This is a genomic window from Phenylobacterium sp. (genome assembly GCF_013911965.1).
In the GTDB taxonomy this organism is placed as follows: Bacteria; Pseudomonadota; Alphaproteobacteria; order Caulobacterales; family Caulobacteraceae; genus Phenylobacterium.
Window position 1 is genome coordinate 54,679 of sequence record NZ_JACESE010000013.1, and the last position, 55,156, is coordinate 109,834.

The 55,156-nt window shown below is 71.1% G+C and carries 55 protein-coding genes (2 of these 55 running past the window's edge); 31 read left to right on the top strand and 24 right to left on the bottom strand.

Features of this window, described 5'->3' with window-relative positions; translation table 11 throughout:
- Positions 1-944 carry the 5' portion of a lysine-2,3-aminomutase-like protein gene (locus tag H2041_RS13810; RefSeq protein ID WP_293413534.1) on the bottom strand. It extends 100 nt beyond the left edge of the window, so only the first 944 of its 1,044 coding nucleotides appear in the window; it begins with the start codon at positions 942-944; its stop codon lies beyond the left edge, outside the window.
- Between the two features lie 41 nt (positions 945-985).
- Complete coding sequence (gene epmA, locus H2041_RS13815; RefSeq protein ID WP_293413535.1) at positions 986-2,035, bottom strand: EF-P lysine aminoacylase EpmA; 1,050 nt, start codon at positions 2,033-2,035, stop codon at positions 986-988.
- Positions 2,036-2,174: 139 nt separating this feature from the next.
- On the opposite strand from epmA, the gene efp reads away from it, so the two are divergent.
- A complete protein-coding gene (gene efp, locus H2041_RS13820; protein WP_293413537.1) occupies positions 2,175-2,741 on the top strand; it encodes an elongation factor P in 567 nt (188 codons plus the stop codon).
- 148 nt (positions 2,742-2,889) lie between these two features.
- On the opposite strand, the gene H2041_RS13825 is transcribed toward efp, so the two are convergent.
- A complete protein-coding gene (locus H2041_RS13825) occupies positions 2,890-3,372 on the bottom strand; it encodes a DUF6438 domain-containing protein (RefSeq protein WP_293413539.1) in 483 nt (160 codons plus the stop codon).
- Between the two features lie 127 nt (positions 3,373-3,499).
- Here H2041_RS13825 and H2041_RS13830 point away from each other — a divergent pair, with 127 nt between their 5' ends.
- On the top strand, positions 3,500-4,450 hold the full coding sequence (locus tag H2041_RS13830) for an alpha/beta hydrolase (RefSeq protein ID WP_293413541.1): 951 nt from the start codon (positions 3,500-3,502) through the stop codon (positions 4,448-4,450).
- On the opposite strand, the gene H2041_RS13835 is transcribed toward H2041_RS13830, so the two are convergent.
- The 3 genes from H2041_RS13835 to H2041_RS13845 are packed head-to-tail and all read right to left on the bottom strand — an operon-like array spanning position 4,447 to position 6,536.
- Positions 4,447-5,001 carry a hypothetical protein gene (locus H2041_RS13835; protein WP_293413543.1) on the bottom strand — a complete coding sequence of 185 codons (555 nt, stop codon included), beginning with the start codon at positions 4,999-5,001 and terminating at the stop codon, positions 4,447-4,449. The two genes, H2041_RS13830 and H2041_RS13835, sit on opposite strands and share 4 nt — an antisense overlap.
- Positions 4,998-5,810 carry a pseudouridine synthase gene (locus H2041_RS13840; RefSeq protein ID WP_293413545.1) on the bottom strand — a complete coding sequence of 271 codons (813 nt, stop codon included), beginning with the start codon at positions 5,808-5,810 and terminating at the stop codon, positions 4,998-5,000. The genes H2041_RS13835 and H2041_RS13840 overlap by 4 nt, the downstream gene beginning before the upstream one ends.
- 6 nt (positions 5,811-5,816) lie before the next feature.
- Positions 5,817-6,536 (bottom strand): GGDEF domain-containing protein, encoded by a 720-nt coding sequence (locus tag H2041_RS13845; RefSeq protein WP_293413547.1) that lies wholly within the window; start codon positions 6,534-6,536, stop codon positions 5,817-5,819.
- A gap of 108 nt (positions 6,537-6,644) precedes the next feature.
- Here H2041_RS13845 and purE point away from each other — a divergent pair, with 108 nt between their 5' ends.
- Both purE and H2041_RS13855 read left to right on the top strand, forming a co-directional pair.
- Positions 6,645-7,157, top strand: coding sequence for a 5-(carboxyamino)imidazole ribonucleotide mutase (purE, locus tag H2041_RS13850; RefSeq protein WP_293413549.1), 513 nt, complete (start codon positions 6,645-6,647; stop codon positions 7,155-7,157).
- Complete coding sequence (locus tag H2041_RS13855) at positions 7,157-8,251, top strand: 5-(carboxyamino)imidazole ribonucleotide synthase (RefSeq protein WP_293413551.1); 1,095 nt, start codon at positions 7,157-7,159, stop codon at positions 8,249-8,251. The genes purE and H2041_RS13855 overlap by 1 nt, the downstream gene beginning before the upstream one ends.
- A gap of 12 nt (positions 8,252-8,263) precedes the next feature.
- Here H2041_RS13855 and recQ read toward each other — a convergent pair whose 3' ends face one another.
- From recQ to trmD, 3 genes are all read right to left on the bottom strand, one after another.
- Entirely contained in the window at positions 8,264-10,090 is a 1,827-nt protein-coding gene (recQ, locus tag H2041_RS13860; RefSeq protein WP_293413553.1) for a DNA helicase RecQ, read from the bottom strand.
- Positions 10,091-10,307: 217 nt separating this feature from the next.
- A complete protein-coding gene (gene rplS, locus H2041_RS13865) occupies positions 10,308-10,745 on the bottom strand; it encodes a 50S ribosomal protein L19 (protein WP_293413555.1) in 438 nt (145 codons plus the stop codon).
- A gap of 27 nt (positions 10,746-10,772) precedes the next feature.
- Positions 10,773-11,483, bottom strand: coding sequence for a tRNA (guanosine(37)-N1)-methyltransferase TrmD (trmD, locus tag H2041_RS13870; protein WP_293413557.1), 711 nt, complete (start codon positions 11,481-11,483; stop codon positions 10,773-10,775).
- Positions 11,484-11,595: 112 nt separating this feature from the next.
- Between trmD and H2041_RS13875 the strand changes: the two genes are divergently transcribed.
- A complete protein-coding gene (locus H2041_RS13875) occupies positions 11,596-12,459 on the top strand; it encodes an acyl-CoA thioesterase II (protein WP_293413559.1) in 864 nt (287 codons plus the stop codon).
- 130 nt (positions 12,460-12,589) lie between these two features.
- Here H2041_RS13875 and H2041_RS13880 read toward each other — a convergent pair whose 3' ends face one another.
- From H2041_RS13880 to fsa, 4 genes are read right to left on the bottom strand one after another with little or no spacing between them, the layout of a single operon-like run.
- Positions 12,590-13,051, bottom strand: a complete 462-nt coding sequence (locus H2041_RS13880; RefSeq protein ID WP_293413561.1) for a GNAT family N-acetyltransferase — start codon at positions 13,049-13,051, stop codon at positions 12,590-12,592.
- 23 nt (positions 13,052-13,074) lie between these two features.
- A complete protein-coding gene (locus tag H2041_RS13885) occupies positions 13,075-14,013 on the bottom strand; it encodes a tyrosine recombinase XerC (protein WP_293413563.1) in 939 nt (312 codons plus the stop codon).
- Complete coding sequence (locus H2041_RS13890) at positions 13,998-14,669, bottom strand: DUF484 family protein (RefSeq protein WP_293413565.1); 672 nt, start codon at positions 14,667-14,669, stop codon at positions 13,998-14,000. Before H2041_RS13890 ends, H2041_RS13885 begins: the two co-directional genes overlap by 16 nt.
- Before the next feature lie 32 nt (positions 14,670-14,701).
- Positions 14,702-15,355 (bottom strand): fructose-6-phosphate aldolase, encoded by a 654-nt coding sequence (gene fsa, locus H2041_RS13895; protein ID WP_293413567.1) that lies wholly within the window; start codon positions 15,353-15,355, stop codon positions 14,702-14,704.
- Between the two features lie 102 nt (positions 15,356-15,457).
- Here fsa and H2041_RS13900 point away from each other — a divergent pair, with 102 nt between their 5' ends.
- Both H2041_RS13900 and H2041_RS13905 read left to right on the top strand, forming a co-directional pair.
- Positions 15,458-17,620: a primosomal protein N' gene (locus tag H2041_RS13900; protein WP_293413569.1), complete on the top strand. Its 2,163-nt coding sequence runs from the start codon at positions 15,458-15,460 to the stop codon at positions 17,618-17,620.
- 124 nt (positions 17,621-17,744) lie between these two features.
- On the top strand, positions 17,745-18,512 hold the full coding sequence (locus H2041_RS13905; protein ID WP_293413571.1) for a Crp/Fnr family transcriptional regulator: 768 nt from the start codon (positions 17,745-17,747) through the stop codon (positions 18,510-18,512).
- Positions 18,513-18,566: 54 nt separating this feature from the next.
- On the opposite strand, the gene nth is transcribed toward H2041_RS13905, so the two are convergent.
- Positions 18,567-19,256: an endonuclease III gene (gene nth / locus H2041_RS13910; RefSeq protein WP_293413573.1), complete on the bottom strand. Its 690-nt coding sequence runs from the start codon at positions 19,254-19,256 to the stop codon at positions 18,567-18,569.
- Positions 19,257-19,326: 70 nt separating this feature from the next.
- Here nth and H2041_RS13915 point away from each other — a divergent pair, with 70 nt between their 5' ends.
- Positions 19,327-19,800 carry a DUF2244 domain-containing protein gene (locus H2041_RS13915; RefSeq protein ID WP_293413575.1) on the top strand — a complete coding sequence of 158 codons (474 nt, stop codon included), beginning with the start codon at positions 19,327-19,329 and terminating at the stop codon, positions 19,798-19,800.
- A gap of 169 nt (positions 19,801-19,969) precedes the next feature.
- Here the strand turns inward: H2041_RS13915 and hslU are convergent, their stop codons facing one another.
- Together hslU and hslV are read right to left on the bottom strand one after the other, a co-directional pair.
- The gene (hslU, locus tag H2041_RS13920) at positions 19,970-21,277 is read right to left on the bottom strand and encodes an ATP-dependent protease ATPase subunit HslU (protein ID WP_293413577.1); all 1,308 of its coding nucleotides are present in this window, start codon (positions 21,275-21,277) and stop codon (positions 19,970-19,972) included.
- Between the two features lie 36 nt (positions 21,278-21,313).
- Positions 21,314-21,865: an ATP-dependent protease subunit HslV gene (gene hslV, locus H2041_RS13925; protein ID WP_293413669.1), complete on the bottom strand. Its 552-nt coding sequence runs from the start codon at positions 21,863-21,865 to the stop codon at positions 21,314-21,316.
- Positions 21,866-21,905: 40 nt separating this feature from the next.
- Here hslV and H2041_RS13930 point away from each other — a divergent pair, with 40 nt between their 5' ends.
- Entirely contained in the window at positions 21,906-22,649 is a 744-nt protein-coding gene (locus H2041_RS13930) for a molybdopterin-synthase adenylyltransferase MoeB (RefSeq protein WP_293413578.1), read from the top strand.
- A gap of 138 nt (positions 22,650-22,787) precedes the next feature.
- Here H2041_RS13930 and H2041_RS13935 read toward each other — a convergent pair whose 3' ends face one another.
- The 3 genes from H2041_RS13935 to H2041_RS13945 all read right to left on the bottom strand — a co-directional run bounded on the left by H2041_RS13935 (position 22,788) and on the right by H2041_RS13945 (position 24,589).
- Positions 22,788-23,567 carry a DUF3800 domain-containing protein gene (locus H2041_RS13935; protein WP_293413580.1) on the bottom strand — a complete coding sequence of 260 codons (780 nt, stop codon included), beginning with the start codon at positions 23,565-23,567 and terminating at the stop codon, positions 22,788-22,790.
- A 98-nt stretch (positions 23,568-23,665) separates the two neighbouring features.
- Positions 23,666-24,067 (bottom strand): GFA family protein, encoded by a 402-nt coding sequence (locus tag H2041_RS13940; protein WP_293413582.1) that lies wholly within the window; start codon positions 24,065-24,067, stop codon positions 23,666-23,668.
- Positions 24,068-24,166: 99 nt separating this feature from the next.
- The gene (locus tag H2041_RS13945) at positions 24,167-24,589 is read right to left on the bottom strand and encodes a MarR family winged helix-turn-helix transcriptional regulator (RefSeq protein ID WP_293413584.1); all 423 of its coding nucleotides are present in this window, start codon (positions 24,587-24,589) and stop codon (positions 24,167-24,169) included.
- 142 nt (positions 24,590-24,731) lie between these two features.
- On the opposite strand from H2041_RS13945, the gene H2041_RS13950 reads away from it, so the two are divergent.
- Positions 24,732-25,700 (top strand): alpha/beta hydrolase, encoded by a 969-nt coding sequence (locus H2041_RS13950; protein ID WP_293413586.1) that lies wholly within the window; start codon positions 24,732-24,734, stop codon positions 25,698-25,700.
- 63 nt (positions 25,701-25,763) lie between these two features.
- On the opposite strand, the gene H2041_RS13955 is transcribed toward H2041_RS13950, so the two are convergent.
- Positions 25,764-27,215 carry a PAS domain S-box protein gene (locus H2041_RS13955; protein WP_293413588.1) on the bottom strand — a complete coding sequence of 484 codons (1,452 nt, stop codon included), beginning with the start codon at positions 27,213-27,215 and terminating at the stop codon, positions 25,764-25,766.
- Between the two features lie 289 nt (positions 27,216-27,504).
- Between H2041_RS13955 and H2041_RS13960 the strand changes: the two genes are divergently transcribed.
- The 5 genes from H2041_RS13960 (at position 27,505) to H2041_RS13980 (ending at position 34,796) form a co-directional block, all read left to right on the top strand.
- Positions 27,505-30,336: a [protein-PII] uridylyltransferase gene (locus tag H2041_RS13960; RefSeq protein ID WP_293413590.1), complete on the top strand. Its 2,832-nt coding sequence runs from the start codon at positions 27,505-27,507 to the stop codon at positions 30,334-30,336.
- A 140-nt stretch (positions 30,337-30,476) separates the two neighbouring features.
- Positions 30,477-32,162: a murein biosynthesis integral membrane protein MurJ gene (gene murJ, locus H2041_RS13965; RefSeq protein ID WP_293413592.1), complete on the top strand. Its 1,686-nt coding sequence runs from the start codon at positions 30,477-30,479 to the stop codon at positions 32,160-32,162.
- 339 nt (positions 32,163-32,501) lie between these two features.
- Positions 32,502-33,536, top strand: coding sequence for a tryptophan--tRNA ligase (gene trpS, locus H2041_RS13970; RefSeq protein ID WP_293413593.1), 1,035 nt, complete (start codon positions 32,502-32,504; stop codon positions 33,534-33,536).
- A 51-nt stretch (positions 33,537-33,587) separates the two neighbouring features.
- A complete protein-coding gene (locus H2041_RS13975; RefSeq protein ID WP_293413594.1) occupies positions 33,588-34,061 on the top strand; it encodes a universal stress protein in 474 nt (157 codons plus the stop codon).
- Between the two features lie 159 nt (positions 34,062-34,220).
- Entirely contained in the window at positions 34,221-34,796 is a 576-nt protein-coding gene (locus H2041_RS13980; protein ID WP_293413596.1) for a NifU family protein, read from the top strand.
- Between the two features lie 9 nt (positions 34,797-34,805).
- On the opposite strand, the gene H2041_RS13985 is transcribed toward H2041_RS13980, so the two are convergent.
- Complete coding sequence (locus H2041_RS13985; RefSeq protein ID WP_293413598.1) at positions 34,806-35,015, bottom strand: hypothetical protein; 210 nt, start codon at positions 35,013-35,015, stop codon at positions 34,806-34,808.
- A gap of 114 nt (positions 35,016-35,129) precedes the next feature.
- On the opposite strand from H2041_RS13985, the gene tsaB reads away from it, so the two are divergent.
- From tsaB to trmB, 11 genes are all read left to right on the top strand, one after another.
- The gene (gene tsaB / locus H2041_RS13990; RefSeq protein WP_293413671.1) at positions 35,130-35,783 is read left to right on the top strand and encodes a tRNA (adenosine(37)-N6)-threonylcarbamoyltransferase complex dimerization subunit type 1 TsaB; all 654 of its coding nucleotides are present in this window, start codon (positions 35,130-35,132) and stop codon (positions 35,781-35,783) included.
- Positions 35,780-36,235 carry a ribosomal protein S18-alanine N-acetyltransferase gene (gene rimI / locus H2041_RS13995; RefSeq protein ID WP_293413600.1) on the top strand — a complete coding sequence of 152 codons (456 nt, stop codon included), beginning with the start codon at positions 35,780-35,782 and terminating at the stop codon, positions 36,233-36,235. Before tsaB ends, rimI begins: the two co-directional genes overlap by 4 nt.
- Positions 36,236-36,270: 35 nt before the next feature.
- On the top strand, positions 36,271-36,678 hold the full coding sequence (locus H2041_RS14000; protein WP_293413602.1) for a Fur family transcriptional regulator: 408 nt from the start codon (positions 36,271-36,273) through the stop codon (positions 36,676-36,678).
- Between the two features lie 51 nt (positions 36,679-36,729).
- Complete coding sequence (gene miaB / locus H2041_RS14005) at positions 36,730-38,103, top strand: tRNA (N6-isopentenyl adenosine(37)-C2)-methylthiotransferase MiaB (protein WP_293413604.1); 1,374 nt, start codon at positions 36,730-36,732, stop codon at positions 38,101-38,103.
- Positions 38,100-39,053, top strand: a complete 954-nt coding sequence (locus H2041_RS14010; RefSeq protein ID WP_293413606.1) for a PhoH family protein — start codon at positions 38,100-38,102, stop codon at positions 39,051-39,053. The genes miaB and H2041_RS14010 overlap by 4 nt, the downstream gene beginning before the upstream one ends.
- Positions 39,050-39,532, top strand: a complete 483-nt coding sequence (ybeY, locus tag H2041_RS14015) for an rRNA maturation RNase YbeY (RefSeq protein WP_293413608.1) — start codon at positions 39,050-39,052, stop codon at positions 39,530-39,532. Before H2041_RS14010 ends, ybeY begins: the two co-directional genes overlap by 4 nt.
- The gene (locus H2041_RS14020; protein ID WP_293413610.1) at positions 39,525-40,409 is read left to right on the top strand and encodes a hemolysin family protein; all 885 of its coding nucleotides are present in this window, start codon (positions 39,525-39,527) and stop codon (positions 40,407-40,409) included. The genes ybeY and H2041_RS14020 overlap by 8 nt, the downstream gene beginning before the upstream one ends.
- Position 40,410: 1 nt before the next feature.
- On the top strand, positions 40,411-42,015 hold the full coding sequence (lnt, locus tag H2041_RS14025) for an apolipoprotein N-acyltransferase (RefSeq protein ID WP_293413611.1): 1,605 nt from the start codon (positions 40,411-40,413) through the stop codon (positions 42,013-42,015).
- A gap of 60 nt (positions 42,016-42,075) precedes the next feature.
- On the top strand, positions 42,076-42,522 hold the full coding sequence (locus tag H2041_RS14030) for a helix-turn-helix transcriptional regulator (protein WP_293413612.1): 447 nt from the start codon (positions 42,076-42,078) through the stop codon (positions 42,520-42,522).
- Positions 42,523-42,621: 99 nt separating this feature from the next.
- Positions 42,622-43,842, top strand: a complete 1,221-nt coding sequence (gene metK / locus H2041_RS14035) for a methionine adenosyltransferase (protein ID WP_293413614.1) — start codon at positions 42,622-42,624, stop codon at positions 43,840-43,842.
- A 55-nt stretch (positions 43,843-43,897) separates the two neighbouring features.
- Positions 43,898-44,575 (top strand): tRNA (guanosine(46)-N7)-methyltransferase TrmB, encoded by a 678-nt coding sequence (gene trmB, locus H2041_RS14040; RefSeq protein WP_293413616.1) that lies wholly within the window; start codon positions 43,898-43,900, stop codon positions 44,573-44,575.
- Positions 44,576-44,636: 61 nt separating this feature from the next.
- Here trmB and ppa read toward each other — a convergent pair whose 3' ends face one another.
- Entirely contained in the window at positions 44,637-45,170 is a 534-nt protein-coding gene (gene ppa / locus H2041_RS14045; protein WP_293413618.1) for an inorganic diphosphatase, read from the bottom strand.
- Positions 45,171-45,464: 294 nt separating this feature from the next.
- On the opposite strand from ppa, the gene rimP reads away from it, so the two are divergent.
- The 4 genes from rimP to infB all read left to right on the top strand — a co-directional run bounded on the left by rimP (position 45,465) and on the right by infB (position 51,502).
- Complete coding sequence (gene rimP, locus H2041_RS14050; RefSeq protein WP_293413620.1) at positions 45,465-46,010, top strand: ribosome maturation factor RimP; 546 nt, start codon at positions 45,465-45,467, stop codon at positions 46,008-46,010.
- 4 nt (positions 46,011-46,014) lie between these two features.
- A complete protein-coding gene (gene nusA, locus H2041_RS14055) occupies positions 46,015-47,727 on the top strand; it encodes a transcription termination factor NusA (RefSeq protein WP_293413622.1) in 1,713 nt (570 codons plus the stop codon).
- A 7-nt stretch (positions 47,728-47,734) separates the two neighbouring features.
- Positions 47,735-48,403, top strand: a complete 669-nt coding sequence (locus H2041_RS14060; RefSeq protein WP_293413624.1) for an RNA-binding protein — start codon at positions 47,735-47,737, stop codon at positions 48,401-48,403.
- 93 nt (positions 48,404-48,496) lie between these two features.
- The gene (gene infB, locus H2041_RS14065; protein WP_293413626.1) at positions 48,497-51,502 is read left to right on the top strand and encodes a translation initiation factor IF-2; all 3,006 of its coding nucleotides are present in this window, start codon (positions 48,497-48,499) and stop codon (positions 51,500-51,502) included.
- An 82-nt stretch (positions 51,503-51,584) separates the two neighbouring features.
- Here the strand turns inward: infB and H2041_RS14070 are convergent, their stop codons facing one another.
- Both H2041_RS14070 and H2041_RS14075 read right to left on the bottom strand, forming a co-directional pair.
- A complete protein-coding gene (locus H2041_RS14070; protein WP_293413628.1) occupies positions 51,585-52,304 on the bottom strand; it encodes an acyl-homoserine-lactone synthase in 720 nt (239 codons plus the stop codon).
- A 141-nt stretch (positions 52,305-52,445) separates the two neighbouring features.
- Positions 52,446-54,509, bottom strand: coding sequence for an NAD(+) synthase (locus H2041_RS14075; protein ID WP_293413630.1), 2,064 nt, complete (start codon positions 54,507-54,509; stop codon positions 52,446-52,448).
- 130 nt (positions 54,510-54,639) lie between these two features.
- Here H2041_RS14075 and H2041_RS14080 point away from each other — a divergent pair, with 130 nt between their 5' ends.
- On the top strand, positions 54,640-55,156 hold the beginning of the coding sequence (locus H2041_RS14080) for a cation:proton antiporter (protein ID WP_293413632.1). Its footprint extends 767 nt past the window's final position; only the first 517 of its 1,284 coding nucleotides appear in the window; the start codon lies at positions 54,640-54,642; its stop codon lies beyond the right edge, outside the window.

Sequence of the window (55,156 nt, forward strand, 5' to 3'; positions counted from 1 at the left end):
CCGTGGCCGCCGGGAATGTCGAGGACGTAGGTCGGCTGGCAGAGGCCGGAATAGTCGCCGCGCAGGGCGCGCATGAGGGCCTGACCCTCCTCGATCCCCACGCGCAGGTGCGAGGTGCCGGGCGCCAGATCCCCCTGGTGCAGGTAGTAGGGCTTGATCCGCGTCTCGACGAAGGCCCGCATCAGGGCGCCGAGCACCGCTGGATCGTCATTGACCCCGCGCAGCAGGACGCTCTGGCTGACCATGGGGATGCCGGCGTCGACGAAGCGGGCGCAGGCGGCCCGCGCCGCGGGCGTCAGCTCGGCCGGGTGGTTGGCGTGCAGGGCGACATAGACGGCCTTGCCCGGCGCCTTGAGGGCCGCGACCATCGCCTCCGTCACCGCGTCCGGATCGACCACCGGCCGGCGGGTGTGCAGGCGCACCACTTTCACATGGTCGACGGCGCCGAGCCGGCCCATCAGCTCGGCCAGCCTGCGGGGCGAGAGGACCAGCGGGTCGCCGCCCGTCAGGATGACCTCCCAGATCTCCGGCCGGCTCTCGATATAGGCCAGGGCCGCGTCCAGCTGGGCGGCGTTCAGCGCGCCTTCCCCGCCGGGCCCCACCATCTCGCGCCGGAAGCAGAAGCGGCAATAGACGGCGCAGACGTGCGTGACCTTGAGCAGCACCCGGTCGGGATAGCGGTGGACGACGCCTTCCACCGGCATGTGGGCGTGGTCGCCGATGGGATCGGCCCGCTCCTCCGGCGTCTGGGAGAGCTCGGCCTCGTCGGGCAGGTACTGGCGGGCCAGCGGCTCCCCGCAGGCGGCGACCAGCTCGGCGACGGCCGGCGTGACGGCCACGGCGTACTGCGCCGCCACCGCCTCCAGGGCGCGCACGCGCTCGGGCGCGATCAGGCCGGCCTGGGCCAGGGCCGCGGGCGTGCGCAGGGTCTTGGTCGCCGTCATCGGCGCCATATGGGGCAAGGCGGCCCCCGCGGCAATGCGGCCTAGATCTCCGCCACCGGCGTCCAGACCACCTGCTCGATCCTCTGCGCCCCGGTGGCCAGCATCACCAGCCGGTCGAAGCCGAGCGCCGAGCCGCTGGCCGGCGGCATGTGCGCCAGCGCTGAAAGGAAGTCCTCGTCGATCGGATAGCGCTCGCCATAGATGCGGGCCTTCTCGTCCATCTCGGCCTCGAACCTTCGGCGCTGTTCGGCCGGATCGGTGAGTTCTCCGAACGCATTGGCCAGCTCCACCCCGCAGGCATAGAGCTCGAACCGCTCGGCCACGCGGGGATCGGCGGGCTTGGGCCGGGCGAGCGCCGCCTCGGCCGTCGGGTATTCGCACAGGATGGTCGGCCGGCCGAAGCCCAGGTTCGGCTCCACCTTCTCGACCATGATGCGGCTGAAGACGTCGGCCCAGCTGTCGTCCTCAGCCACCCGGATCCCGGCCGCACGGGCCTGGGCGGCGAGCGCCCCGCCGTCGGTGTCGCCATCCGCCGCCACCGTGGCGAGGAGGTCGACGCCGGCATATCGCTCATAGGCCTGCGCCACGCTCACCCGCTCGGGTTCGGCGAAGGGGTCGGCCGTCCCGCCCTTCCAGGTCAGGGCCCTGGTCCCCGCCGTCTCGGCCGCAAGCGCCAGCAGGGCGGCGCAGTCGGCCATCAAGGTCTCATACGGCTGATCGACCCGGTACCACTCCAGAAGCGTGAACTCCGGGTGGTGCAGGGGCCCGCGCTCGCGGTTGCGCCACACCCGGGCGAGATCGAAGATCTTCGTCTCGCCGGCCGCCAGCAGCTTCTTGGCCGCGAATTCGGGCGAGGTGTGCAGGTGGAAGGGCCGCGCGCGGCCGTCCGGCCCGATCGCCTGCGTCGAAAAGGCGTGCAGATGGGCCTCGTTGCCGGGCGAGACCTGCAGGGCCGCAGCCTCCACCTCGGTGAAGCCCTCGGCTTCGAACCAGCGGCGCACGGCCCGCGTGATCGCCCCGCGAAGCGTGAGGAACGGGCGGCGGTCGGCATGGCGGCGGGCGTCCCACCAGGGGGTCGGGGTCGAGGTCATGAAGGCCCTGCGATGGCGGTGTGACTGGCGAAAGCGCCTGCGATCCTGTAGTGCGCGGGCTCGAAGTCTTTACCGAAGGGACCGGCGCGGCCGCCAGGGCCGCCTCTCCCCGAACCACGCACCAAGGAAGAAGTCACACGTGAAGGTCGCCGCCAGCTCGCTCCGCAAGGGTAATGTCGTCGATATGGACGGCAAGCTCTACGTCGTCCTGACCACCCAGAACATCCATCCCGGCAAGGGCACGCCCGTGACCCAGCTGGACATGCGCCGCATCTCCGACGGGGTGAAGGTCTCCGAACGCTATCGCACCACCGAGCAGGTGGAGCGGGCCTTCGTGGAGGAGCGCGAGCACACCTTCCTCTACGCCGACGGGGAGGGCTATCACTTCATGAACCCGGAGAACTACGACCAGCTCGTGGTGCCCGAGGACGTGATCGGCGACGCCAAGGTCTATCTGCAGGACGGCATGGCCGTGCAGCTCTCCACCCATGAGGGCGTGCCGATCGCCATCGAACTGCCGGCCCGCGTGACGCTCGAGATCGTCGAGACCGAGCCGGTGGTGAAGGGCCAGACGGCCTCCTCCTCCTACAAGCCGGCCATCACCGACAACGGCCTGCGCGTGATGATCCCGCCCTACATCACCACGGGCACCAAGATCGTCGTCCTCACCGAGGACGGCTCCTACGTGGAACGCGCCAAGGACTGAGGGCGGGGAGGACCCCCTCAGTCACCTGCGGTGACAGCCCCCCTGGAAGGGGGAGCATCTTGCACGGAGTCGGCCTTAGCCTCGACGCAGATCCTCCCCCTCCTCGAGGGGGAGGTGGCCCGGAGAGCCGGAGGGGGCCCGGCGCCCCCTACTCCGGCCTGCGCACCCAGTCGGCGACGCCCAGCCGCGCCGGGGCGGACTTCAGCGCCTCCATCAACCGGGCGTTCTTCGCCGACATGCAGCCGGCGTCATGGTTCAGCGTGGTCTGGGTCCCGTCGGCGGCGCTCCACACCACGGTGTAGTGCGACATGTCGGTGGCCTGCCGCTCGCAGGTCGTCTGCTCCGAGGCGCCCGTCGCCGGGCGGAAGGGGGCGAGCGCGCGGGCCACGGCCTCATAGCCGCCCGCCGGCGCCTGGGCCTCGCGGCGGCCCTCGACGGCCGTGTGGCGCTCGCCCACGAACACCACCTGCCCGCCCGCCTTCACCTCGACCGAATAGACCGGGCAGAAGCCGAAGCACGGGCCGACGGAGATCGCGAGGGTCTCCGCCGCCGGCGGGGCGCCCGGCGCCGGCGTGGCGCAGGCGGCGAGGCCGGCGAGCAGGGCGGCGGCGGCGAAAGCTCTCAGCATCATCGAATCTCCGTCAGCATCGGACTTTGGCCGGCCCAATAAGGCGCCGGCATGGCTTCGGTTCGCTCCAGCCTTTGCGCGCCGCGGCCGCCCTGCCAAGGTGAAAGAAAACACCGCAAGAGGAGACCCCATGGCCGGCAGCCGCCACCTGGTCGATCCGCAGCTCCTGCCGCTGCTGGAGACCATCCCGCCCTTCGAGCTCTCCGAGGCCGTCCTGCCGATGATGCGCGGCCGTTCGGCGCGCTTCACCCCGCGGGCCGAAGACGTGGCGCGCACCACCCTGGAGCGGCGGCGCGTCCCGGGTCCGAAGGACGCGCCCGAGGTCGAGGTCCTGGTCTATCGCCCCAAGGCGGCGACCGGGCCGCTGCCCGCCATCCTGCACATCCACGGCGGCGGCTATGTGGCCGGGACGGCGGCCGACAACGAGGCGGTCCATCGGCCGCTCGCCGCCGACCTCGCCTGCGTCATCGTCTCGGTGGAGTACCGCCTGGCGCCGGAGACGCCCTTCCCCGGCCCCGTGGAGGACTGCTACGCCGCGCTCGCCTGGATAGGCCGCAACGCCGCCGAGCTCGGCGTCGACGCGACCCGCCTGGGGGTGATGGGCGAAAGCGCCGGCGGCGGCCTGGCCGCCGCGCTCGCCCTGCTGGCGCGCGACCGCGGCGAGCACGCGCTCGCCTTCCAGCACCTGATCTATCCGATGATCGACGACCGCACCTGCGCCGCAGCCGAGCCGCATCCCTATGCCGGGGAGTTCGTCTGGACGCCCCAGGCCAACCGCTTCGGCTGGCGGTCCCTGCTGGGCCAGGAGCCGGGCGGCGAAGGCGTCTCTCCCTACGCGGCCGCGGCCCGGGCCGAGCGGCTGGAGGGCCTGCCCCCCGCCTTCATCGCCACCGGCTCCCTCGACCTCTTCCTGGAAGAGGATCTGGCCTATGCGCAACGCCTGCTGCGCGCCGGCGTGCCGGTGGAGCTGCACGTCTATCCCGGCGCCTTCCACGGCTTTCAGTGGGCGGCCGAGGCCGAGGTCAGCCAGACCGCCGCCCGCGACAGCCGCGCCGCGCTCGCCCGCGCGCTCCGGCCCTAGCCGAACAGGCCCGCCACATAGGCGCTGGTCGCCACAGCCATGGTCGCCAGGGTCAGGCGGGGCCCGCGCACGAAGATGCAGGCGGCCATGAGCAGCCAGACCACGGCCGCCTTGACCAGGATGTCCAGTCCCTCGGGCCAGTAGTAGTCCCAGCCGAGAAGGCGGACGAAGAGGCCGAGCTGCGTCAGGTTCGCCGCCAGCATGATGCCGATGACCGGTCCGCGGACGGTGTAGAAGTGGTCGTCCTTCTCCCGCTCCGGCGCCACCGTGCGCGGAAAGACCAGATAGGCGGCCACATAGTAGGCGCTGGCGAACAGGGTCGAGCCGATCAGCACCACGTAGGAGAACTCCACCCGGTCGCGCATGAACCAGGCCGCGCCCCAGAAGGAGACGATGTCGGCGATCATCAGCACGGCCAGCAGCATGTTGAGCCAGCTGACCGGCGCGCGGCCCCTCGCCTCCACCGTGCGCGCCACCCCGCCCAGGACCTCGGCCATGGAGAGGCCCAGCAGCAGGCTGAGCAGGGAGAAGACGAACTCGAAGGTGCTCAAGGACGGCGGGTCCCTGGCCGCCGGCGCGGCGGCTTGGCGGGGAGCGCCTGCGGCCGCAGCATCGCCTCGCGCTCGGCCGGCGTGATCGGACGCCACCGGCCTTCGGGCAGGTCCCCGACCTTCAGGGGGCCGATGCGCAGGCGGTAGAGGTCGGTGACGGAAAGGCCCACCAGGTCGCACATGCGGCGGATCTGGCGGTTGCGGCCCTCCTTCAGGATGAAGCGCAGCCTCTGATCGCCGGCCAGCGTCACCCTGGCGGGCCGGAGCTGGCGGCCGTCCAGCGCCAGGCCGTGGCGCAGCAGACCCAGGGCCCGCTCGGTGATCTCGCCGCGCACGCGGACCAGATACTCCTTCTCCATGTCGGATTCCGGTCCGATCACCGCCTTGGTCAGCACGCCGTCCTCCGACAGGATGAGCAGGCCGCGGCTGTCCATGTCGAGCCGGCCCACCGGCGCCAGGCGGCGGTCGGGGCCGGGGATGTCGTCGCTCTGGCCGAACAGGGCCTTGCGCGTCAGCAGGCGCACGGCCGGCGTCTGGCCGGGCTCCGGCTGGCCGGAGACATAGCCGACGGGCTTGTTCAGGATGACGGTGAGCTGGCCCTCCAGCCTGGCCTGCGCCTGGTCGGCGAGGACCAGGGTCTGGCCCTGGGCGATCTTGCGGCCGGGGTCGGCGACCGGTTCGCCGTCGATGGAGACGAGGCCGGCGGCGATCAGGGCCTCGGCCTCGCGCCGCGAGCAGACGCCCGACTGGGCGAGCCAGCGGTTGACGCGCTGAGGCTCGGCCTCCTCATAGGTCCGCGTCCAGGCCATGGCCGGTCAGCCGCCGTGGCGCTCGCGCTTGCGGATGAACATGGCCGCGTCGGCCTCCGCCACGATGGCCTCGGGATCGCCCTCGATCGGGATCTCGCGCACCCCGAAGGAGATGTGAAGGGGGGCCGACCAGTCGCCGAACTGGATGGGCGCGGCCTCCAGGGTGCGGGCGAGCGCCTCGGCCTTGGCCTCGGCGGTGCGGTAGCCGGCCTGGACCAGGATGACGGCGAACTCGTCCCCGCCCATGCGGGCGACGATGTCGCTTTCGCGCACCAGTCCGGTCAGGCGCTCGGCCACCGCCTTGAGCACGGCGTCGCCCGCCGCGTGGCCGAAGCGGTCGTTGACGCTCTTGAAGTCGTCCAGGTCGAAATAGACCAGGCTGGCCGGCGAGTTGTAGCGCCGCGAGAAGGTCTGGATGCGCGAGAGCTCGCGCATGAAGGCCCGCCGGTTGAGCAGGGGGGTGAGCGCGTCGCGGTCGGCCAGGCCCTCCACTTCCGCAAGCTTGGCCTTCAGCCGCGAGACTTCGCCGCGCAGGTCGTCGATCTCCGTCAGCAGGGTCTGGACCGCGCCGCGAACGGCCGGCGTCAGGTCGGCCTCGCTCAGCCCCAGGAATCCCGCCTTGTCGGCCGGCAGGGCGCGGGCCGCGCCGCTCTGGACGCCCGCCTGGGCGAGCGCGCGCTTGCGGATCGCCGCGAAGGGTTCGGTGCGAGCGCCCGTGATCTTCATGGGGTGGGAATCACTTCAGCCTTAACCATAAGAATCGTAATCGCGATCGGTTGCGGGCGCAAAGGCGGCGCCTATACTCCGCGCCTTTCCGATCGAGGGGCCCCAAAGATGGCCAATCCGACCTCCGCGGGCCAGGGCGGCCGCGCCCCTGTCGCCATCATCATGGGCAGCCGCTCCGACTGGCCGACCATGAAGTTCGCGGCAGAGCAGCTCGACGCCCTGGGCGTGGCCTGGGAGGCCAGGGTGGTTTCGGCCCACCGCACGCCCAAGCGCCTCTACGACTTCGCCACCACGGCCCGGGCGGCCGGCTACAAGGTGATCATCGCCGGCGCCGGCGGGGCGGCCCACCTGCCGGGCATGGCGGCCTCCATGACGGAGCTGCCGGTGCTGGGCGTGCCGGTGGAGTCCAAGGCGCTGAAGGGCATGGATTCCCTGCTCTCGATCGTTCAGATGCCCGGCGGCATTCCGGTGGCGACGCTCGCCATCGGGGAGGCCGGGGCCAAAAACGCCGGCATCCTCGCCGCCCGCATCCTGGCGACGTCCGACCCCGCCCTTTCGGAGCGCCTGACCGTGTTCGCCCGGGACCTGGCCGACGCCGTGGCCGAGACGGTGGAGGACTGATGGACGCCGGATTCCCGCTCGCGCCCGGCGCCACGATCGGCATCCTGGGCGGCGGCCAGCTCGGCCGCATGCTGGCGCTCGCCGCCGCGCGCCTCGGCTTCGACGTGGTGGTGCTGACGCCCGAGATCGACGCCCCAGCCAGCCGCGTGGCCCGCGAGACGCTGATCGCGGCCTATGACGACCCGGACGCGCTCGCCCGCCTGGCCGACCTGTCGGACGTCATCACCTACGAGTTCGAGAACGTGCCGGCCGCGGCGGTCGAGCGGCTCAAGGCCCTCGGCGCGCCCGTCGCGCCCGGCGGCCAGGCGCTCGCCGTGGCCCAGGACCGGGTGGCGGAGAAGACCTTCCTCAACGAGGCCGGCGTCAAGACCGTCGCCTTCGCCACGGTCGACAGCGCCGAGGAGGCGGCCGAGGCCGCCCGGCTGCTCGGCGTCCCGGCCCTGATGAAGACCCGGCGGGAAGGCTATGACGGCAAGGGCCAGAAGTGGGTCGAACACGCCGCCGACGCCGGCGCGGTGTTCGAGGCCCTCGGCGGGGCGCCCTGCATCCTCGAGGCGCCGGCCGATTTCGTGCGCGAGCTGTCGATCATCGCCGCCCGCGGCCGCGACGGCGGCCTGGCCATCTATCCCATCGGCGAGAACCATCACGAGGCCGGCATCCTGCGCCGCACCGTGGCCCCGGCCCGCGCCGCCCCCGAACTCGCCGCCCAGGCCGAGCGCATCGCCGCCCAGATCCTGACGCGGCTCGACTATGTGGGCGTCATCGGCGTGGAGCTCTTCGAGCTCTCCGACGGGCGCCTGCTGGCCAACGAGATCGCGCCCCGGGTCCACAACACCGGCCACTGGACGCAGGACGGCTGCGAGGTCTGCCAGTTCGAGCAGCACATTCGCGCCGTCGTCGGCTGGCCCCTCGGCCCGACCGAGGCGCGGGCGCGGGTGGAGATGGTCAATCTGCTGGGCGACGAGGCGGGCGGCTGGGCGAAGTTCGCCGCCGAGCCGGAGACCCGGCTGCACCTCTATGGCAAGCGCGAAGCCAAGCCGGGCCGCAAGATGGGCCACGTGAACCGCCTGTCCCGGCTGGAGCCTGGTCGGTAGGCGGAAGGCCGGCTAGGCCTCGAATCCCCGCACCACCGCCAGCACCGCCTCGCCATAGCGGGCGAGCTTGCCCTCCCCGACGCCCGAGAGCGCGGCCAGGGCGCCGGCCCCGCCGGGTCGCGCCGCGGCGATTTCGGCCAGCGTGCGGTCGTGGAAGATCACATAGGGCGGCACGTGCTGGCGCGCCGCCTCCTCCCGTCGCCAGGCCCGCAGGGCCTCGAACAGGCCCTGGTCGTGGGGCGGTAGCGCGGCGGCCGGTTCGCGGCCCCGGCGACGTGTCGCGCTCCGACGTTCGGCCTGGGGCGAGAGCTTCCGCACCGAAACGCGCCGCTCGCCGCGATAGACGGCCCGCACGCCCTCGGCGTCGCCGAGGGCGATCAGGGGCCGGTTGTCGTTGGGGTCCTCGCGCAGCAGGCCTTCGAACAGCAGCTGGTCGATCAGGTCGCGCCAGGCCGCCGCGCTGCGGTCCTGGCCGATGCCGAAGGTGGTCAGCCCCGCCTCGAAGTCCGACACCTCCTTGGTCTTGCCGAGAAGGTGGTCGACGAGCCGTCCGCGCCCGTAGCGCCCGCCCAGCCGGTGAACGGCCGACAGCGCCTTCTGGGCGGCCTCGGTCGCGTCCTCGGTCTCCGGCGGCGACAGGCAGACGTCGCACTGGCCGCAGGGCTCGACGCCGGTCTCTCCGAAATAGCGGCGCACGGCGGCGGCCCGGCAGGCCGTCCCCTCCAGCATGGCGTAGAGCTGGCGCACCTTGCGCACCTGCACCTGCTTGACGCCCTCGTCCATCTCCCGGCCGTCGATGCGCCGCAGGGCCCAGGCGAGATCGGACGCGCCATAGAGGGTGATGCCCTCGGCCGGCTCGCCGTCGCGCCCCGCCCGGCCGATCTCCTGCCAGTAGGCCTCGATCGAGGCCGGCGGGTCGGCGTGGATGACGAAGCGGACGTCGGGCTTGTCCACACCCATGCCGAAGGCGATGGTCGCCACCATCACCGCATCCTCGGCCTCCAGGAAGGCTTCCAGGCGGTCGGCGCGCACGGCCTTGTCGAGGCCGGCGTGATAGGCCTGGGCGTCGACGCCGGCCTCGCGCAGGGCCTGGGCCAGGCGCTCAGTCCCCTCGCGCGAACCGGCATAGATGACGCCCGACCGCCCGCGGCGCTCGGCGACCAGCTCCAGCACCCGCTTCTGAGCCGCCCCGGCCTTGCGCTCGGCGAAGAGGGCGAGTTCGGGCCGGGCGAAGCTGGCCACGAACTCGGCGGCGTCTTCCAGGCGCAGCTCGGCGCGGATGTCGTCGCGGGTCCGGGCGTCGGCGGTGGCGGTGACGGCCAGGCGCGGCACGTCCGGGAAGATCTCCGCCAGCCGGCCCAGCATGCGGTACTCGGGCCGGAAGTCGTGGCCCCACTGGCTGACGCAGTGCGCCTCGTCGATGGCGATCAGGGCCAGCGGCGTGCGGCGCAGGCGCTCCATCATGTGCGGGCTCATCAGCCCCTCGGGCGAGACGTAGAGCAGGTCGAGGGCGCCGGCCTCGATCCGCCGCCAGGTCTCCGACCGCTCCTGCGGATCGACGGCCGAGTCCAGGCGCGCGGCCGCCACGCCCGACTGCTGCAGGGCGGCGACCTGGTCGGTCATGAGCGCGATCAGCGGCGAGACGACGAGGCCGAGGCCCGGCCGCAGCAGGCTGGGGATCTGGTAGCAGAGGCTCTTGCCGCCGCCGGTGGGCAGGACGGCGAGCGCGCTGCGCCCGGCCAGCACCTCGCCGATCACCTGGGCCTGCAGGCCGCGGAAGTCGGCGTGACCGAAGGTGCGGCGCAGCACCTCGCGCGCCTGTTCGAGGGTCGGGGACATGGCCCGCCTTATGGGCTGCGTCGGCGGCCCGTTTGAAGCGGAAATCGCCCCGGGTCTCATGCGCGGCCTTCAGCAGGCGCAGCGCCCCGCGGCCGTCGAGGCGCGAGGGCGCGAAGGTCTGGCGCATAGGCGCGACGCCAGCGTCTCGCGCCACGAAAAAGGGCGGCCCGCGATCGCCGCGGGCCGCCCTTCGAACACCGTCAGTCGATGAAAGCTTTTAGGCTTCCTCGTTCTGCGCGGCGGCCAGCTCGGCGGCCTCGGTGCGGGCGGCGCGCTCGGCGTCCCGCTCGGCCTGGGTCATCTGGCGCTCGGCGATCCGCGCCGACTTGCCGCGGCGGTCGCGCAGGTAATAGAGCTTGGCCCGGCGCACGACGCCGCGACGCTTGACCTCGATGGATTCGATCATCGGCGAGAGGATCGGGAACACGCGTTCCACGCCTTCGCCGAAGGAAATCTTGCGGACGGTGAAGTTCTCGTCGACGCCTTCGCCGGAGCGGGCGATGCAGACGCCCTCATAGGCCTGAACGCGTTCGCGGTCGCCTTCCTTGATGCGCACATTGACGCGCACGGTGTCGCCGGGGCGGAACTCCGGAATGGGGCGGCCCGCCTTCAGGCGGTTGGCTTCTTCCTTGCGGAGCTGTTCGATCACGTTCATCGGTCTTAATCCTTCATGTACTGGGCTTTACTCGCCCTTTGCCTGTTGATTGGCGAGATGCCGCGCCCAGAGGTCCGGCCGCCGCTCCCGCGTGGTGATCTCCCGCTGCTCCGCCCGCCACCTGGCGACCTCGGCATGGTGCCCGGAAAGCAGCACCTGCGGGATGTCGAGCCCTTCGAACGTCCGCGGCCTCGTGTACTGCGGATGCTCGAGAAGCCCGTCCTCGAAACTCTCTTCACTCAAACTCTGCGCCTGGCCGAGGACGCCGGGCACGAGCCTTACGCACGCTTCGATGGTCAGCATGGCCGCGACCTCGCCGCCGGCGAGGACCGCGTCGCCCACGGCGACCTCTTCGAACCCCCGGGCGTCGAGCACCCGTTGGTCCACCCCTTCGAACCGCCCGGCCAGGATGATCACACCCGGGCCCTTGGACCATTCACGCACCCGCGCCTGGGTCAGGGGCGTGCCCCGGGCGCTCATGTACAAAAGCGGCCGCCCTCGCACATCGAGGCTGTCCAGCGCCGATGCGATGACGTCCGCTCGCAACACCTGCCCCGGGCCGCCACCCGCGGGGGTGTCGTCGAGGAAGCCGCGCTTATCCTTGGAAAAGGCGCGGATGTCCACTGTTTCCAGAGTCCACAGTCCCTGCTCGCGCCAGGCGGTTCCGATCAGGGACACGCCGAGCGGACCGGGAAAGGCCTCGGGGAACATGGTCAGCACGGTGGCGTCGAACGACATGCGGGCCATCTGCACCCAAAGGCGGGGGAAGGAAAGCCTTCGCCTTGCCGCCAAAGGCCGCAGGGGTTAAGCCGTCGCGCTTTCGCACCTGCAACATAAGATTTCAGCCATTATGGACACGCCCGAGATCCTGCCCGACACCCTGGCGCTGGAGCGCATCGAACAGAACCTCTTCCGAGGCGTGAGCCCCCAGGGCGGTCCGCCCCGCATCTTCGGCGGCCAGGTCATCGCCCAGTCCCTGCTGGCGGCCTACGAGACGGTGGAAGAGCGCATCTGCCACTCGCTGCACTGCTACTTCATCCGCCCGGGCGACCCGCGCATCCCGATCCTGTTCGAGGTCGACCGCTCCCGCGACGGCGGCACCTTCACCACCCGCCGGGTGGTGGCCATCCAGAACGGCAAGCAGATCTTCAATCTCGCCGCCTCCTTCCAGGTGGTCGAGGACGGCTTCGAGCACCAGGCGCCGATGCCGAAGGTTCCCGGCCCCGACGAGCTGCCGACCGAGGCCGAGGCCATGAAGAAGGCGGCCGAGAAGATGCCGCCGGAGATGCGCAAGATGATGTCGCGCCCGCGGCCCATCGAAATGCGCGGCCGGGACTCCTTCGGCTTCGGCGGCGACATGACCCCCCGGGAAGGCCGCGCCGACGTGTGGATCCGCGCCACCGGACCGATCGGCGACGATCCGCGCATGCACCAGGTGATCCTGGCCTACGCCTCGGACATGAACCTGCTGTCCACCGCCATGCGCCCGCACGGCGTGGTCTGGCAGACGCCGGGCCTGCAGTCGGCCAGCCTCGACCACGCCATGTGGTTCCACAAGCCGTCCAACTTCAACGACTGGCACCTCTACACCCAGGACAGCCCGTCGGCCTCCGGCGGCCGCGGCTTCGTCCGCGGCGCCATCTACACCCAGGACGGGACCCTGGTGGCCTCGGTCGCCCAGGAAGGTCTGATGCGGATGCGCAAGGGCGACTGACGCCGGCCGCGCCGGCGAAAGCAGAGCGCCACGAAGAGCACGAGGGGACCGCAGGTCGCTTCGTGCTCTTTTTTATTCGATCCGCATCCGCGACGGGGCGGGTTCGGACGACGGTTTCAGCGGAGGCGGCTCAGCTGGCCCGGGCGGCCACGGCCGGCTCGAGCACCATGACGTACTCCTCGACCTCTTCGCCGCGGCCGGGGGCGAAGGCCTTGTCCTGGCCGCGGGTGTGGAAGCCGGCGTGCTCCAGCACCTTCAGCGAGGCGAAGTTGTCCTTGGCCACGCGCGCCTGCAGCGGGCGGACGTCGATCTCGTCCAGCAAGGCGGCGAGCGCGCCCGTGGCCACGCCGTGACCCCACCAGGGCTTGCCGACCCAGTAGCTGATCGTCTCGTCGGCGCACAGGATGTGGCCGGCGACGTCGCCGGCGACCTCGATGGTGCGCGCGGTGACGCCCGGCGTCTTCAGGAGCCTGTCCCAGCGGGCCATGAAGGCCTTGCGGTCGTCCGGGTTCTCGGCGCCGAAGGCCGCCATGCGGTTGGCCGTCGGGTCCCGCTGCTGCTCGAACAGGATCGGCAGGTCGGACGGGATCACGGGGCGAAGTCGGATCGGGCAGGTCATGCGTGCGGATGGGCCTTGGCATAGGCGGCGAGGAGCCGCTCTGCGTCCACGTCGGTGTATCGCTGGGTGGTGGAAAGCGAAGCGTGCCCTAACAGTTCCTGGATCGAACGCAAGTCCGCGCCTGCGCCCAGCAGGTGCGTCGCGAAGGAATGCCGCAGGGCGTGCGGCGTGGCGCTGGACGGCAGGCCGAGCCGGCCGCGCAGGGTCTGGACGGTCGCCTGGACGTGGCGGGGGCTCAAGGGTCCGCCGCGCCTGGCCCGGAACAGCGCGTCCTCCGGCGCCAGCGCGAAGGGCACCTCGGCGAGATAGCTCTCCACCGCCTCGGCCACGGCGGGCAGCACGGGCACGAGCCGCGTCTTCCCGCCCTTCCCCGTGATCCGCAAGGATTCGGCGAGCGGCGCATCGGCCCGGCGCAGGGAGAGCGCCTCGGAAATCCGCAGGCCGCAGCCGTAGAGCAGGGTGAGGACCGCGGCGTCGCGGGCGGCTTCCCAGGGCTCGCGGTCGGGGTCGAGGTCGGGCTCGGCGATCAGGCCGCGGGCCTGGTCCTCGGTCACCGGCCGGGGCGCGCCCGGCTTCACCTTGGGGCCGCGGACAAGGCTGACGGCCGCGTTGGCGACGCCGAGGCGGCGGTCGAGAAATCTGTGGAAACCCCGCACGGCCGAGAGCGCCTGGCTCATGGAGCGGGGGGAGAGCGGCCTGTCGCCGCCGCGCAGGTGGGCGAGCCAGGCGCGCAGTTCGGCCGCCTCGACCCCGCCCATCTCGTTAACGGTGAGGGGGCCGCCCCGGTGGGCCTCGAGGAAGGCGACGTAGCGCCGCCCGGCGAAGCCGTAGGCCTCCACGGTGCGCGGAGAGGCGCGGCGCTCCTGCGACAGGTGCGCGAGCCAGGCCTGGACCGCCTCGGCGGCGCCGGCCGCGGGGCTCAGAGGACCGGCCAACGCTCCGCCGTGCGCTCGACCACCCGGCCCAGGAAGGCCACGAGTTCGGCGCCCATGTCCTCGGTGAAGCCGTTCGGGTCGGACGAGCCGAAGGCGATCAGGCCTTCGCGCGCCGGCTGCCAGATGGCCAGGCGGATGAGCGCCATGGACTTCACCTGATCGGCCCGCTCGCCGAACAGGCCCAGCGCCGGCGCCCAGAAGCCCATGCGGGCGAGCTTCTGGTGGCCGCCGAGCACCAGGTCCACCTGGCCCTCCGCCAGGGCCCGCCAGCCGGCCGGCGTGCGATCGGGACCTTCCAGGGCCAGCGCCCCGGCGCAGAGGCCGAAGCGCAGCTGGGCGAGGTCGTCCACGCGCCGCGCGAGATCGGCGTGGTTGCGCGCCTCAAGCAGGTCGATGACCGCCCCGTGCGTCTGGGCCTGGGCGGCGAAGTTGGCTCGCGCGGTGGATTCCAGCTGCCGCCGCGCCGCCGATTCCCGGCGGTGCGCGGCATGCACCCGGGCGAGCGCGGCCGGCCCGAAGGCCACCACATTGTCGGGCAGGGCCTCGACGCCGAGCGCCCGCATCAGCTCGGGATCCTCCAGAAGGAAACCCGGATTCTCCAGCAGGAAACGCCGAACCTCGGCCTGCGCCTCGTGTGCGCTGGTCGCCCCGTCCATGCCCATCGGCCCCCTTACGCGCCGGTCAAACCCTACAGGATCGACTGACCCGTCTTGGCCCAGTCGCTCATGAACTGATCAAGGCCCTTCTCGGTTAACGGGTGCTTGAAGAGGTCGGCGAAGGTGGCGGGCGGAATGGTCGCACAGTCGGCGCCGGCGAGCGCCGAGGCCGTCACGTGCGCCGGGCTGCGGATCGAGGCGGCGAGGATTTCGGTGTCGAAGTCGTAGTTGTCGTAGATGGCGCGGATCTCGGTGATCAGGCCCATGCCGTCGGCGCCGTGATCGTCCAGGCGGCCGATGAAGGGCGAGATGTAGGTGGCGCCGGCCTTGGCGGCCAGCAGGGCCTGGGCGGCGGAGAAGCAGAGGGTGACATTGGTCAGGATGCCCTCGCGCGAGAGCTCGCCCGTGGCCGTCAGGCCGGCCCGGGTCAGCGGCACCTTGACCACCACGTTCTGGGCGACGGAGGCGAGCCTGCGCCCCTCGGCCAGCATGCCGTCGACGTCGATGGCGGCCACCTCGGCGCTCACCGGCCCCTCGACGAGGTCGCAAATCTCGGCGATGACCTCCAGCATGGGACGCCCGGACTTGGCGATGAGCGACGGATTGGTGGTGACGCCGTCCACCAGGCCGGTGGCGGCCAGGTCCTTCAGGACGGCCGTATCGGTGGTGTCGAGAAAGATCTGCATGGCCTTGATCTCCGCTAGGGTGGGACGGGCGTGTTTATCCTGCGCGCCCTACGCCGACCACCCTGTGTCCATGACGAAACCGACGCAGGCGCGGGGCCAAGGATGAGCCGGATCGCTTCGGTCCTGCTGCCCATGCCCCTGCCGGAAGCGTTCGACTATGCCGAGCCGGAGGGGATGGAACTGTCGGTCGGCGACCAGGTGGCCGCGCCGCTCGGGCCGCGCACCCTGCGCGGCGTCGTGGTCGCCCTGCGCGAGGCCGCCGGCGGCAACCGGCCGCTGAAGCCGCTGGAGGCGCGGCTGGAGGAGCCGGCCCTGCCGCCGGCCACGCTGGAATTCGTCCAGTGGGCCGCCCGCTACGCGGTCGATGCGCCCGGCCAGCCGCTGGCCATCGCCCTGCGCGGCGCCCGCGCGCCCCGCCCCCGGCCGGAGAAGCGCGTCGTGCTCACGGGCGCCGCGCCGGCCCGTCTGACGCCGGCGCGGGAGAAGGTGCTGGCCGCGGTCGACGGCTTCACGGGCGCGCCCGCCGATCTCGCCCGTGCGGCGGAGGTGTCGGCCGGTGTGGTGAAGGGCCTGATCGACGAGGGCGTGCTGCGCGTCGAGCTCGTCCAGCCGCAGGCGGCCTTTCCGCCGCCGGACCTGGCGCGCCCCCGCCCCCCGCTCAATCCCAGCCAGGCGGCCGCCGCCCAGGCGCTCGCCGCCATGATGGACGAGACCGGCTTCAACGTCGCCCTGCTGGACGGCGTGACCGGCTCGGGAAAGACCGAGGTCTATCTGGAGGCCGTCGCCCATGCGCTCGCCGCCGATCCGGCCGCCCAGATCCTCGTCCTCCTGCCGGAGATCGCGCTCACCCAGGCCGTCATCGCCCGTTTCGAGGAGCGGTTCGGCGTCCGGCCCGGCGAATGGCACTCCGACGTGGCGCCGCCGGCGCGCCGCAAGGTCTGGGAGGCGGTGGCCGCCGGCCGCTGCCCCATCGTGGTCGGCGCCCGCTCGGCCCTCTTCCTGCCGTTCGCCAACCTGAAGCTGATCGTCGTCGACGAGGAGCACGACACCTCGTTCAAGCAGGAGGAGGGCTTCATCTACCACGCCCGCGACCTGGCGGTGGTGCGGGGCAAGATGGAGGCGGCGGCCGTGGTGCTGGCCTCGGCGACGCCGTCGCTCGAGACCCTGCGCAACGCCGAGACCGGCCGCTACCGCTGGCTGAAGCTGTCGGCGCGGCATGGGACCGCCCAGTTGCCGCAGATCGACCTGATCGACCTGCGCGAGAGCCCGCCGGAGGCGGGGCGCTGGCTCTCCCCGCCCCTGGTCGCGGCCATGGGCGAGACCCTGGCGCGCGGCGAGCAGACCCTGCTGTTCCTCAACCGGCGCGGCTACGCCCCGCTGGTCCTCTGCCGGGCCTGCGGCGAGCGGCTGACGGCGCCGGACACCGATTCGTGGCTGGTGGAGCACCGCTATTCGGGCCGCCTCGTCTGCCACCTGACCGGCTTTTCAATGCCCAAGCCCAAGGCCTGCCCCCACTGCGGGGCGGTCGACAGCCTGGTCTCCATCGGGCCCGGCGTGGAGCGGGTGGAGGAGGAGGCGCGCAGCCTCTTCCCCGAGGCGCGGGTGGCGGTCTTCTCCTCCGACACCGTCTTCGACGCCCGCGAGGCGCGGCGCCTGGTGGAAAGCATGGCGGCCGGCGAGATCGACATCCTGGTGGCGACCCAGGCCGCCGCCAAGGGCCACAACTTCCCGAACCTCACCCTGGTCGGCGTGGTCGACGCCGACCTCGGCCTGCGCGGCGGCGACCTGCGCGCGGCCGAGCGCACCTACCAGCTCCTGGCCCAGGCCACCGGACGGGCCGGCCGCCGCGACCGGCCCGGGCGCGCCCTGCTGCAGACCTATGCGCCGGACCACGCCGTGATGCAGGCGCTGGCCGCCCAGGACCGGGACGCCTTCGTGGCCGCCGAGATGGAGGAGCGCGAGCTGGCCGGCCTGCCGCCCTTCGGCCGCCTCGGCGCCGTCATCGTTTCCAGCGAGAACCCGCAAGCGCTGGAGGCCTTCGTCCAGCAGATGGCCGCCGCCGCCCCCAACGCCGAGGGGGTGGAGGTCTACGGCCCGGCCGATGCGCCGCTCGCCCTGGTGCGCGGACGACGGCGCAAGCGCTTCCTGGTCCGCGCCGACCGCGGCGTCGATCTGTCGGCCTACCTGGCCGCCTGGCGGGCGCGGGTGAAGCCGCCGGCCTCGATCCGCGTGGCCATCGACGTCGATCCCTACAGCTTCCTCTGAAGGGGGCCCGGGGGCAGGCGTCTGCGACCGAACGTCTGGCGCCCGACGGACGGCCTGTGTCCCGTCCCCTATGGCTGCTAAGCTTGCGCCGCTCGACGCGCCCCCCCTCCGAGGCCTCGCCACCATGTCCATGGGCCAGTCCACGCCCGACCCGAGCCGCCCGAAAGGGTTGGCCGACCTGTCCGCCCTGCGCGGCAACCGCCTGCTGGCGGCCCTGCCGTCGGCCGCCCTGCGCGAACTGGCCCCGCATGTGCGCAGCGTCGCGCTCGAACGGGGCCGGGTGCTGTTCGAGCCCGGCGACGACGTCGAGACCACCCACCTGCCCTGCCACTCGACCATGGTCTCCCTGCTGCTGGTCACCCGCGACGGCCGCGAGGTGGAGGCCGCCAGCATCGGCCGCGAGGGGGCGGCCGGCGGCATCGTCAGCGCCGGCCACAAGCCCGCCTATGGCCGCGCCGTGGTTCAGATCCCCGGTCCCTCGCTCGCCGTCGCCACCGACCAGCTGGAGGCCGCCAAGCGACGCCATCCGGCCATCGCCGACCTGTTCTCCCGCTATGCGGACGCCCTGCTGGCCCAGGTGATGCAGTCGGTGGTCTGCAACGCCCTGCACCCGGTGGAGCAGCGCGCCGCCCGCTGGCTGCTGTCGACCCACGACCGCGCCGGCGAGGACATCATCCGCCTGACCCAGCAGGCCCTGGCCGAGATGCTCGGGGTCCAGCGGACCACCGTTTCGGGCGTCGCCAAGGCGCTGGAGCACCGCGGTCTGATCCGCCAGCACCACGGCCATGTGGAGATCGTCGACCGCGAGGGCCTCGAGGCCGCCTGCTGCGAGTGCTACGCCGCCGTCGACGCCCACTACCGCACCCTCCTGCCGGAGGTGGCGGAGGACTGAGGCGGGAGGGGCCCTCGCCCCGCCGTCCAAGTCCGCCCGCGAGCGGAAGGGGCTTCACCCGGCGAACAGCTTCCTGGACGGGCAGAGGTCGGCGACCGGGCAGTCCTCGCACTTCGGCTTGCGCGCCGTGCAGACGTAGCGGCCGTGCAGGATCAGCCAGTGATGGGCCCGGGTCAGGTAGGGCTCGGGGATGACGGCCATCAGTTCGGCCTCCACCTGGTCCGGCGTCTTGCCGGAGGCGAGCTTCAGCCGGTGGGCGACGCGGAAGACATGGGTGTCGACGGCGATGGCCGGCTCCACCCGAAGCTCGTTCAGCACCACCGAGGCGGTCTTGCGCCCGACTCCCGGCAGGGCCTGCAGCGCTTCGCGGTCCAGCGGCACCTCGCCGCCGTGCTGCTCGATCAGGATCTTCGCCGCGGCGATGACGTTCTTGGCCTTGGTCCGGTAGAGGCCGATCGAGGCGATGTAGGGGATCAAGCCCTCTTCCCCGAGGTCCAGCATCTTCTGCGGCGTATCGGCCACCGCGAAGAGCTTCGCCGTCGCCTTGTTCACCGAGACGTCGGTCGCCTGGGCTGAAAGCGCCACGGCGGTGACCAGCGTATAGGGGCTGTCGTAATTCAGCTCGGTGCGGGGATCGGTTTCGGCCGCCTCGAAGCGTTCGAACAGGGTCTCGATCCGCGCCTTCTCGGCGGGCGAAAGGCGGCGGCGCGGCGGGCGCGATTTGGCGGTTGCGGTCCTGGCCATCTGCGGGCTTTGATGCCCTGCGCTGTGCGCTTCGCCAAGCCTTGGAGACGCCTAGAGGTCACAGGTCGCGATGGACGGCCCCTATTTCATGGACGCGGTGATCACGCCCAACCGCTCGCTGTCGCAGCGCGGCTTCGTGATCCTGATCTCGATCGTCACGGCGCTGAACTGCGTCTCGGCGCTGATCTTCCTGCGCCTGGGCGCGACGCTGGTGCCCATCTTCCTGGCGCTGGACGTGGCGGCCATCGCCGCGGCCTTCCTGGCCAGCTTCCATGCCGCCCGGCAGGTGGAGCGGGTGCAGGTCACCGCCCGCGAGGTCCGCGTGACCCGCGAGACGCCCAAGGCCCATGCCCTGGTCTGGACCTCGCCGACCGCCTTCACCCGCGTGGCCGTGGACGTGGAGGACGACCAGACCGTCGGCGTGAAAGTCATGCTGTCGGGCAAGGTCGCCCAGGTGGCCGCCGCGCTCAGTCCCGGGGAACGGGCCGCCTTCGCGCGCGCTCTGGAGACCGCCATCTGGAAGGCGCGCTCGGCGCGGTACTAAGGGGCGGCGCGTCCGCAGACCCCCTCTCTCGCTTCGCGACAGCTCCCCCTGGAAGGGGGAGCATCTTAGCACCGTGCTCTCAACAACCGCTGAGCCGATCCTCCCCCTTTTCCAGGGGGAGGTGGCCCGGAGGGCCGGAGGGGGCCGGCGCGTCAGCGCCGGTTCAGGCCTACAGAATGTACCGTGACGGGTCCGTATTGGCCGACAGCTCGCCCAGCCGCTCGCGGACATAGTCGGCGTCGACGGTGAGCGTCTCGCCGGAGCGGTCGGCGGCGGTGAAGCTGATGTCCTCCAGCACCTTCTCCATCACCGTCTGGAGCCGGCGGGCGCCGATATTCTCCACCGAGCCGTTCACCGCCACGGCGGAATCGGCGAGCGCGTCGATGGCCTCTTCGGTGAAGGTCAGCGTCACGCCCTCGGTCTCCAGCAGGGCCTGGTTCTGGCGGATCAGATTGGCCTCCGGCTCGGTGAGGATGCGGCGCATGTCGTCGCGGGTCAGCGCCTTCAGCTCGACGCGGATGGGCAGGCGGCCCTGCAGCTCGGGCAGAAGGTCCGAGGGCTTGGCCACGTGGAAGGCGCCCGAGGCGATGAACAGGATGTGGTCGGTCTTCACCGGTCCGTGCTTGGTGGCCACGGTCGTGCCCTCGATCAGGGGCAGCAGGTCGCGCTGCACGCCCTCGCGGGACACGTCCGCGCCGGCGCGGTCGGAGCGGCTGGCCACCTTGTCGATCTCGTCGAGGAAGACGATGCCCTCGTTCTCGGCCAGCTCCAGGGCCTCCTGGGTCAGGGCCTCCTGGTCGAGCAGCTTGTCGCTCTCCTCGGCGATGAGCGGGGCCCAGGCCCCGGCGACGGTGGTCTTGTGGGTCTTGGTGCGGCCCTGGCCGAAGGCCTTGCCCATGAGGTCGGAGATGTTCATCACCCCCATCGAGGCGCCGGGCTGACCGGGCACGTCGAACAGCGGCATGCCGCCGCCGGTGTCGGCGAGCGTCAGCTCCACCTCCTTGTCGTCCAGTTCGTTCGCGCGCAGCTTCTTGCGGAAGCTCTCCCGCGCGGCCGTGGAGCCGGGGCCGGTCAGGGCGTCCAGCAGCCGCTCCTCGGCGGCGGCCTCGGCCTGGGCGCGGACGGCGGCGCGGCGCTTGTCGCGCACCATGGCGATGGCGCTCTCCACCAGGTCGCGGACGATCTGGTCGACGTCGCGGCCCACATAGCCCACCTCGGTGAACTTGGTGGCCTCCACCTTGAGGAAGGGGGCATTGGCCAGCCTCGCCAGCCGCCGGGCGATCTCGGTCTTGCCGACGCCGGTGGGCCCGATCATCAGGATGTTCTTGGGCGTCACCTCGTCGCGCAGCGCCTCGGGCACGCGGCGGCGGCGCCAGCGGTTGCGCAGGGCCACGGCCACGGCCTTCTTGGCCTCCTTGTGGCCGACGATGAAGCGGTCGAGTTCGGAAACGATCTCGCGGGGGGAAAACTCGGTCATGGGGTCCGTTCTTCGGAACGGCGGGACGGGAAGCCTCTAAAGGCTCTCAACCGTCAGCTCGCCATTGGTGTAGACGCAGATCTTGGCGGCGATGGCCATGGCCTTGCGGGCGACCTCTTCGGCGCTGAGGCCTGAGTCCATCAGCGCCATGCCGGCGGCCAGCGCATAGTTGCCGCCCGAGCCGATGGCGGCGACGCCGCTCTCCGGCTCCAGCACGTCGCCGACGCCGGTGACCGTGTAGATCGCCTCCTTGTCGGCCACCAGCAGCATGGCCTCCAGCCGGCGGAGATAGCGGTCGGTCCGCCAGTCCTTGGCCAGGTCCACGCAGGCCCGCGCCAGCTGTTCGGGATATTGTTCGAGCTTGGTCTCGAGCCGCTCGATCAGGGTGAAGGCGTCGGCCGTGGCGCCGGCGAAGCCGGCCAGGACGCGGCCGCCGGCGAGGGTGCGCACCTTGCGGGCGTTGCCCTTGACCACGGTCTGGCCCATGGAGACCTGACCGTCGCCGGCGATCACCGTCTTGCCGTCCTTGCGGACCGCCAGGATGGTCGTGCCGTGCCAGTCGGGGAAGTTGGAAGAGGTCTGCGACATCCGCCGGGATGTGGCGACCGCCGCAAGGGAGGTCAAGCGCATGCTCTTCTCCGAGGCCGAGGTCGAACGCTACGCCCGCCACCTGGTCCTGCGCGAGATCGGAGGCCCGGGTCAGCAGAGGCTGAAGGCGACCAAGGTCCTGATCGTCGGCGCCGGCGGCCTGGGCGCGCCCGCCAGCCTGTATCTCGCCGCCGCCGGCGTGGGCGAGATCGTGCTGGTGGACCCCGACGCGGCCGACCTCTCCAACCTGCAGCGCCAGGTCCTCTTCCGCGGCGCCGATATCGGAACGCCAAAGGTGGAGGCCGCCGCCGCCCACCTCACAGCCCTGAACCCGCATGTGAAGATCACGCCGGTGGAAGCGCGGCTGGACGCCGCCAACGCCGCCGAGCTCGTCGCAGGCGTCGACCTGGTGCTGGACGGCACCGACGATTTCGCCACTCGGTTTGCGGTGAACGCCGCCTGCGTGGCGCATGGCAAGACGCTGGTCTCCGGCGCCATCGGCCGCTGGACGGGCCAGGTCGGCGTCTTCTCCGGCCGCCCCTGCTACCAGTGCCTGGTCCCCGAAATCCCCCCCGACGCCGAGACCTGCGCCGCCGTCGGCGTGGTCGGCGCGCTGGCCGGCGTCATCGGCTCGATGATGGCGCTGGAAGCGGTGAAGGTGCTCACCGGGGCGGGAGAGCCGCTGGCGGGGCGGCTACTGATCTACGACGGCCTGGCGGCGGAAACCCGGACGGTGCGGATTGGGGCTGATCCGGGATGTCCGGTGTGTGGAGCACGACCGTAGGTTGCGATCCGATTCGGGAGGCACCCTCGAAAATAGGTGACGAATTGACTTAGGAAGGCAAGCGCCTAACTTCGCGGGCGCCAGCCAGGAGCGGGTTTGCGCCAGCGAGCCCCAGCGTGAGCCCTGGTTGGCCCACCCTCAAGGCCATATCTTTGCTCGAAACCGCGTGATCTGTCTGACGTCGCGATAGACATCAAGCGTGGCGGATTCTGCTCGTGTGCAGTTCGCTTTGAGCCACTGCGGCCAGGTCGGCTTCGGATCGGGAATGGCGTTGTAGGCGTCCGCCTTGGCCTCGCTGAGGCGGTGGCCCTTCAAAAAAAAGAACGTCAGTAAATCGCAGCCCTGTATAATGCGGTTGTTGTGAGACTGAACAAAGTGGACAGAATCGACGATGTTCTCCACAGGCAAGCGTCGATAACCCCAAGTCGTATAGTGCGCCTTAAAGAGGGCAAAGTCATCAATAAGATCTTGTGCCACTTCTTGATTTTCGTCAGCGACGATTAGGCCGAGAGCTCCTCGATGCTTTAGCCAAGGCTGCAATCCCTCAACCACGAGCTGGAATGCGATTCGGTGGGGGTGGTCGCCAGCCTGGCTCTTCAGCTTGTTGACGCCAGCATATCCAAACGCAGACGCGTGCGCGGCTATTGCGCTGATCGCGTCTTTTGCGGCAGCGATGCGTACCGGCGGAGGAAAATCGCGGAACACGCCGTTGCCGCTGTAGAGATCGGCACCATGTAGCTCGAAACGCCGCTGCGTTGCTGCCTCGCCAAAGTGCCTCACCGCTATGGCGGCAATATCGTCCTCAAGTGGACGCACCCGCACATCCTCCACGATGAGACAGCCAATTAAATGGATCGGCTGATCCGGGTCGGCGCGCGTGCCGGTGTTTCCGGACTCATCCATGTAAGCGAGGAACAAAGCTGGCCTGCGTCTGCGTAGTTGGCGAGATATAGTTGATTGGAAGGGGCGCGGACGCGCCGATCTAGCGATCAAACGGGAGCTGAAGCCACACAGCCTCAGCGCTGAGAAAGCCCCTCCGGAAACTCCGGGTGAACCTCCGCAGGATCGTACCAGCTCGCGCCGTCGGATCGCCAGATGTGCCACTGGCGCTCGGCCGTGACAGGGGTGTCGAGGCATCCGAGCCGGAGCATCAGGTTCGGCTGGCCCACGCGTTCGGCGACGAGCTGCGAGCCGCAGCGCGAACAGAAGCGCCTCAGCTTGCCGAGGGAGGTTTCATAGGCCCGCAGCAGGTCCTCGCCCCGGGTCCAGCGGAACCGGTCGCGCGGGGCGGCGGCGATACTGGAGAAGGCGGCGCCATGGGTCTTGCGACAGGTCTCGCAGTGGCAGTGGGCGATGCCCTCGATCGTCCCATCGACCTCATAGGCCACCCCGCCGCATGTGCAGCTACCCGTCAGCATGGCGCGTGGCCTCCGCTTGTGTGTCCCCAGGGGCGAGCAGGTGCGTACGGTCCCGCGCTTTGGGGCTGTCCGCAAGGTTTCGCGCCGGCGGGCGCCGCCTCAGCCCTGGTTGATCTGTTCCCGCAGGGCCTGGATCTGCTTGTTCAACGCCTCCAGCTGTTGGCCGGACATCCCGGACCGCGCCATCAGATGGTCGCCCAGGCAGTCGCATCGTTCGAGCAGGGCGCGGCCCGAGGCGGTCAGCCTCACCTCCACCCGCCGTTCGTCTTCAAGGCTGCGCGTGCGCGTCACCAGGCCCGCCGATTCGAGGCGCTTCACCAGGGGCGTCACCGTGCTGGACTCCAGATCCAGACGTGCGGCCACGCCCCCGATGGTCAGGCCGTCGGCCTCCCCCAGCACGCTCAGCACCAGGTACTGCGGATAGGTCAGCCCCAGCTCGTCGAGCAGGGGCTTGTAGGCCCGGGTGACCGCCATGCTCGTGGCGTACAATGTGAAGCAGATCTGTTGGTCCAACGGGCGCACGTCGCCTGACTCCCTCTGTCGCAAAACCGTCTTATCACGAAAAAAGATGTCGCGATAAGAAATATCTGGACAAGGCGAAATGACGCAGCTAGACGGTTCGTTATCGCGATAATCGTTGTCGCACACACAAATGGAGACGACCATGACTGCGTCCAACCAAGCTTCCCGCCGCGGCGTCATGGCCGCCGGCCTCGGACTCGCGGCGATCTCGGCCGCTTCTGCCGGACAGGCCGCCGAGCCTGCGCCGTCGCAGACCGGCCGCGGCGCCGACCGGACCGAGAGCGGCTTCGTGACCACGAAGGACGGGGTGCAGATCTTCTACAAGGACTGGGGTCCGAAGAACGCGCAGCCGATCGTCTTCCATCACGGCTGGCCCCTGTCGTCCGACGACTGGGACGCCCAGATGATGTTCTTCCGGCTGCAGGGTTACCGGGTGATCGCGCACGACCGGCGCGGCCATGGCCGATCGACCCAGACCGACAGCGGCAACGAGATGGACACCTACGCCGCCGACGTGATCGCCCTGGCCGACGCCCTGGACCTGAAGAACGCCATTCATGTCGGCCACTCCACCGGCGGCGGCGAGGTCGCCCGCTACGTCGCGCGCGCCAAGCCGGGCCGGGTCGCAAAGGCCGTGCTGATCGGCGCCGTGCCGCCGATCATGCTGAAGACGCCGGCCAATCCGAACGGCCTGCCGATGGAGCTGTTCGACGGCTTCCGCGCCTCCCTGGCGGCGAACCGGGCCCAGTTCTTCCGTGACATTCCCGAGGGTCCGTTCTTCGGCTTCAATCGCCCGGGCGCCAAGGTCAGCCAGGGCCTGATCGACAACTGGTGGCGCCAGGGCATGGCCGGCGGCGCCAAGGCCCACTACGACTGCATCAAGGCCTTCTCGGAGACCGACTTCACCGAGGATCTCCGGCAGATCGATGTTCCGGTGCTGATCATGCACGGCGAAGACGACCAGCTCGTCCCGATCGCCAACAGCGCCCATCTGGCCATCGAGCTGGTCCGGCAGGGGACCCTGAAGACCTATCCCGGCCTGCCCCACGGCATGGCGCAGACCCATCCGGACCTGATCAACGCCGACCTGCTGGCCTTCTTCAAGGCTTAGGGCTTTGCGGAGCGAGCGCCCCTCGATGCGGCGCTCGCTTCTGGCCGCCGGGCGACGGCGGCCTCAGTGCGGCGCATGGAACTCGACGTAGAGCCCCCCGACCGCCCACTCCATGTGAACCTCCGTCCCCAACTGCTGCCCCAGGCGGGCGATCAGGCGGGAGCCGAAGCCGCGGGCGGTGGGGGGCTGCACCGGCGGGCCGCCGGTTTCGCGCCATTCGAAGGCCAGGCCCTCCGGCGTGGATCGCCAGGTCAGCGACACCCGACCGCTCTCGCGGCTCAGGGCGCCGTACTTGGCGGCGTTGGTGGCCAGTTCGTGGATGATCATGCCGAGCGGCTGCACCTGATCGGGCTTCAGCGTGTGGGCCGGACCCTCCAGGCGGTAGGCCTCGGAAGGCGCGATCGCCGACAGTTCCTTGGCCAGCACGTCGGCGACGGCCGCGCCTTCCCAGTTCCGGGCCGCGAGCGAGCCCTGGGCGCGGGCGAGCGAACTGACGCGTCCGAGCAGGGTCTCGCGATAGGCGGGCAGATCCGGCGCCTTGGTGAGGGTCACCAGCGACTGCACGATGGCCAGCACGTTGCGGGCGCGGTGATCGACCTCGCGCATCAGGAGCTCGCGCGCCTGCTCGGTGCGCTTCTGCTCGGTGATGTCCCGCACCTCGATGATGGTGCCGATGGTGCGCGAGTCGTCGTCGCGCATCGGACTGGCCGTGAAGGCGACAGGATAGAAGTGGCCGTCCTTGTGGACGAACACCTCCTCGCCCTGCTCCTGGCTGTTCTCCGGAAACGCCCGGTCGATGGGGCAGTCCTGCAGCGGAAACGGCGTCCCGTCCGGATGGGTGTGGTGGATGACGTCGTGCAGCGGGCGGCCCAGCGTCTCCTCGAACCGGTAGCCGGTCAGCCGTTCGGCGGCGGCGTTCATGTAGGCGCAGTGCTGGCGCTCATCCATCAGGATGATGGCCACAGTGGCGTTGTCGAGCACGGCGTTCAGCCGCCGCTCGCTCTCGCGCAGGGCGCTCGCCGTGCGCAGCCGGTCATAGGCCATGGCGAGATAGTGGGTGACGGTGTGCAGCAGATGCAGCTCGTCATCTGTGAACCGGTCGGCGCCGCGCCGCCCAAAGCCGAGCGTGCCCAGCAGGCGCCCGCTGGCCACCATGGGCGTGCAGGCATAGCAGTTCAGTCCCACCGACTTCAGGAAGCCGACGGTCGGATCGTCGGAGGCCTGGATGGCGGTGGCGTGGCGGGGCGAGCGGGTCGCGGCGACCTCGCCGCACACGGTGCCGGTGAGTCCGAGGCGCGCGCCGGTCAGCTCCGCCGCTGGGTCAAGGCCGCGGGAGCTTTCCAGGAGGAGGTCGCCGTCCTGCGTCAGGGTGTAGTTCAGATAGGCGTCGAGGCTGAGCGCCTCGCGCAGGGTGTCGAAGAGCTCGGCCGCGCCCCGCCGGATGTCCTCGGCGGCCAGCAGCTGCTCGGCCGAGGCGCTCAGGAGCTGCAGATAGCTGGGGGAAACCTGGGACACGCCATCCCTCGACCGCAGGCTCATGCCCCGAAGCCCCGCGATGTCACGCCCGAAGCGGGATGAGAAGCCTCGCGCGACATCCACCGCGTGCAAGCGACGCCTGGCATTCAACCCTCCCGTGAAACCAGAACCTCGTTACCACAAAGGCGGGAGACGGGAAGTGCGATAGTCGACGTATAGGGCGGCTGCTTGCTCCCTCGCGCGCGGTCCGTCAGCACGTGGATTGGCCTGACGGGCGAAGGCTGAACGCCTATATGCTGTACCTCACCCTCCACAGCCCCCCGCACCCATGCCCCCTCGCCTGAAGCCCACCCGCCTGGAATATGTCGTCGACGGCGTGCGGCTGCGCGCCCAGCTTTCGGCGGCGGCGCTGGATGCGGCGGGCGATGAGGTGGAGCAGCGGCGCCGGGCGCTGGAGATCCTGAAGCAGGCCCTGTTCCGCGGGCGCATGATCGCCAAGGAGCGGCTGGAGAACGGCGCCGGCGGCATCGAGACCGCGCGGCTCCTGTCCGGCGTCACCGACGAGGTGGTCACCGCGCTCTACGACTTCACCACCGTCCATATGATCCGGGCGCGCAATCCCACCGAGGGCGAGCGCCTGTGCCTGATGGCGGTGGGGGGCTATGGGCGCGGGACGCTGGCGCCCTTCTCCGACATCGATCTCCTGTTCATTCGCCCCTACAAGCAGACGGCGCACGTGGAGAGCGTGATCGAGTTCATGCTCTACGCCCTGTGGGATCTGGGCTTCAAGGTCGGCCACGCCTCGCGCACCGTCGACGAGTGCGTGAAGCTGGCCCGCGAGGACTTCACCATCCGCACCTCGATCCTGGAGTCGCGGCGCCTGACCGGCGACGAGGCCCTGGCCGAGGAGCTGAAGGTCCGCTTCCGCAACGAGGTGGTGCGCGGCACCGGCGCGGAGTTCGTCGCCGCCAAGCTGAAGGAGCGGGACGAGCGTCAGGCGCGCGCCGGCGCCAGCCGCTACATGGTCGAGCCCAACGTCAAGGAGGGGAAGGGGGGCCTGCGCGACCTCAACACCCTCTTCTGGATCGCCGAATATCTGAACCCGTCCGAGCGCGTCGACGGCGTGCCGCAGCTGGAGATGTTCGAGGGCCGCGAGATCCGCACCTTCATCCGCGCCTTCGACTTCCTGTGGGCGGTGCGCGCCCATCTGCACTTCGCGACCGGGCGGCCGGAGGAGCGGCTGACCTTCGACCTGCAGCCGGAGATCGCCCGCCGCATGGGCTATGGCGACCGGGCCGACAATCCGGCCGTCGAGCGCTTCATGCGGCGCTACTTCCTGATCGCCAAAGAGGTCGGCGCGCTGACCCGCGTCTTCGCGGCCAAGCTGGAGGCCGAGCGGGTCAAGTCGGCGCCCAAGGGCATTTCCCGCCTGCTGCCGGGCGGGCGCAAGAAGACGAGCCGCAAGCCGCTGGACGTGCCCGGCTTCCACGAGGAGGGCGGGCGCCTGGACGTGGAGGGGCCGGAGGTCTTCGAGGCCGATCCGCTGAACCTGCTGCGGCTCTTCCAGATCGCCGACAAACGCGACCTTGATCTGCACCCCGACGCCTTCACCGCCGCCACGCGGTCGCTGGCGGTGATCACGTCGAAGGTCCGGCGCGACCCGAAGGCGGCCAAGATCTTCCTCGACACCCTGGCCCAGGGGCGCGATCCGCAGCGGACGCTGACCCTGATGACCGAGGCCGGCGTGCTCGGCCGCTACATCCCCGAGTTCGGTCGCATCGTCGCCCAGATGCAGTTCAACATGTACCACTCCTACACGGTGGACGAGCACACCCTGCGGGCGGTGGGGATCATCGCCGACATCGCCGGCGGCCGGCTGGGCGAGGACCATCCGCTGGCCACCTCGCTGATGCCGCGCATCGAGGACCGCGAGGTGCTCTATCTCGCCATGCTGCTGCACGACACGGGCAAGGGCGGCGTGGCGGGCGGTCAGGAAAAGGCCGGCGCCCGCTCGGCCCGCGCCGTCTGCGAGCGGCTGGGCCTGCCGCGGGCCAAGATCGACCTCGTCGCCTGGCTGGTCGAGCATCACCTGGAGATGAGCGACTACGCCCAGAAGCGCGACATCTCCGATCCGCGCACCGTCGCCGACTTCGTGCGCATGGTGCAGACGCCTCAGCGCCTGCGCCTGCTGCTGGTGCTGACCGTGGCCGACATCCGCGCCGTGGGGCCGGGCGTGTGGAACGGCTGGAAGGGCCAGCTCCTGCGCGACCTCTACGCCTCGGCCTCGGCCGTCTTCCGCGGCGGGCGGGCCAGCGACGCCGTGGTCGTGGTGCGCCAGCGCCAGGCCCTGGCGGCCGCCGAGATCCGCGCCCGGCTGGTGGAGGCCGATCCGGCCGCCGCCGCCTGGGCGGAGTCCATGGAGGACGCCTATTTCACCGGCTTCGGCCAGGACGAGATCGCCATCCACGCCGCCGTCTCCCAGCGGGCCGAGGCCGAGGGCGCGGCGGCCATGGGCTATGTGCGCGAGGACCTGAACGCCGCCGAGATCGTGGTCGCGACGCAGGACCGCCCGCGCCTGTTCGCCGACCTGACCCGCGCCATCACCGTCTCGGGCGCCAGCGTGCTGGGCGCGCGGGTCTTCACCTCCCGCCAGGGCCGGGCCCTGGACGTCTTCTATGTGCAGGACGTGACCGGCCAGCCCTATGGCCACGACAATCCCGCCGCCCTGCCGCGTCTGGCGGACTCGCTGGAGGCCGCCGCCAGGGGCGAACCGCCCAGCGCCGAGCCGCCGCGGACCGCCGACATGGCCCGCATGGCCGCCTTCGCCATCACGCCCACCGTCCTGATCGACAACGACGCCTCCGAACACGCCACCATCGTCGAGACCACCGGCCGCGACCGGCCGGGCCTGCTGACCGCGCTGGCCGGCGTGCTGGCCGAGGCGGGCCTCTCCATCGTCTCGGCCCACATCGACTCCTATGGCGAGCGGGCGGTGGACGCCTTCTACGTCACCGATTCCGCCGGCTGGAAGGTGACCGAGATCCGGCGGCTGAACGCGCTCAAATCGTCGCTCATGGAGGTCCTCAACGAGGGCGAGGCCGCCGTCCGCCCCCGCAGCCGCGCCCGCCTCCAGCGCGCCCGGGCGAGCGTCGCGCGATAGGGCGAGCATCCCCGCCCGCACCAGGGTCCTCATCCTGAGGCGCCGCCGCAGGATGAGGGCGACGGCGGTCGCCGGGAACGAAGACGGTCTCCCCTGCATCCCGCCTTGACCCCCGGCCCGTTCGGCTCCACAGGCCACGCGTGAGCACCGAACCCCCGACAGAGACGGCGCGCGATACGGCGGCGAGCCAGGCCGGCGCAGCCCCGCAGCCGCCGGCCAAGCGCGCCGGCCTCTTGCGCTCCTCGGTGATCTTCTCCGCGCTGACCCTCTTCAGCCGGGTGCTGGGCCTGGTGCGGGACCTGGTGGTGACGGCGCGCCTGGGCGCCAGCCTGACCATCGCGGCCGACGCCTATTACACCGCCCTCGCCTTCCCCAACCTCTTCCGCCGCATCTTCGCCGAGGGCGCCTTCGCCGCGGCCTTCGTGCCCGACTACGCCAAGCGGCTGGAGGGCGACGGCGAGGGCGAGGCCGACCGCTTCGCGGCCGACGCCGCCGCGGGGCTCGCCGCCGTCACCGTGGCCCTGACGGTGGTCGCGCAGCTCGCCATGCCCTGGCTGATGTTCGTCATCAATCCCGGCTATGTGGACGAGCCGGAGAAGTTCCGGCTGTCGGTGATCCTGACCCAGATCACCATGCCCTACCTGCCCTGCATGGCGATCGCCGCCCTGTTCTCCGGCATCCTCAATGCGCATGGCCGGTTCATCGTCTCGGGCTTCTACCCGACGATCCTCAACGTCGTGATGCTGGCCATCGTCTGGCCGCAGACCGACCCGATCCGGGCCGCCTACGCCGCCTCCATCGGGGTGATCATCGCCGGGATCGGTCAGGCGGCCCTCGTCATCTGGGCGGCGCGGAAGTCGGGCGCCCGCGTGCGCCTGGTCCGCCCGCGCCTGACGCCGGAGATGAAGGCCCTGACCCGGCGCGCCATCCCCGCGGCCATCGCCAACAGCGCCACCCAGATCAACATCTTCATCTCCGGCATCCTGGCCTCCCAGGTGGCCGGCGCCCGGGTCTGGCTGAACGTCGCCGACCGTCTCTACCAGCTGCCCATGAGCCTGGTGGGCGTGGCCATCGGCGTGGCGCTGCTGCCGCGGCTCGCCCAGTCCCTGCGCCGCGGCGACCACGACGATGCGAAGAGCGCCATGGACCAGGGGCTGATCTTCGGCCTGGCGCTCAGCCTGCCGGCGGCCGCCGCTCTGATGGCCATGCCGGTCTATCTGATCGACGGCCTGTTCACCCGCGGCGCCTTCGTGGCCGCCGACGCCGCAGCCACGGGCGCCCTGCTCTTCCACTACGGTTGGGGCACGCCGGCCTTCGTCCTGCAGCGCATCCTGCAGCCGGCCTTCTTCGCCCGCGAGGACACGAAGACGCCGATGCGCTTCGCCCTGATCTCGGTGGCGATCAATGTGGCGGCCGGCGTCGCCCTGTTCTTCGTCATCGGCGTGCCCGGCATCGCCGCGGCCACCAGCCTGGCCGCCTGGATCGCCGTCATCCAGATGCTGGTCGCCCTGTGGCGCAAGGGGGACTACCGCCCCTCGGCCTTCGTGACCTCGAAGATCCTGCGCGTCGCCCTGGCCAGCGCCGTCATGGGCGCGGCGCTCGCCTTCGCCGCCGCCAACCGCGCCGCCTTCGAAGCGCCCCTGCGGGCGCTGGACCTGCCGCTGCTGGGCGCCAAGGAGATCGGGGTCGTCGTCCTCTCCCTGGCCGGCCTCCTCCTCTACGGCCTGCTGGTCTTCGTCTTCGGCGGCGTCACCCGCGCCGAACTGCGCAGCGCCGTCACCCGCCGCAACGGCGCATCGGCGCCAACCCCGGCGGACGTGGGCTGACGACGCCGAACGCGTTCGCGGCCGTCAGGCCGCATGGGTCACACGAAGAGCACGAAGGATCGCAAAGGACACGAAGGCGTGTCGGCTCTTCTTGGTGTCCTTCGCTGACCTTGGTGGCCTTTGTGTCACATCTGAACGGCGCCTGCGGCGCGCATCGATGCGGCGCTGTGCAAGCCTTGCCAGCGCTCGCCGTGGGGACTATGCGCAGGGCCATGGCTTTTCCGGCTCGCAGAACCTGGCGATGGCGCCGCGCGTCCTGAGCGCCCCCTGATCCGGTCGGGGCGCGACGCCTCTGCCTGCCTGTCCCATTCCAAGTCGAAGCCTGATCCCCAAGATCCCATGACCGACCAAGCTCCCGCCGCCTACAGCGGCCCCCAGCGCGTGCTCTCCGGCGTCCAGCCCTCGGGCGCCCTGCATCTGGGCAACTATCTCGGCGCGCTGGTGAAGTTCGCCCGCCTGCAGCACGAGATGGACACCTTCATCTTCGTCGCCGACATGCACGCCATCACCGTCTGGCAGGATCCGAAGCTGCTGGCGAACCAGGTGCGCGAGATCACCGCGGCCTATCTCGCCTCGGGCCTCGATCCGGAGAAGGCGACCATCTTCCCGCAGTCGGCCGTGCCGGCGCACGCCGAGCTCGCCTGGATCTTCAACTGCGTCGCCCGCCTCGGCTGGCTCGACCGCATGACCCAGTTCAAGGAGAAGTCGGGCAAGCACAAGGAGCGCGCGAGCGTCGGCCTCTACACCTATCCGGTGCTGCAGGCCGCCGACATCCTGCTCTACAAGGCCACCCACGTGCCGGTGGGCGATGATCAGCGCCAGCACCTGGAGCTGACCCGCGACATCGCCGCCAAGTTCAACCACGACTTCGAGGCCCCGGCCTTCTTCCCCCTCCCCGACGCCCTGACGCAAGGGCCCGGCTCGCGCATCATGTCGCTGCGCGACGGGACGGCGAAGATGTCCAAGTCCGATCCGTCGGACAATTCGCGCCTCAACCTGCTGGATGAGCCGGACCTGGTCGCCCAGAAGATCCGCAAGGCCAAGACCGACCCGGAGCCGCTGCCGGAAACCCTGGACGAGCTGAAGGGCCGGCCGGAGGCGGAGAACCTGATCGGCATCTATGCGGCGCTGGACGGCCGGTCCTCGGCCGAGGTTCTGGCGGAGTTCGCCGGCCAGGGCTTCGGGGCGTTCAAGCCGAAGCTCGCCGAACTGGCGGTGGAGAAGCTGGGGCCCGTGGGCGCCGAAATGCGCCGGCTGATGGCCGACCCGGCCGAGATCGACCGCGTGCTCGCCAAGGGGGCCGAACGCGCCCGCGAGGCGGCCGCCCCGACTCTGGCCGAAACCCGCAGGCTGGTGGGCTTCTGGGGCGCGTAAGGCGCGCGCCCCACTTGCCGAACGGCCCGCGCCGCGCCACCGTCCCGCCCCATGAGCCAGCGCAAGTTCCTCGTCATCGCCGACGACACGCCGGAGTTCCAGGCGGCCCTGCGGTTCGCCTGCCGCCGGGCGCGCTCCACCGGCGGCCACGTGGCCCTGCTGCGCGTCATCGAGCCGGCGGTCTTCGAGCACTGGTCGGGCGTGCGCGAGGAGATCGAGCGCCAGGCGCGGTCCGAGGCCGAGGCCTTCCTGCAGAAGATGGCCGAGTTCGTCATCGCCGAGACCGGCGCGGCGCCGGAGTTCATCATCAAGAACGCCGAGAGCGCGCGCCAGGCTCTGAGGGGCGTCATCGCCGACGATCCCGACATCAAGATCCTGGTGCTGGCCGCCGCCGCCCATGGCCGCGGCCCCGGGCCGCTGGTCGCCTCCCTCGCCAAGGAGGGCGTCAAGTGGGGCGGCCGCAAGCTGCCCGTCACCGTCGTCCCCGGCGACCTGACCGACGAGGAGATCGCCGACCTGGCGTGAGGCCCCCTCCGTCGCTCCGCGACAGCGCCTCCAGCGGCGGAGCCTCTTCGCATCGGTCGCGCCGCAACCCGGGCCGGAGCGGGGCCGCCCACGCCCCGCCCATACCCGACCATCGCGAGGGGTCTTGCGCGCTGCGGCTGCGCAGGCCACATCAGGCCCATGTTCATCCAGACCGAAACCACGCCGAACCCCGAGGTGCTGAAGTTCCTGCCCGGCCGCGAGGTCGCCGGCGAGGGATCGCACGACTTCCGCACGATGGAGGAGGCCCAGGCCTCGCCCCTGGCGGCCGACCTCTTCGACATCGAGGGCGTGGAGCGGGTCTTCTTCGGTCCGGACTTCGTGACCGTCGGCAAGGGGCCGCACCACGCCTGGCCGCACCTGAAGGCGCCGGTCCTGGCCGCCATCATGGACCACTTCACCTCGGGCCGCCCTCTCTTCACCGGCGAGGCCGCCGCGGCGGGGCAGGACGAGGCCGAGCCCGTCTATGAGGGCGAGGTCGCCCAGATCGTCACCGAGATCAAGGAACTGCTGGACAGCCGCATCCGCCCGGCGGTGGCCCAGGACGGCGGCGACATCGTCTTCTCCCGCTTCGAGGCCGACACCGGCGTCGTCTGGCTGCACATGAAGGGCGCCTGCGCCGGCTGCCCCTCCTCCACCGCCACGCTGAAGGCCGGGGTCGAGAACATGCTCAAGCACTACGTCCCGGAAGTGACCCGGGTCGAACAGACGCTCTGAGCGCCCCAGCTAGCGCCGCGTCAGGATCGCCGAGGCGAGCGGCCGGCGCCGCGCCACATTGGTCGCCGACCAGACGAGCACGGAGGTCGAGAGCAGGATGCCCGACACCAGGCCGCCGACGGCGAGGAGGCCCGCCGGCGACATGCTCACCCTGGCCATGAACCTGGCCCGGCCGGCGCGAAAGCTGACTGTGGCGGTGTTCGGCTTCGGCGCGTCCATGGCTCTCTCCTCTCGCGTGGCACAGCCAACTCGCCGGAGGCCGGGCCGTTCCGCTCCGGCCCCCGCTCCGAGCTTTCCAACCCGCGGCTGGGCTGCTAGCGCCCGCCTCACATGATCGTCCTTGGAATCGACACCTGCCTGGAGGCCTGCTCGGCCGCCGTCCTCGACGGCGGCGTGGTGCGGGCTGCGCAGAGCCTGCCCATGGCCCGGGGGCACCAGGAGGCGCTGGCGCCGCTGGTGGCGCGGGTCGCCGCCGAGGCCGGGCTCGGCTTCGCCGATCTGGACCGTATCGGCGTGACCGTGGGGCCGGGCTCCTTCACCGGCCTGCGGGTCGGCCTCGCCTTCGCCAAGGGCCTCGGCGCGGCGCTCGGGCGGCCGGTGGCCGGCGTCGGCGCGCTCGCCGCCCTGGCCGAGCCGCACCCGGGTCTCGTCTTCTCCGTCATCGATGCGCGACGCGAGCAGGTCTATCTCCAGGCCTTCTCCGACGGCCGGCCGCTGATGGCTCCCGACGCCCTGGACCTTGCCACCGCCGCGGCGCGCGTCGCCGAGCTGTCGGGCGGCGGCGCAGCCACCCTGACCGGATCGGGCGCGGCCCTGCTGGCCGACCTGCTGTTCGAGGCGAAGATCGACCCGGCGACGGCCTGCGACCCGGCGGCCGTCGCGCGGCTCGCCCGCCAGGCGCCGGCGGGCGCGTCGCCACGTCCGCTCTATCTGCGTGCGCCGGACGCCCGCCTGCCGGGCGGACGGCCCGGCCCGGAGGCGGCGTGAAGCTCGCCCCCGTCGGGGCCGAGGCGGCCGAAACCCTGGCCGCCCTCCACGCACAGGCCTTCGACCCGTCCTGGCCCGCCGCACAGATGGCGAGCCTTGCGCAGGGCGCGGGAACCATCGCCCTCCTCGCCGAGGACGAGTCCGGCCCCGTCGGCATGATCCTCTGCCGGGCCCTGTTCGAGGCGGCGGAGATCCTGACCCTGGCGGTCGCGCCCGCCGCGCGGCGACGGGGGATCGGCGCGGCGCTGGTCCGGGCCGCCGCGGGCCTCGCCGCCCAGGGCGGCGCCGACAATCTCTTTCTCGAGGTGGCGCAGGACAATCCGGCCGCCCAGGCCCTCTACCGGTCGCTGGGTTTCGCCGAAGCCGGCCGCCGCGCCGGCTACTACGCCCGCGCCGAGAGGCGGATCGACGCCCTGGTCATGCGGCTCGATCTTAACACCCGCAAGGCTTAGACATATTCTTGCGGACGAACCATCAGGAGGACCGCGTGGACCGGATCGAAAATCTCTGCATCGAAAAGGGCATGCGCATGACCGAGCAGCGGCGGGTGATCGCCCGCGTGCTGTCGGCCGCCACGGACCATCCCGATGTGGAGGAGCTCTATCGGCGCGCCCACGAGGTGGACCCGCATATCTCGATCGCCACGGTCTACCGCACGGTGCGCCTGTTCGAGGAGGCCGGCATCATCGCCCGGCACGACTTCCGCGACGGCCGCTCCCGCTACGAGGAGGCCACCGACGTCCACCACGACCACCTGATCGACATGAAGACCGGCAAGGTGGTGGAGTTCGTCGACGAGGAGATCGAGGCCCTGCAGGAGGCCATCGCCCGCAAGCTCGGCTACAAGCTGGTGGACCACCGGCTCGAGCTCTACGGCATGCCGATCGAAGACTAGCGCGCGCGCCCGGCGCTTGAATGCGGCCTCGCGCGACCCCATAAGGCGGAAATGCCCGTGACCGCGCCGCAAAAGCGCCTCTTCATCAAGACCTACGGCTGTCAGATGAACGTCTATGACAGCGAGCGCATGGCCGAGGTGCTGGCGCCGCTGGGCTATGGCGTGACCGACAGCCCCGAGGGCGCGGACCTGGTGGTGCTGAACACCTGCCATATCCGCGAGAAGGCGACGGAAAAGGTTTATTCCGAGCTCGGCCAGATCCGTCTGATGAAGCAGGAGCGCGAGGCCGCCGGCGCCGGCATGACCATCGCGGTCGCCGGCTGCGTCGCCCAGGCCGAGGGCGAGGAGATCATGCGCCGCCAGCCGGCGGTGGACCTCGTCGTCGGGCCCCAGGCCTATCACCAGCTGCCCGAGCTGATCGCCCGCGCCCACCGCGCCCGCGGCGAGCGCCTGGCCGCCGACTTCGCCGCCGAGGAGAAGTTCGACGCCCTGCCGGAAAAGCGCACCGTCTCGGGCGTGACCGCCTTCCTCACCGTGCAGGAGGGCTGCGACAAGTTCTGCACCTTCTGCGTGGTGCCCTACACCCGCGGCGCCGAGTGGTCGCGGCCGGCCGGCGCCATCCTGAAGGAGGCGCAGAGCCTGGCCGAGCAGGGCGTGCGCGAGGTGACCCTGCTGGGCCAGAACGTCAACGCCTATCGCGACCCGGACGGATCGGGAGGGCTGGCCGCCCTGGCGCGCGCCCTGGCGCAGATCCCGGGCCTGGACCGCATCCGCTACACGACCAGCCACCCGCGCGACATGGACGACGAGCTGATCGCCGCCCACGGGGAGCTTTCGGCCTTCATGCCCTTCCTGCACCTGCCGGTGCAGTCGGGGTCGAACAAGATCCTGAAGGCCATGAACCGCGGCCACACGGTGGAGGCCTATCTGGCGCTGATCGAGAAGATCCGCGCCGCGCGGCCGGACATCGCCATCTCCTCGGACTACATCGTCGGCTTCCCCGGCGAGCGCGAGTCCGACTTCGAGGCGACCCTGGCGCTGGTCCGCCAGATGGGTCACGCCAGCGCGTTCTCGTTCAAGTATTCGCGCCGTCCGGGCACGCCCGCCGCCGCCCTGCCCGGTCAGGTCCCCGAAGAGGTGAAGACCGAGCGGCTGGCGCGCCTGCAGGCCCTGCTCGACGAGCAGCAGGTCGCCTTCAACGCCGCCCAGATCGGCAGGACCCTGCCCGTCCTCTTCGAACGGAAGGGCCGGCACGAGGGACAACTGGTCGGCCGCAGCCCCTATCTGCAGGGTGTCCACGCCGCCGCGCCGGAGCGCCTGATCGGCCAGATCGCCGCCGTCCGCATCGAGGGCGCGAGCAAGAACAGCCTTTCGGGCGTTCTGGTCGAAAGCCCCGCCGGGGCGCCTGTCCTGGAGCGAATTTGAGCCGCGCCCCTGAATTCATCGTCCTGACCGACGACGCCGTCCGGGCCGTCGGCGGGACCAACAGCCGCCACGCCGCCCTGATCGAGGACGCCTTCGGGGTGCTTCTCGAGACCCCCGGCGGCGGCGTCCAGCTCAGCGGCGACGCCAAGTCGCGCGCCGCCGCCAAGCGCGCCATCCAGTCGCTGGCCAGCCGCGCCGACCAGGGCCTGGAGATCACCGAGGCCGACGTGCGCGTGGCCATCGGCCAGGCGCGCACCGGCGCGGGAACCGCCCCCGGCGGCCTGCCGGTCGGCCGGCGCGGCCAGGTGGCCCCCAAGACGCCGGCCCAGGCCCGCTATCTGAAGGCCCTGGCCGACCACCCGCTGGTCTTCGGCCTGGGCCCCGCCGGCACCGGCAAGACCTTCCTGGCCGTGGCCCATGGCGCGGGCATGCTGCTGCGCGGCGAGGTCGACCGCCTGATCGTCAGCCGCCCGGCCGTCGAGGCCGGCGAACGGCTCGGCTTCCTGCCCGGCGACATGAACGAGAAGGTCGATCCGTACATGGCGCCGGTCTGGGAGGCGCTCACCGACATCATGGGCGTCGACCAGTTCCGCCGGCGGCGCGAGAAGGGCGAGATCGAGCTGGCGCCCATCGCCTTCATGCGGGGCCGCACGCTGGCCCACGCCTATGTCATCGTCGACGAGGCGCAGAACGCCACGCGGCTGCAGATGAAGATGGTCCTGACCCGCCTGGGCGAGGGCGCGCGCATGGCCGTCACCGGCGACCCCACCCAGGTCGACCTCCTCAACGCCCGCGACTCCGGCCTGGCCCACGCGGTCTCCATCCTCGACGGCGTGGAGGGCGTGGCGGTGTCGCGCTTCTCGGCCGAGGACGTGGTGCGCCACCCGCTGGTGGAGCGCATCGTCCGCGCCTACGAGTCCGACGCGGCCCAGAACGGCGGCCCGTCGTGATCGACATCGAGATCGAGGACGACGCCTGGGACGAAGCCCTGCCCGAGGCGCATGCGCTGGCCCGGAAGGCCGCCGAAGCCGCCCTGGCCGCCGCCGGCCGGACGCCGGCGACGCCGCCCGAATTCGGCCTGGTGGCCATCCTGCTGACCGACGACGAGGCCGTGGCCGACCTGAACGCCGAATACCGGCGCAAGAAGGGACCGACCAACGTGCTGTCCTTTCCCGCGGCGGAAAACCCCGAGGGTTTCCTGGGCGATCTGGCGCTGGCCTACGGCGTCTGTGCGCGCGAAGCCGCCGATCAGGGCAAGCCGCTGTCCCATCACCTCCAGCATCTGGTGGCGCATGGGGTCCTGCATCTAGTAGGCTATGACCATATGAGCGAGGACGAGGCCGCCGAGATGGAAGGCCTGGAGCGGCGACTGCTCGCCGGGCTGGGCGTTCCGGATCCCTATGCGGCCGACCAAGGAGACGATGGGTAACTCAGACGATCGAAGTCCGCCCGAACCTGCGCCCCCCCGACAGGGCGGCGGCGGGTTTCGGGCCCTTCTGCAACGGTTCCGCCGCCCCGGCGGGGAGCCCGAAGAACTTCCGAAGCTCGCCGAGCCGGACAATCGGCTGGTCCGGCAGGCCGAGGCCTTTCAGACGCTTCGCGTCGACGACGTGATGACGCCGAGGGCCGACATCGTCGCGGTGGAACTCGCCACGCCCTTCGGCGAACTGGTCGAGCGGTTCATCGAGGCCGAGCATTCGCGCATGCCCATCTATCGCGAGACCCTGGACGACCCTGTCGGCGTGGTTCACGTCAAGGACGTCTTCCGCCTGTTGTCCAAGAACGGGTCCGGGCCCAAGACCGAGGACGCCATCCTCCACCGGATCCGCCGCGACGCCCTCTATGTGCCGGCCTCCATGCGCGCAGCCGACCTGCTGCTGCAGATGCAGGCCACGCGCCTGCACATGGCCCTGGTCATCGACGAGTTCGGCGGCACCGACGGGCTGGTGACGCTGGAGGACCTGATCGAGGCCGTCGTCGGCGAGATCGACGACGAGCACGACGAAGCCCAGACCAAGTCGGTGATCGCCCGGCCGGGCGGCGTCTTCGAGGCCGACGCCCGCGCGCCGCTGGAGGAGCTGGAGGCCGCCGTCGGCCAGGAGCTGGCGCCGCCGGACTTCGAGGAGGAGATCGACACCGTGGCGGGCCTGGTCACCGCGCTCGCCGGACGCGTGCCGCAGCGCGGCGAGCTGATCGAACATCCGGCCGGTTACGAGCTGCAGGTGATGGACGCCGACCCCCGCCGGGTGAAGCGCGTGCGCCTGCGCCCCGCCGCCGCGCCCCTCGCCGCGAGCGCCGTCGGCTGACGTGGAGCGGTTCCTGAAGGCTTACGCCGGCCTGGAGGCGAACCCCTGGGGCCGGCGCGGCCTGGCCCTGCTGGCGGGCCTTGCGGCCGCGCTCGCCCACCCGCCGTTCGGCGTGCTGCCCGGCCTGCTGGGCTTCGCGGTGATTCTGCGTCTGGCCGACCGCGACGCGGCGCGGCCGCTGGCCTTCGGCTTCTCGATCGGCTGGTTCGCCGGCCTCGGCTATTTCGCGCTCAGCGTCTGGTGGGTGACCGAGGCCTTCCTGGTGGACGCCGCCTCCCACGGCTGGATGGCGCCCTTCGCACTCGTCCTCCTGGCCGGCGGCCTCGCCCTCTTCTGGGGCGGCGGCGTCTGGCTCTACCGCGCGATCCGGCCGCAGGGGATCGGGCGCGTCGTGGTCTTCGCCGGGGCGCTGGCCCTCTTCGAATGGATCCGCGGGCACGTCTTCACCGGCTTTCCCTGGAACCTGCCGGGGGAGGCCTGGCGGGCCGGCGGGGCGCCGTCCCAGGCCGCCGCCCTGGTCGGCGCCTATGGCCTGACCTGGATCACCGTCCTGCTGGCCGCCAGTCCGGCCGTGGCGGCCACCGCCCCGCGCCGCGCCGCCCGGGGCGTGGCGGCCGCCGCCCTGGCCGGACTGGCCCTGCTCTATGCCGGCGGCTTCTGGCGGCTGGCGACCGCGCCCCCGCCGCGCGATCAGGCGCCTGTGGTCCGCATCGTCCAGGCCGACATCGACCAGAAGGACAAGTGGCGGCCGGAGAATCTCGACCTGATCTTCGGCGAGTATCTCGAGCTCAGCGCCCGGGCGCCCGCCGCCGGCCGCACGCCCGACCTGGTCATCTGGCCAGAGGGCGCCCTGCCCGCCGTGCTCGACGACCTGCTGGCGCCGGGCCAGCCCTATCCGGAAGCCCTGAACGCCGCCTTCGCGCCGGGCCAGGTGCTCATGCTGGGCGCCAATCGCGTGGACGTGGGCCCCGGCGGCGGCTTCGACTACTTCAACACGCTCGTCGCCTTCGAGCGGCAGGAGACCGGCGGCCTGAGAGTCCTTGGCGTCTATGACAAGCACCGCCTGGTGCCCTTCGGCGAGTACCTGCCCCTGGGCGACCTGATGACCCGTCTCGGCCTGCGCAGCCTCGTCCACATGCCCGAGGACTTCACCGCCGGCCCGCCGCCAGCGCCCCTGACCCTGGCCGGCCTGCCCGTGGTGCAGCCGCTGATCTGCTACGAGGCGCTCTTTCCGCGCTTCGCCGCGGGCGCCGCCGCCCGGGCGGGCGTGCGGCCGGAGTGGATCCTGAACGTCTCCAACGACGCCTGGTTCGGGGCCACCAGCGGCCCGCTGCAGCACCTCAACCTGGCCTCCTACCGGGCCATCGAGGAGGGCCTGCCGCTGGTGCGATCCACCCCCACCGGGGTCTCCGGCGTGATTGATTCGCGCGGCCGCCTGGCGGAGGACGCGCACCTGGGTCTGGGCGCGCGCGGAGTCATCGATGCGCCTTTGCCGGCGCCTGCGGCGCCCACTCTTTTTGCGCGTTTCGGAAATTGGGGGTTCGCCATCATGTTGCTCATTTCCGCAAGCATGGCCGTAGGGGCATTCATCCGCCGCGGCCAATGACGCGGCTGATGGCCGCATGGCTCTTTTGCGGTCCGCGTTCCGTTCGGGTAAGGGTCAAGCATGACCAAGGAAGTCGATCTCGACCGATCCCCCAATCCGGTCGACCGCCACGTGGGCCTGCGCATCCGGCTGCGCCGGAAGGAGCTGGGCGTCAGTCAGGAGAAGCTGGCCGAGTCCATCGGACTCACCTTCCAGCAGGTCCAGAAGTACGAGCGCGCGGCCAACCGCGTCAGCGCTTCCAAGCTCTGGGAGATGGCGCGCGCGCTGAAGACTTCGGTCTCCTACTTCTATGAGGGCCTGGGCGATCCCGCCTCCGCCACGCTGAACCGCGGCGGCGAAGAAGGGGACGGCGTCCACGACTTCCTGCTGACGCCGGAGGGGATGGAGCTGGCCACCCTCTTTCCGCGGATCCGCCGCGCCAAGGTGCGCCGCCGCCTGCTCGACCTGGTGCGGACCATGGCCGAGGAGGCCGAGATGGAAGCCCTGCTCGAAGACGCGGACGTCTGACGCCGGCTTGCGGGACATAAAGATTTCTTTATAGGGTGCTCGGCACGTTCCAGGGGCCGCCGTCTCGCGCGGCCCTCTTCGTCGACCGGAGCCCCCGACTTGAGCCGTTCCTCCTATATCTTCACCAGCGAAAGCGTCTCCGAAGGCCATCCCGACAAGGTCGCCGACCGGATTTCTGACACGGTGGTGGACGCCTTCCTGGCGGCCGAGCCCGAGGCCCGGGTCGCCTGCGAGACCCTGGTGACGACCAACCGCATCGTTCTGGCGGGCGAGGTCCGCGCCGGCCGTCCCGGCGCCTCCAAGGCCGACAACAAGGCCATGACCAAGGAGATCGTCCGCAGCCTGGAGCCCAAGGTGCGCCAGGCCGTGCGCGAGATCGGCTACGAGCAGAAGGGCTTCCACTGGGAGAAGGCGAAGTTCGCCTGCTATCTGCACGAACAGTCGGCCCACATCGCCCAGGGCGTGGACGCCAGCGACAAGAAGGACGAGGGCGCCGGCGACCAGGGCATCATGTTCGGCTACGCCTGCGACGAGACGCCGGAGCTGATGCCGGCGACCCTGCAGTACTCGCACAACATCCTGAAGAAGCTGGCCGACGTCCGTCATTCGGGCGAGTGCGCGGCCCTGGAGCCCGACGCCAAGAGCCAGGTCACCCTGCGCTATGAGGACGGTCGTCCGGTCGAGGTCCTCAAGATCGTCGTCTCGACCCAGCACAAGAAGCGCATCGGCATGCAGCTGGCCACGCCCAAGCGCGTGCAGGACCTGATCAAGCCCTATGTGGAGAGCGTCTTCCCCGAGGGCCTGATCACGCGGAAGACCAAGTGGCTGGTCAATCCCACCGGCAAGTTCGAGATCGGCGGCCCCGACGGCGACGCCGGCCTGACCGGCCGCAAGATCATCGTCGACACCTATGGCGGGGCCGCGCCGCACGGCGGCGGCGCCTTCTCGGGCAAGGACCCGACCAAGGTCGACCGTTCGGCGGCCTATGCCTGCCGCTACCTGGCCAAGAACGTCGTGGCCGCGGGCCTGGCGCGCAAGTGCACCATCCAGATCAGCTACGCCATCGGCGTGGCCGAACCGCTCTCGTTCTACGTCAACCTGCACGAGACGGGCGAGGTCGACCCGGCCAAGCTGGAGCTGGTCCTGCCCGAGCTGATCGGCGGCGCCACGCCGCGGGCGATCCGCGAGCACCTGGGCCTCAACCGCCCGATCTATGCGCGCACCGCGGCCTACGGCCACTTCGGCCGCGAGCCCGACAACGAGGGCGGCTTCTCCTGGGAGAAGACGGACCTCGTCGACAAGCTGAAGAGCCTGGTCTGAGCTGTCAGACCCGGCGGCGCGCGACACGCCGCGCCGCCGGGTCTAGATCTTCCCCATGACGTCTGATCCCCATCCCCCGATGCGCTCCTTCGGGCGCATCAAGTCGCGTCCGATCAAGCCGCGGCAGGCGGCGCTCATGGAGACCCTGCTGCCGCAGATCCGCTGTCCGGCGCAGGCCTTCGCGCCGCGGGACCTGATGCCCGGGGCCGGTCAGGCGTGGCTGGAGATCGGCTTCGGCGGCGGCGAGCACATGGCCGCCCAGGCCGCCCGCCACCCCGACGTCCTGGTCATCGGCGCCGAACCCTTCCTGAACGGCGTGGCGAGCGCCGTGCGGCACGTGGACGAGCAGGGACTGTCGAACGTGCGCCTGCACGACGGCGACGTGCGCGACCTGCTGGCGCGCCTGCCCGACGGCTGCCTGGACCGGGTCTTCATCCTCTTTCCCGATCCCTGGCCCAAGGCGCGGCACCACAAGCGCCGGCTGGTCCAGGCCGAGCTGATCGCCGAACTCGCCCGCCTGCTCAAGCCGGGCGGGACCCTGCGCTTCGCCACCGACTGGGCCGACTATGCCGACTGGACGCTGGAGCGGTTCCTGGCCAGCCCGGACTTCCGCTGGTCGGCCGATCGCGCCGACAACTGGCGCGTCGCCCCGGCCGACCATGTGACCACGCGCTACGAGGAGAAGGGTCTGGGCGACTGCGCGCCCGTCTTCCTCGACTTCGTCCGCGTCTGAACCGGCGCGAAAAAGGGCGGCCGGTCGCCGGCCGCCCCCTCATGTCGCCAGACCCGTCGGCCTACTTCGCCTGCTGCGCCCGCTCGATGCCGGCCCGGATCAGGGCGGCGGTCTCGTCGGGATCGGCCCAGCGGACGATGTCGACGCTCTTGCCCTTCTCCAGGTCCTTGTAGTGCTTGAAGAAGTGGGCGATCTGCTCGGTCAGGATGGTGGGCAGGCCGCGCCAGGATTCAACGCCGGCGTAGAAGGGGTGCAGCTTGTCCACCGGCACGGCCAGGACCTTTTCGTCGGCGCCGGCCTCGTCGACCATCATCAGGGTTCCGATCGGCCGGCAGCGGATGATCGCGCCGGGCACCACGGGGGTCGGGCCCACCACCATCACGTCCATCGGGTCGCCGTCCTCCGACAGGGTGTGGGGGATGAAGCCGTAGTTGCCCGGATAGAACATGGCCGTGTGCAGGAACCGGTCGACCAGCAGCGCGCCGGAGTCCTTGTCGAGCTCGTACTTCACCGGCTCGCCGCCCTGCGGGATTTCGATGACGGCGTTCACGTCGTAGGGCGGATTGACGCCGATGGCGATCTTGGAAAGGTCCATGTGGGAAATGACTCGCGTGATCTGGTCTCGGGGAGGAGATGCGCCTCCATAGGGCCAAAACCCCTTTGGGGAAACGGGAATTGGCCAAACCGCCGCCTCAAGCTGGGCCATGCCGCGGCGGGGCCTCGCCCCACCCGCCTCGCCTCGCCCGCCGGGCCGGGCGCTCGGGTGATGACAAGCCGGCCCGGCCCGCCTATATTCGCCTTCAACATCGTCCGTTAGCGCTGGATGGCGCTTACGAGCGGCGGGCTCCGGCCCGGCCGCTTTTTTGTTTGCCGAAGGACGGCTTGGAGCATGCGCGGGAAGACCGCCGAGGACATTCGACTGCTGGACCTGCTCGACCCTGTGGCCGAGGCCGCGGGCTACGAGATCGTCCGCCTGCGCCTGATGGGCGGGGAAAAGCAGCGCCGGCTGCAGATCATGGCCGAGACGCCGGACGGCGAGATGAACGTCGACGACTGCGCGGCCCTGTCGCGCGCGGTTTCCGAGGTCATGGACGCCGCCGATCCGATCACCGGCGAGTATGTCCTGGAAGTCTCCTCCCCCGGCGTCGACCGGCCGCTGACCCGGCTGAAGGACTTCGAGACCTATGAGGGCCTGGAGGCCAGGCTCGAGCTCGACCGCATGGCCGAGGGGCGCAAGCGCTTCCGCGGCGTGCTGGCCGGCGTCGAGGACGGCCAGGTCGGCCTGGATCTGGAGGGCGAGGAGGAGACCATCCTCATCCCCTTCGACTGGATCGTCGAGGCCAAGCTCGTCCTGACAGACGACCTGATGAAACGTGGAGCCGAGCAGCGCGCCGAGCGCATCGGCTCCGACCCCGCTTCCCACCAAGAGGACTAGACCGATGAGCCTGACCGGCATTTCCGCCAACCGGCTTGAGCTTCTGCAGATCGCCGAGGCGGTCGCCCGCGAGAAGTCGATCGACAAGGAAGTCGTCATCGAGGCCATCGAGGAGGCCATCCAGAAGGGCGCCCGCGCCCGCTATGGCGCCGAACACGACATCCGCGTGCGCATCGATCCCAAGACCGGCGAGACGACGGTCAAGCGCGTGGTCACGGTGATCGCCGACGACGCGACTTGGGACGAGGAGGCCGGCGAGGAAGAGCCGGTGGGCGTGATCCGCCTCTCCGAGGCCAAGCGCAACGACCCCGAGGCCCATGTCGGCAAGGTCTATGAAGAGATCCTGCCGCCCTTCGAGTTCGGTCGGGTGCAGACCCAGATGGCCCGCCAGGTGGTGACCGGCAAGGTCCGCGAGGCCGAGCGCGAGCGCCAGTACGAGGAGTTCAAGGACCGGGTCGGCGAGATCGTCAACGGCACGGTCAAGCGCGTCGAATACGGCAATGTCGTCGTCGATCTCGGCCGCGGCGAGGGCATCATGCGCCGCGACCAGTCGATCCCGCGCGAGAACTTCAACATCGGCGACCGCATCCGCTGCTACATCTACGACGTCCGCCGCGAGACCAAGGGCCCGCAGATCCTGCTGTCCCGCGCCCACGGCGGCTTCATGGCCAAGCTGTTCGCCCAGGAAGTGCCCGAGGTCTATGACGGGGTGATCGAGATCCGCGCCGTGGCCCGCGATCCCGGCAGCCGCGCCAAGATGGCCGTGGTCTCCAACGACTCTTCCATCGACCCCGTCGGCGCCTGCGTCGGCATGCGCGGCAGCCGCGTCCAGGCCGTGGTCGCCGAACTGCAGGGCGAGAAGATCGACATCATCCAGTGGAGCCCGGACGAGCCGACCTTCATCGTCAATGCGCTCGCCCCCGCCGAGGTGTCGAAGGTGGTGCTGGACGAGGAGGACGAGCGCGTCGAGGTCGTCGTCCCCGACGAACAGCTCAGCCTGGCGATCGGCCGCCGCGGCCAGAACGTGCGCCTCGCCAGCCAGCTGACCGGCTGGCAGATCGACATCATGACCGAGAGCCAGGAGAGCGAGCGCCGCCAGCGCGAGTTCGCCGAGCGCACCGCCCTCTTCCAGGAAGCCCTGGACGTGGACGAGGTCATCGCCCAGCTGCTGGTCACCGAGGGCTTCGCCACGGTCGAGGACGTCGCCTATGTGGACGCCTCCGAAGTCGCCTCCATCGAGGGCTTCGACGAGGAGACCGCCGAGGAGATCCAGGCCCGGGCCCGCGACTTCCTGGAAAAGGAAGCCGCCGAGCTGGACGGCAAGCGGCGCGAGCTGGGCGTCGAGGACGGCATGCTGGACGTGCCGGGCATGACCCTGCCCATGGCCGTGGCGCTGGGCCAGGCCGAGGTGAAGACCGTCGAGGACCTCGCCGGCCTGACGCCCGACGACCTGCGCGGCTGGTACGAGAGCAAGAACGGCGAGCGCGTGCGCGAGCCCGGCGCCCTCGAGGCCTTCGGTCTCGATCCCGCCGAAGCCGAGGCGCTGATCATGCGCGCCCGCGTGGCCATGGGCTGGATCGAGCCGGAGCCCGAGCCGGAGCCGGAACCCGAGGAAGAGGTCGAACTCTCCGAGGAGGAGCTGGTGTTCGGCCAGGGGCCGGCTCAGGCCCAGGCCGCCGACTCCGCCGACTCCGTCGAGGACCCGGAGGCGCAATAGAGGCTTCGTGACCGCTACGCCGAAGGAGAGCCCTGAGCGTCCGGCCCGCGCGGCGCCGGCCACCCTCGCCCAGGCGGCGAGGGAGCGCCGGGACGTGGTCTCCGGCGAGGTGCGCGACGAGGCGAGCCTGATCCGTTTCGTCGTGGCGCCCGACGGGCTGGTCGTGCCGGACCTGGGGCGCAAGCTGCCGGGCCGCGGCGTCTGGGTCGCCGCCGATCGCGCCTCGGTCGAGACGGCCGCGCGCAAGGGCGCCTTCGCCCGCTCGGCCAGGACCAAGGCGCGCGCGCCGGAGGACCTGGCCGACCAGGTCGAGGCCCTCCTCAAGAAGCGCGTGATCGACGGCCTGGGCCTTGCGCGGCGGGCCGGAGAGCTTATCTCCGGATTCGAGAAGGTGGCCGCGAGCCTGGCGTCGGGCGGGGCGGCCTGGCTGATCGAGGCGTCGGACGGCGCCGAGGACGGCCGACGCAAGGTTCTGGCGGCCCTTCGACGTTCTCCAAGACCGGTCGGCGTGGTCGGGGTTTTCACCTCGGCCGAATTGGGTTTGGCCTTGGGCCTGGAGAATGTGATACACACCGCCTTCCTTGCGGGGCGAGCGGCTGATCGCTGGGCCACAGATGTCCGGCGCCTGGCCGGCTTCCGCCCGCTCCTTCCCGAGAGTTGGCGCGAGGAGCCCTGATGGCGGGCGGAGCCGCATGGATCCGCGCGCCACACGTGTTTTGAGACGAGATGGATACGGTCGGACCGTCCGGCCGGTGAGTAAAGCGAGCGCATGAGCGACGAGAAAGACAACGGCCGGAACCCTGGCGGACGCCCGCCCCTGACCCTCAAGCCCCGCGGTGCGGGCTCGGTCAGCGCAGGGACGGTGAAGCAGAGCTTCAGCCACGGCCGCTCCAAGACGGTGGTCGTGGAGACCAAGCGTCCGCGCACGCATGCGCCGGCGGCCGGCAACCTGGCCGGCCCGTCCCAGGCCGAGCGCCGCGGTCCCGAGCCGCGTCAGGCGCCGCGCGGCGGCGACGCCTCGGGCCTGTCGGCCGAGGAACTGCGCGCCCGCCAGAACGCCATCGAGCGCGCCCGCGAACAGGCGCGCCAGGCCGCCGAGGCCAAGGCCCGCGAAGAATCCGCGCGCGCCGAGCGCGAGGCCGCCGCCAAGGCCGCCGAGGCCAAGGCTGCGGAAGCCCGCGCCGCCGAGGCCGCCAAGCCGGCCGAAGCTCCGCCGCCGGCCAAGGCCGAAACGCCGACGCCGCCGCCTGCGCCCGCCGAACGTCCGGCCGCCGAACGCCCTGCGCCCGAACGCGCCGCCCCCGAGCCGCGGCCCCAGGCCGAGCGGCCTCAGGCGGAGCGTCCGCAGCGGGAAGACCGGCCCCAGCGCGTCGCGCCGGGCCAGACCCGCACCTACACGCCCTCGCCCGACCGTCGCGACGACCGGGCGAGCACCACCACCTATCGGCCGAGCCCGCAGCGGTTCGATCCGTCCAGCTTCAACCAGCGGGCGCCGCGCGCCGACCGCGACCGTGGCGACCGGCCCGAGCGGCCCCAGGCCGACCGGCCGCAGCGGGAGGACCGCGCGCCGCGCGGCGAGCGTCCGCCGCGTCCGGCCGCGGGCGGCGACACCGTCCGCTATTCGGCGCTTGCGCCGCGTCCGGCCGCGCCGCGCGACGGCGCGCGCGGGCCTGGCGCCCGGGGCGCTCCCGGCGGCCGTCCGGCCCCCGGCGCGCCGCCCGCCACGCCCGAGATCCAGCGCGCCGCCCGCCAGGCGCCGCGTCCCGGCTCGGCCAATCTCGACCGACGTCCGGACGAGGAGGACGAAGGCCGCCGCGGCAAGACCAACGCGCCCGGCAAGGCGATCAGCCGCGGCAAGGGCGCGCCCCAGCGCCGCGAAGGCCGCCTGACCATCCAGGCCGTGGCCGCCGGCGACGAGGGCGCCGTCGAGCGCATGCGTTCGCTCGCCTCCGTCCGCCGCGCCCGGGAACGGGAACGTGAGAAGCGCAAGGGCGGCGGCCAGGAAGCCGCCCGCGTCTCGCGCGAAGTGGTCATTCCCGACGTCATCACCGTGGGCGAACTGGCCAACCGCATGGCCACCCGCGGGGTCGAGGTCATCAAGTTCCTGATGCGTCAGGGCGTGATGATGAAGATCAACGACGTCATCGACTCCGACACCGCCGAACTGGTGGCCACCGAGTTCGGCCACACGGTCAAGCGCGTGTCCGAGGCCGACGTCGAGACGGGCTTCCTGTCCGAGGACACCGACTCCCCCGACGCGCCCCTGCGGCCGCCGGTGGTGGCGGTCATGGGCCACGTCGACCACGGCAAGACCTCGCTGCTGGACGCCCTGCGTTCGGCCGACGTCGCCTCGGGCGAACACGGCGGCATCACCCAACACATCGGCGCCTATCAGGTGCGGCTGGAGGACGGTCAGCGCGTGACCTTCCTGGACACGCCCGGCCACGCCGCCTTCTCCGCCATGCGGGCGCGCGGCGCCAACGTGACCGACATCGTCATCCTGGTGGTGGCCGCCGACGACGGCGTCATGCCCCAGACGGTCGAGGCCATCCAGCACGCCAAGGCGTCCGGCGCCCCGATCATCGTGGCGATCAACAAGATCGACAAACCCGACGCCGATCCGACCCGCGTGGTCAACGAGCTGCTGCAGCACGAGATCGTGGTCGAAAGCCTGGGCGGCGACACCCAGGCGGTGGAAGTCTCGGCCCTGCAGAAGATGGGTCTCGACGACCTGCTGGAGTCGATCCTGGTCCAGGCCGAGTTCATGGAGCTGCGGGCCGATCCGGAACGCACCGCCGAGGGCGTGGTCATCGAAGCCAAGCTCGACCGCGGCCGCGGCGCGGTGTCCACCGTCCTGGTCAAGCGCGGCACGCTCAAGCGCGGCGACATCGTCGTGGCCGGCGCCAACTGGGGCCGCGTGCGCGCCCTGCTCAACGAGCGGGACGAACAGGTCGATCAGGCTGCGCCGGCGACGCCGGTGGAGATCCTCGGCCTCGACGGCACGCCCGAGCCCGGCGAACCCTTCGCCGTGGTGGAATCGGAGGCTCGCGCCCGCGAGATCACCGAGTACCGCCAGCGCCTGAAGCGCGAGAAGGCCGGGGCCCCCGTGGCCGGCGCCTCGCTCGCCGACATGATGGCCAAGCTCGCCGACAAGAAGGTCTCCGAACTGCCGGTGATCATCAAGGCGGACGTGCAGGGTTCGGCCGAGGCGATCGTCGGCTCGCTGGACAAGCTGGGCACCGACGAGGTGCGCGCGCGCATCATCCTGTCGGGCGCCGGCGCGATCAGCGAAAGCGACGTCATGCTGGCCAAGGGCTCGGGCTCGCCGATCCTCGGCTTCAACGTCCGCGCCTCCAAGCAGGCCCGCGACTTGGCCGAGCGCGAGGGCGTGGAGATCCGCTACTACTCGATCATCTACGACCTGATCGACGACATCAAAGGCGTGCTCTCGGGCATGCTGGCGCCGATCCAGCGGGAAACCTTCCTGGGCAACGCCGAGGTCCTGCAGGCCTTCGACATCTCCAAGGTCGGTAAGGTGGCCGGTTGCCGCGTCACCGAAGGCGTGGTCCGCAAGGGCGCCCGCGTCCGGATCATCCGCCAGGATGTGGTGGTGCTCGAGCTCGGCGTCCTGCAGACGCTCAAGCGCTTCAAGGACGAGGTCAACGAAGTCCCGGCCGGCCAGGAGTGCGGCATGGCCTTCCAGGGCTTCCAGGACATCAAGCCCGGCGACACGATCGAGTGCTTCAACCTCGAAGAGGTCAAGCGCAGCCTGTAAGGCGAGCGCTGCTGCCGAAACGGAGAGGGCCGGCCAGGGCGACCTGGCCGGCCCTTGTCGTATGGGCCTTGCGCCCGCGGGCTCAGTTCTCCTCGTCGGCGGCCCGGCGCAGGGCGGCGCGCAGCTCGGTCAGCTGATCGGGCTCCAGCTTCCGCGCCGCCTGGAGAAAGGCCTCGATCTCCTTGGGGCTGGCGCCGCCGCCCGGAACCCGCGGCAGCCGCAGCCGCCGGGCGCGGTCCAGGCCCAGCCGCCGGCGAAGGTCGTCCAGCGCCTCGGGGCCGGCGTCGATCTCGAAGGTCGCCGCACGCCCGCCGCCCAGCGTCAGGGGCGGCCCCAGGGGCCGGATGCGGTAGCCGGACCGCATCAGGGCCGTCTCGTGCAGTCCGTCCACGACCCCCACCACGCGCTCGACGCCCCGCTCGACCGCCTCCTCCAGCACCGCCAGCCTCAGCTCGCCCGGACGCACCTGCGGCGGCCATGGCTGGTCGGCCGGGGTCAGCATGATGCGACTCAGCTCCCAGCTGCGCCCCGACGCGGCCGCCGAGACTCCGGCGACGCCGTTCATCAGATCGCCGCCTGCGAACGGCCGGGCGCGGCAACTGGCGCAGACCTCGCCCGCCCCATCCAGCACCAGGAAGTAGATGGCTTCGGCGTCGTCATGGCCGTCCTGCTCGCCGCCGTCCGGGCCGCAGGTCAGGGGCCAGCCCAGACGCTCGATGAAGAAGGCGGCGCGCTGGGTGAACATTTGCGCTAGTTCGCGCGCATACACTGCGCGGTTCTCGACGGTGACCACATGGATCATGGCGCGGTCACCCCGGCCGCGCGCTGTCGGCCGAGCCCGGCCAGCCGTCTGTCATACGCTTCGCACCCACTCCCCACAGGGACAACCGTTAAGGTTGAGCGGTGCGCGTGTCCATCCCGCGAAAGGGGAAATTTGTCGCAGTCAGGGCGCCGCCGGCGCCTCCGGCAGGTTCGCCTCGAGCTCGGCGAGCCAGGCCCGCGCATTGCCGTCGGACGGCGCACGCCAGTCCCCGCGGGGGGAAAGGTTGCCGCCGGAGACCACCTTGGGCCCGTTGGGCAGGGCCGAACGCTTGAACTGGCTGAAGCCGAAGAAGCGGCTGATGAAGAGGGCGAGCCACTTGCGGATCTCGGCCAGGTCGTACTGGTGGCGCGCCTCTTCCGGGAAGTGCGGCGGCCAGGTTCCGGCGCCCGCATCGCGCCAGGCGTGCCAGGCCAGGAACGCCACCTTCGAAGGCCGGAGACCGAAACGCGTGATGTAGAAGAGATGGAAATCCTGCAGTTCGTAAGGGCCGATGATGGCCTGGGTCGACTGGATCGCCCCTTCGGCGTCGGCGGGGACGAGCTCGGGCGAAATCTCGGTGTCCAGCACCGAGAGGAGGGTCGCCGTGGCGGTCTCGTCGAACTGCGCCGTCTTGGCCACCCAGCGGATCAGGTGCTGGATAAGCGTCTTGGCCACCGAAGCGTTCACATTGTAGTGGCTCATCTGGTCGCCGACGCCGTAGGTGCACCAGCCGAGGGCAAGCTCGGAGAGGTCTCCCGTGCCCAGCACCAGCGCCCCGCGCTGATTGGCGGCGCGGAACAGGTAGTCGGTCCGCAGGCCCGCCTGGACGTTCTCGAAGGTCACGTCATAGACCGGCTCGCCGCCGGCGAAGGGGTGACCCAGATCCGTCAGCATCTGGCGCGCGGCCGGCGTGATGTCGATCTCCTCGGCCGTGGCGCCGATGGCCTTCATCAGGGCCCAGGCGTTGGTCTTGGTCGTGTCCGAGGTGGCGAAGCCCGGCAGGGTGAAGGCCAGGATGTTCGACCGGGGCAGCCCCAGCTGGTCGCAGGCCTTGGCCGCCACGATGAGGGCGTGGGTGGAGTCGAGGCCGCCCGAAACCCCGATGACGATCTTCTCCGTCCGGCTGGCCTGCATCCGTTTGGCCAGGCCCTCGACCTGGATGTTGAAGGCCTCGAAGCAGTCCTGGTCGAGCTTGGCCGGATCGTCGGGGACGAAGGGGAAGCGGTCCAGGTGGCGGCGCAGTCCGCGATCGGCGAAGGCCGGCGCGTGCTCGAAGGCGATGCGGCGGAAGCGCGTTTCGGGGTGGTCCAGGGCCTGGGCCGCGTCGTTGAAGGTCGGGGTGCGCATCCGCTCCAGGCGCAGGCGTTCGGCGTCCACATCGGCGATGGCGAGGCCCCCGCCGCGGGCGAAGCGCTCGCTGCGCGCCAGCAGGCTCCCCAGCTCGAAGATGTCGGCCTGGCCGTCCCAGGCGAGGTCGGTGGTGCTCTCGCCGGGACCGGCGGCGGCGTAGAGATAGGCCGCCAGGCAGCGCACCGACTGCGAGGCGCACAGCATGGCCCGCTCGGCCGCCTTGCCCACCACGACATTGGACGCCGAGAGGTTGCAGAGGATCAGAGCGCCGGCCAGGGCGCCCTCGGTGGAAGGCGGCGCGGCGGCCCAGAAGTCTTCGCAGATCTCCAGGTGGAAGACGAAATCAGCCAGGTCGGACGCGGCGAACAGCAGATCGACGCCGAAGGGGGCGGTCTGGCCGGCGACCTCGACCTCCAGGCCGCGCAGGCCGGCGCCGGGCGCGAACCACCGCTTCTCGTAATATTCCCGGTAGTTGGGCAGGAAGGACTTGGGCACGACCCCGAGGATGCGGCCGCGGGAGATGGCCAGCGCGCAGTTGTAGAGCCGGCCGTTGCGGCGGATCGGGGCCCCGACGGCGAGCACCGGCGAAAGGTCGCGGCTGGCCGCGCAGATCTCGCCGATGGCGGCTTCCGTCGCCGCCAGCAGGGCGTCCTGCAGATGCAGGTCGTCGATGGCGTAGGCCGAGACGCAAAGCTCGGGGAAGACCATCAGGTCGCAGCCCTCGTCGTGCCCCTGCCGGGCGAGCTCGAGAATCGCCTGGGCGTTGGCCGCCGGGTCGGCCACCGACACGCGGGGTGTGGCCGTCGCGCAGCGCACGAAGCCCTGCGCCTGATGGGAATAGAACCGATGCGCCATGCCGCTCCTCGATGCCGGGACAGGTCCCGCCCTGCTTGCCACATATGGTCCGCCGGGGCGAGGCGGGCCAGCTTCCCCGGAGCCTGCGGCCCGCTGGCGCGTTAGAGACGCCGCAAGCTCCGGGGCCTCATTGACGCTCGATCCCTATCTTCTGTTCCTCTTCGGCCTCGGCCTGGTGATCCTGATGATCGCCTGGCTGCCGCTGGCCCTGCGCAGCCTGCCGCTGACTCTGGCCATCATCTGCGTCGGCGTGGGCGTGGCGGTGTTCGCCACCGGGGCGCTGGCCTTCGAGCCCGATCCGCGGACCTATGACACCCTCACCGAGCGGCTGACCGAGATGGTCGTCATCATCGCCCTGATGGGGGCGGGGGTGAAGATCGACCGGCCGATCGGCTGGCGCAGCTGGACCTCCACCTGGCGGCTGCTGCTCATCGCCATGCCGATCACCATACTGGGCGTGACGCTGCTGGGCGTGGGCTGGCTCGGCCTGCCGCTGGCGCTCGCCCTGCTGCTGGGCGCGGCGCTGGCCCCCACCGATCCCGTCCTGGCCGCCGACGTCCAGGTGGGGCCGCCGGCGAGCGGCGAGGAGAACGAGGTCCGCTTCGCCCTCACCTCGGAGGCCGGGCTCAACGACGGCCTGGCCTTTC

What these genes read in the sequence shown, in the direction of transcription:
- H2041_RS14030 (WP_293413612.1), top strand. Translation starts at nt 42,076, where the DNA reads ATGACCAAGGAAGTCGATCTCGACCGATCCCCCAATCCGGTCGACCGC.
- ppa (WP_293413618.1), bottom strand. Translation starts at nt 45,170, where the DNA reads ATGGACCTTTCCAAGATCGCCATCGGCGTCAATCCGCCCTACGACGTG.
- rimP (WP_293413620.1), top strand. Translation starts at nt 45,465, where the DNA reads ATGCGCGGGAAGACCGCCGAGGACATTCGACTGCTGGACCTGCTCGAC.
- H2041_RS13830 (WP_293413541.1), top strand. Translation starts at nt 3,500, where the DNA reads ATGGCCGGCAGCCGCCACCTGGTCGATCCGCAGCTCCTGCCGCTGCTG.
- H2041_RS13985 (WP_293413598.1), bottom strand. Translation starts at nt 35,015, where the DNA reads ATGGACGCGCCGAAGCCGAACACCGCCACAGTCAGCTTTCGCGCCGGC.
- miaB (WP_293413604.1), top strand. Translation starts at nt 36,730, where the DNA reads ATGCCCGTGACCGCGCCGCAAAAGCGCCTCTTCATCAAGACCTACGGC.
- nusA (WP_293413622.1), top strand. Translation starts at nt 46,015, where the DNA reads ATGAGCCTGACCGGCATTTCCGCCAACCGGCTTGAGCTTCTGCAGATC.
- H2041_RS13940 (WP_293413582.1), bottom strand. Translation starts at nt 24,067, where the DNA reads ATGCTGACGGGTAGCTGCACATGCGGCGGGGTGGCCTATGAGGTCGAT.
- hslU (WP_293413577.1), bottom strand. Translation starts at nt 21,277, where the DNA reads ATGACCGAGTTTTCCCCCCGCGAGATCGTTTCCGAACTCGACCGCTTC.
- H2041_RS14020 (WP_293413610.1), top strand. Translation starts at nt 39,525, where the DNA reads ATGGGTAACTCAGACGATCGAAGTCCGCCCGAACCTGCGCCCCCCCGA.
- trpS (WP_293413593.1), top strand. Translation starts at nt 32,502, where the DNA reads ATGACCGACCAAGCTCCCGCCGCCTACAGCGGCCCCCAGCGCGTGCTC.
- H2041_RS14075 (WP_293413630.1), bottom strand. Translation starts at nt 54,509, where the DNA reads ATGGCGCATCGGTTCTATTCCCATCAGGCGCAGGGCTTCGTGCGCTGC.
- H2041_RS13930 (WP_293413578.1), top strand. Translation starts at nt 21,906, where the DNA reads ATGCTCTTCTCCGAGGCCGAGGTCGAACGCTACGCCCGCCACCTGGTC.
- recQ (WP_293413553.1), bottom strand. Translation starts at nt 10,090, where the DNA reads ATGTCCCCGACCCTCGAACAGGCGCGCGAGGTGCTGCGCCGCACCTTC.
- rplS (WP_293413555.1), bottom strand. Translation starts at nt 10,745, where the DNA reads ATGAACGTGATCGAACAGCTCCGCAAGGAAGAAGCCAACCGCCTGAAG.
- H2041_RS13905 (WP_293413571.1), top strand. Translation starts at nt 17,745, where the DNA reads ATGTCCATGGGCCAGTCCACGCCCGACCCGAGCCGCCCGAAAGGGTTG.
- H2041_RS13950 (WP_293413586.1), top strand. Translation starts at nt 24,732, where the DNA reads ATGACTGCGTCCAACCAAGCTTCCCGCCGCGGCGTCATGGCCGCCGGC.
- H2041_RS13845 (WP_293413547.1), bottom strand. Translation starts at nt 6,536, where the DNA reads ATGAAGATCACGGGCGCTCGCACCGAACCCTTCGCGGCGATCCGCAAG.
- epmA (WP_293413535.1), bottom strand. Translation starts at nt 2,035, where the DNA reads ATGACCTCGACCCCGACCCCCTGGTGGGACGCCCGCCGCCATGCCGAC.
- trmB (WP_293413616.1), top strand. Translation starts at nt 43,898, where the DNA reads ATGACGTCTGATCCCCATCCCCCGATGCGCTCCTTCGGGCGCATCAAG.
- H2041_RS13900 (WP_293413569.1), top strand. Translation starts at nt 15,458, where the DNA reads ATGAGCCGGATCGCTTCGGTCCTGCTGCCCATGCCCCTGCCGGAAGCG.
- nth (WP_293413573.1), bottom strand. Translation starts at nt 19,256, where the DNA reads ATGGCCAGGACCGCAACCGCCAAATCGCGCCCGCCGCGCCGCCGCCTT.
- H2041_RS13855 (WP_293413551.1), top strand. Translation starts at nt 7,157, where the DNA reads ATGGACGCCGGATTCCCGCTCGCGCCCGGCGCCACGATCGGCATCCTG.
- H2041_RS14070 (WP_293413628.1), bottom strand. Translation starts at nt 52,304, where the DNA reads ATGATCCATGTGGTCACCGTCGAGAACCGCGCAGTGTATGCGCGCGAA.
- H2041_RS13915 (WP_293413575.1), top strand. Translation starts at nt 19,327, where the DNA reads ATGGACGGCCCCTATTTCATGGACGCGGTGATCACGCCCAACCGCTCG.
- H2041_RS13825 (WP_293413539.1), bottom strand. Translation starts at nt 3,372, where the DNA reads ATGATGCTGAGAGCTTTCGCCGCCGCCGCCCTGCTCGCCGGCCTCGCC.
- H2041_RS13840 (WP_293413545.1), bottom strand. Translation starts at nt 5,810, where the DNA reads ATGGCCTGGACGCGGACCTATGAGGAGGCCGAGCCTCAGCGCGTCAAC.
- H2041_RS13960 (WP_293413590.1), top strand. Translation starts at nt 27,505, where the DNA reads ATGCCCCCTCGCCTGAAGCCCACCCGCCTGGAATATGTCGTCGACGGC.
- trmD (WP_293413557.1), bottom strand. Translation starts at nt 11,483, where the DNA reads ATGTCGTTCGACGCCACCGTGCTGACCATGTTCCCCGAGGCCTTTCCC.
- purE (WP_293413549.1), top strand. Translation starts at nt 6,645, where the DNA reads ATGGCCAATCCGACCTCCGCGGGCCAGGGCGGCCGCGCCCCTGTCGCC.
- infB (WP_293413626.1), top strand. Translation starts at nt 48,497, where the DNA reads ATGAGCGACGAGAAAGACAACGGCCGGAACCCTGGCGGACGCCCGCCC.
- fsa (WP_293413567.1), bottom strand. Translation starts at nt 15,355, where the DNA reads ATGCAGATCTTTCTCGACACCACCGATACGGCCGTCCTGAAGGACCTG.
- hslV (WP_293413669.1), bottom strand. Translation starts at nt 21,865, where the DNA reads ATGTCGCAGACCTCTTCCAACTTCCCCGACTGGCACGGCACGACCATC.
- H2041_RS13980 (WP_293413596.1), top strand. Translation starts at nt 34,221, where the DNA reads ATGTTCATCCAGACCGAAACCACGCCGAACCCCGAGGTGCTGAAGTTC.
- H2041_RS13890 (WP_293413565.1), bottom strand. Translation starts at nt 14,669, where the DNA reads ATGGACGGGGCGACCAGCGCACACGAGGCGCAGGCCGAGGTTCGGCGT.
- H2041_RS13975 (WP_293413594.1), top strand. Translation starts at nt 33,588, where the DNA reads ATGAGCCAGCGCAAGTTCCTCGTCATCGCCGACGACACGCCGGAGTTC.
- H2041_RS13875 (WP_293413559.1), top strand. Translation starts at nt 11,596, where the DNA reads ATGGACACGCCCGAGATCCTGCCCGACACCCTGGCGCTGGAGCGCATC.